Here is a 57,671-nt window from a genome sequence, read left to right as displayed (position 1 = left end):
AATAAACGACTCAGCAAGGGTTCAATCACATGATTAGCGTATTTGACATGTTCAAAATTGGTATCGGTCCCTCTAGTTCACATACAGTGGGCCCGATGAAGGCCGGTAAAATTTTTATCCAGCATGTCGCAGATATTAATTTATTGGATCAAATTGATGAATTACGAACAGAATTGTTTGGCTCACTAGGCCAAACAGGTAAAGGCCACGGTACAGGTAAAGCAGTGGTTTTAGGCTTAATGGGTCAAGACCCTGAAACCGTTGATACCGAGGCTATCGATGCCATTTTAGAAACAGTATCGACCAGTCAAAAGTTGACCCTCGCAGATGGACGTCAGTTGACATTTACCCGTGAAGCAGGGGTCACCTTCCACAGACGCAAAACCTTACCTGCACATGCCAATGCCATGACCTTATTCGCCTTGTCTAAAGGCGAATGTATTTACCAGCGTACCTATTACTCTGTTGGCGGCGGCTTTATTCTCGATGAAGATGAAATCACTCAACGCAATGCTTCTCCGGCGACACCCATTGAACAAGCACCTTATGACTTCAATAGTGCATTGCAATTACTGCAACTTTGTTGTGACAATGGCTTAAGTATTTCGTCTTTAATGATGGCCAACGAGCAGAGTATTGCATCGGAAGATGAAGTAAAACAAGGTTTGTGGAAAATTTGGCAAACGATGAAAAACTGCGTAGAACGCGGTTATCAGAAAGAAGGTATTTTACCTGGTGGACTAAAATTACGTCGTCGCGCACCTGCGCTTTACCGCCGTTTAAAAGCTGAAGGCCGTAATAATATCGACCCACTGACTGCAATGGACTGGGTTGATTTATTTGCCTTATCGGTTAATGAGCAAAATGCTGCAGGCGATCGAGTCGTGACAGCCCCAACAAACGGGGCAGCAGGGATTATCCCCGCTGTATTGTGTTACTACGACAAGTTTGTGCAAGAAGTTGATATTGATGTGTGTTGCCGTTATTTATTAACCGCAGCCGCTATTGGCATTTTGTACAAGAAAAACGCCTCAATTTCTGGCGCTGAAGTGGGCTGTCAAGGCGAAGTGGGCGTAGCCTGTTCAATGGCTGCAGGGGCGTTGACTGAAATTATGGGCGGAACAGTAGAACATGTTGAAAACGCCGCTGAAATTGGCATGGAACATAACTTAGGCTTAACCTGTGATCCCGTTGGCGGCTTAGTACAAGTCCCTTGTATTGAGCGTAATGCTATGGGCGCAGTAAAGGCGATTAACGCATCACGTATGGCGCTTCGCGGCGATGGTAACCATAAAGTCTCACTGGATAAAGTCATCAAAACCATGATGGATACCGGTAAAGATATGCGCAGCAAATACAAAGAAACCGCGAAAGGTGGTCTTGCGGTGAATATCGTCGAGTGTTAATTAACGCATTAATTTAATCGCGTAATGTGAAATGCCTGTTAGTCACTCTAACAGGCATTTTTTTGTATCTATTAAATGAAAATTTAAGCTCACTAAGTGACTCATTCAACCCTACTATTTTAAACCTGCTATTTAACCAATATCTGTGCGCAATTATCCAAGCCACCAAAAGAGTGTAGCGCACTATTATCGAGTTGATAGATACCCTTTTTTGGTGAACAAAATAGCGGTAAACGGAATTGAACTATAGACCGCATTCTGCCATTGTAGAAAATCATTAAAATGACAACAAGGTTGTAAACTGCGTCAACCCTATCACCCCCATCATCAAGCCAACGTTTGACAATCGAGTTCTTCGCTGAGATGCGATTACGGTTTCTGGTTGCAATCGAACGTAACGCATTTCTGGACAAAAGTGAGTTTGAGGTATTAATTAACTCAGCTTACTTGGTATTGGTTTAGCTTGATTTATAACGTAGCTTCATTTGAACTTATTGCCTGCAGCATGTGAGCTACAGGACGTAGTAAATGTCGCGATCACAGGGATGTGAAAGAGTGACCTTAGTGCAGATGATTAAGCGAGACGCCAGCTCTTGATTTTAAAATCAGCATCCCTGTGGGCTTAACCAAAACATCCCTGTTTTGGATACTCGCTGACTCATCTACACCTGTAATTTAACTCTCTTCGATTTAGCCGCATAGTTGTCTATAGATGAAAGCTAAATAGGAAAAGCTCAAATCTAATTAGCTGACTTATTTTGGGGCAGAAATGATTTACGCACCGTGGTACATTTCTGAACAGAAGCGTGTGAGTGCCTAAGCTCTAACACTCACTATTCGCATTATGATAAGTATGGTGAGTTTAGATTAACTTGTTAGCTTTTTATTTTAAATTTCACAAGGAACTGCATTCAATGCATTTTGTTCTTGTTTTCTTAGGTAATTGACCACTTTCTCTTTAAACGATAAATCGGAATAAAATTGCTTGATTAGGTATTTTGAAGGGATATCAGTCCGTTCCATTAATGGGACAGCTCGACCAGTCGCTATGACGTAAACATGAAAATCATTATAACGTGCCAACATTGGTTCAATAATATTTTTATACAAAGCATTGGCCAACAACGTAGCATAACCTTTATTACGATGCTCTATGACTGTTACGAAGTGAATAATACCCAACTCTTTATAGGTCACACCTTGATGACAAGTGTTTTTGTCAGCACGGGCTTCAAAGTTTTCAAAAAGACTGTACCCTACCAATTCATCATTTACATAAAGTTTAATTATTTCTGCTTGAGTCCCGTTTTGTAATTCCTCGTGTTTATCTAACCAATCAAAAATGTACCACATTTTCATGTCGCCCTGACCCAAGGCGAGTAATTCATTAGTACAAGTTTTGACATTACAGTGTTCAAATCTAAGCATTAATAACCCTTTGAATCTTCGTAAGTTAGTTAAAATCGGCCTGTGAACTTACTTTTATGTAAATAGAGAGCGAAAAATGGGTTAAGCCCCCTAACCCATTTGTGGACAGAAATTACTTAGAATAATAATGCTAAGCCTTCACAAGTATTTTGTGCCGTTTACAGCAATTTTATTATTCAACACCATTAACCGCAGGTGAAGCAATACCATGGATTTTTGAGTTAACGATAAGATGGCGGTCTCTTGATCGTGCAGAGTAAACCATAAATGAGTTTATATTGTTGCCATATTACCCAGACGAAATATGATATTTAATAAACCTCTGCTTAATATTATCGCTACAAACCAGCTATATAATTATTTTGCATTGCAGGTTAAATATCAACATTAGCTGACTCAATCCACTGAATTAATAGGTTCTTTCCATGCCTCTTCCCGTGCATCTTCCCATGCCACCTTCAGTATGACGGGACAGCAGATAATCCGTGCAAGCGCCCTGAGCCTGAGGGCCGCCCTTGTCATTATTGAGCAGGTGTTGGCTCAACATATGCCTTGGTTCCCCAGAGTGGAACAGTCGAAAGGCTGTGTTTGAAACTTCCTGATGTTTCTTTAGTAGAGTAAGATACATACATTAACGTTTGATTGTCAGCATCAAATATTCTTCTAATTTTCATCGTTTTGAAAAAGATACTTTTTGATTTTTTAAATACCACTTCACCTGATTTACTCTTATCTATTTGTGCAATCATATCTTTGGTGATTTCCCCTGTTTGCCTGCAAGAGATAGAGCTATCACTTGGATCTGAAAAACTCAGGTTTTCTTCTATTGAGGCGATGTGACACGTTACACCAGAGGCAATATCATCCTTTAAAATGTTTAATTTTATATCTTGCGTAGTAAACATTCCAAGTGAAACATCACCTACTTCGTTGTCAGAACAAGCAGTAAGAAGTGCCGTTAAACATAACGCAGTGAGTATTTTTTTCATCAGTAAACCTTGTAACATTGGAAGTTAATTATCGTCAAAAGAGGCTGGTTTAAAAAATGTTGTTAGGCAATTAAGGGCATACATTAATGGTATGTCTTTAATAATATTCTTTTCATGAAATACCTTTCATGATAAATAGGCCTAAACTGACTTTGCCGATATCAGCGCCACCACCGCTGAGCAACATGCTAGTTCATATTGCGTTCGGCATTATGGTTATCATTGTAACCTATTGACCAAGCTCGTTGCTGACTCAGTATGCTTGTTAACATTCTCTTTTTTAGCATAATGGTCAACCTTTATGCGTTAACTGCACTTTGACTTAGTTAAATGCACTTTGAGCACAACGTGTTAAGCCCGCAGTTACCGAGCCAAAATGATCGCCTACCACCACTTTGGCATTGGGATACACACTAGCAATTTTATCGTATATGGCCGGGCTACGCGCCGTACCGCCTGTTACATACACAATATCAGGAGTGGTTGGCATATCGCAATTTTGTTGCTCCGCTTTAGTGATAGCCGTTTTCATGGCTTGTTTCATTAACGCTTCAACTTTAGCTAAAGATTCATTGATAGCTTGCTCAAACTGCGCTGCCGTTAATGGTACAAACAGCTCTTTTTCAATAAAATCTAATGAACATTGAATAGTCTCATTGTCCGACAAACTGATTTTAGCGGCTTCAGCTTGGCGTACAACTTGATAACTCATTTGATTTTTTTGTACTTTTTGTAAACGAACTAATAAGTCTGGTTGTTGTGCTTCTTTTATTAACTGCTCGACGAGCTTACGGGAAGGTAAACTAACAAAGTCACGCTGAGCACTAATATCATTGACGGCAACCGCGTTCCAAAAAGGGGTTCTTGGCATAGGTTTACCGTTAATCATTAACGTGTCTGCCCCAAAGCTTGGCATCAATCCGCTCATCGCAAGCGCAATATCTAAATCGTTGCCACCGATGCGTTGGCCAGAATGGCCAAAGCAGTCTAGGCTTCGATCTTGTTGCGCAATGTATGATGGACCCATTTTCACCACAGAACAGTCTGTCGTACCGCCGCCCACATCAACCACTAAAACGGTATTGTCATGGTTAAGATTTGACTCAAAGTCCATGCCAGCGGCTAATGGTTCAAATAAAAACCTCACATCAGTGAAGCCAGAGCGAATTGCGGCAAGGCGTAAAATGGCTTCCGCTTGCAGGTTATTGTCTTCTCCACCTATACCTTGAAAATTAACCGGTCGACCTATCACGGCATGGCTAGCAGACGTAAGCGATTTGGCGTTTAATGCCTTATCGGCTAGGGTTTTAACATGCATCATCATCAAGGTAACTATGTCTTCAAATAAGGCAATCTGCTCTGCTCGCAGGCCATTGGCGCCTAAAAAGGATTTTGGCGAACGGACATAAAAACCTTCTTCAGGCATGTCTAAATAGGCATCAATCGCAGCTTGACCAACAAACACGGCTTGTTCATTAGGCGACAAATCAAGTTCATGGCGCATTTGTTTTGCTCGCATTAATTGCGAACTGCGCAAATGAGAATACTGCGCTTGTAAATTTTCAGGTAAGCCCCAATACACTGCTTCAGCGATCAGCTCGCGATCCATCGCGTACAAGGTTGACGGCATAAAATCTGAGTGCGCTGATAATGGCAATAATGCCACCGTATTATCAACCATCACCCCTATCGCACAGTTAGCACTGCCGTAATCAAATCCAACAAACATTGGCTTACCTTCAGTCGTTCAATTTAAAAAAGCGCCCAAAATAACATAATAATCATCTTAGCTGAACCATTTATCGTGTTTTATCCAAGGGGACACATTGAGGAATAACTCATTCAGGCGTAAAAACCTCATAATATAAGCTTTACAGCATATCTCCCCAGTAATAATTTTAGTTAAATATCGTTTATTCAATATGTTGCATACCAATGTTCTAGCAGATTAAATGGCATCGGCAGCTAAAAATAATCTTATTTCCGACATCGCGATATCTTGGTTATCATTTAAGGCAAGGGTTACACTAAGCCAACGATAAACATGTGCCGTGGATTTTTTAGTCATATTTAGATCCGCTATTGTGCTTAACTCAAGCCGGTTCGGTAAGTGTTGACCCTATCAAATTGATGGTGGATAAATAAACCGTGACGTTAGCGTTAGTCAATAATCAACCATTAGAGAATGATTTATCATGCAATGGCTTAGCCCAAGAGCAAAAAAACTGCCGCGGTTGCAAATTGATTACGATGTTAATGCCGCTCTCACTTCACCAAAAACGAAAAAACCCATCGTGTCCTGATGGGTTTTTTGCTGCTAATGAGTTAACTCATCAAGTTAACCTTTGCTGTTGGCTTTTTCTTGTGTTTTACGCTGAGCTTCTTTTTGCTGACGACGTGCATCAATGACTTGCTTTACATCACTGCCAATATGCGCTTCACCGCGTTGCTTAGCTAATTGCACTTGACGCTCACGCTCAATAAATCGCTGACGTTGTTCTTGAGGAATATTATCGATGCAATGAGGGCAACTCACACCTTGAACATAAGCTTCAGATTGCTTTTCGGCTTCCGTTATTGGCATACGACAAGCATTACACTGATCGTATTGGCCTTTTTCAAGGCTGTGATTAACGGCCACACGGTTGTCAAACACAAAGCATTCACCTTCCCATAAGCTTTGCTGTTGATCCACCTCTTCAAGATATTTTAAAATGCCACCTTCAAGATGATACACCTCATCAAAGCCCTGCTCTTTTAAATAAGCGGTTGATTTCTCACAACGAATACCACCGGTACAAAACATAGCCACTTTTTTATGCTTGCCAGGATCTAAGTTTTGTTTGACGTATTCAGGGAACTCACGGAAAGTCTCGGTTACGGGATTAAGCGCATTTTTAAAGGTACCAATCTTCACTTCATAATCATTACGGGTATCAACCAATACCACTTCAGGATCTGAAATCAGTGCATTCCAGTCTTTGGGCTTAACATAAGTGCCAACGACTTTACGCGGGTCTATACCTTGAACACCCATAGTCACAATTTCTTTTTTAAGTTTTACTTTAGTACGATAAAATGGCATTTCATCATCAAAAGACAGCTTGGTGACGATGTTATTTAAACCTGGTTGTGTGTCTAACCAGACCAATAAATTCTCAATGGCGGATTGGGTGCCAGCAACAGTGCCATTGATCCCTTCTTGGGCAAGTAACAAGGTACCTTTGATGTCGTTTTGTTCCATGACTGTGAGCAATGGCTGACGAACAGCCTCGAAATGAGGTAAGGCGACAAATTTATATAATGCGCATACGGCAATTTGGGGTTGAGACGTTTGTTGGATCATGTCTTGTTTAGCTTCTTGCATAACTGTTGAAACTCCGCTGGCTGGAACTTAATTTCCAGTGCATATAATATAGCCGGCACACTGTGCACAGACTCAAAAAAACGGCCGCAAGTATACCTAAGTCAAACTCAAAAAAATACTAAAACAATCCGACGCACCTTTTTTGCTTTGTTGTGAGCATTTTATTTTGGGATTCAGGCCTTAAAAGCGTTACTCTATTAGCCAGACTTAATTTGATATGATCCCTAATGAATTCTGCTATTTTGTACACCTTTCGTCGCTGTCCTTATGCCATGCGGGCACGTATTAGCCTTCATTTGAGCCAACTTAATCCGTTAGTGCGTGAAATTGAACTTAAACATAAACCCGCAGAGATGTTAGCCATTTCGGCCAAAGGCACAGTACCAGTACTTGTCACGACAGATAACCAAGTGATCAGTGAAAGTATTGATATTATGCGCTTTGCATTAACTGAGCACCCAGCACCTGAAACCAACTACTTAACCCCAGCCGAGTATCAGTCACTGCAATATTGGTTAGATAAGCCAGCAACAGAATCGCTCATTAATGCTAACGATAATGAATTTAAACCCTGGTTAGATAAATATAAGTATGCCGACAGATACCCCGAATACGGTCAACTCTGGTATCGACAACAAGCAGAAAACTTTATACAACGTCTAGAAACCTGCTTAAATCAACATCGGTTTTTATGCACAGATACCGTCACATTAGCTGACTTTGCTATTTTTCCATTTATTCGCCAATTTGCTAATGTTGAGCCGATATGGTTTAACAACAACCAATCCCCTAAAGTGAGAGTTTGGTTAACAACGCTAATGAATAGTCCGTTATTTAACGTGACCATGCACAAATATCCATTGTGGTTACCCCAACGAAATGGGATTCAGCTCAAACATTCAATAAATGATGATGGACAACTAATACCTTTGTGCAACAATTAAAAATTATTAATATTTAGTAGTTTACAGACTATTAATCCGTTAATTTTTAAAGTAGATTAAAGATGTTAGCAGTGAATAGCCGTTTAATAACATGGATTACTATTATTTTTACTGCAAATTGAGATTTTAAGTTTACACTTAAATAAGTCATTGCTAGAACGCAAAGGAACATGACATGGATAATATGGATATTACGTTAGTCATAATGCTTATCGCATTACTAATTTTACATATTCACTTTTGCTATCGAGCCTTAATGTCGAAAGCACCTATCGGAAATGCTCAACGTTTTGTCTGGTCGATGCTCAGTTTATTGATGGGACCATTAGGCTATTATGTTTATCAGAACATAATCCCACTTGAATTCTACGAATAGACGCCCTAGCCCTATTTAACCATCCCAGCATCAGCGAGCCACGTGGCTAAATTAAGGCTTATATTATCTGTTACTCCCGCTTATAAATAGCGAGCGAATTGGCGTCCATTTTTTAATGGCTTTGTTGGCGCCGTTACCGCTGGTGTGCCTACATATAAAAAGCCCACTATTTGGTCTTGTGCCGACAAACCTAATTGTTGATGAACATTAGCATCAAAAGCAAAATCGCCTGTACGCCATACTGCACCAAGCCCAATCGAAAATGCAGCTTGCTGCATGGCCATCGTCGCACAACCGGCTGCAATGTGCTGCTCTAAAGCGGGAACGTTATTATGTGCTTGCGTTTTAGCGACCACAGTAATCACCATAGGTGCGCGATAAGGCATATTGCCAACTTTAGCTAAAAAAGCATCATCTGCACCCTTTTTTTTAGCTGCATCAACAAAAATATTCGCCAGTTTAGCCAAACCTTCATCGATTGCGATAATAAACTCCCATGGGGTCAAGGCACCATGGTCGGGTACTCTTGCTGCAGAATCGAGTAACAATGTAAGTTGCTCAGCATTCGGCGCAGGGGCAATAAGACGTGGAGTTGATTGGCGGGTTAGTAGCAGTTGTGTTGCGTCCAAGATACGGTCCTTCTAGATGAGTTCTGATGCTAATGTTAACAAATAACCCACTTAATTGGTGGGTTATTTTCAAAACTTTACATCATCTGTGTTAACACCTGTTGAGGAAAATAGCGCTTAAGTATTGTTTAAATAACGACGAGAAATAAAATAATCGACACTGGTGTAACGACCGCCGCCCAGCGCAAAGATGGCAAATAGCATGATCAAGTAGGTAATGGCAAACTCAATACCATTATTGAGAATAACGAAATTACCTGAACTGGTTAACCATTCATAATTACCATGCTGTTGTAAAATCGCTTTTGCTGCAGACAGTTTTTCCGCTGAAGCCAACACTTGCTCATTGGCTAACCACGAACTTGCATCGGCAATAGCTAACCAGCCATTAGGTAAGTGCACCGCAAAAGCGGCTACCACCATGGTTGCCATCATCGGCAGTGCCACAATACGTGTCGCCAAACCAATTAACAGTAAAAAACCACCAAACAACTCTGTGCCTGCAGCCAGAGCAGTCATCACTTCTGGCATCGGTAAGCCTAACCCCCAATCTGGATTACCAAACCAAGCGGCTGTGTCTTCAAAATGTGATAATTTGTTGTAACCAGCCTGCATTAACACTGGTGCTAAATAAATCCTTAACGCTAATGGAGCAAAGCCTTCTGTATGTTTAATCACATTTAAAAACTGTTGATATAATCTACTTAGTGTCTGCATAAATAACCTAGGCTGAAATCGTTGTTGTAGTAATAGACCCGCTGAAGATTAAAAACATTTCAGCTTATGCGATTAACAGCTATAAATATGTATTATTTGTCTAAGTGTAATTCAGTTAAATCTTCTACTAATTCTGCTAATTTTTTGTCGAAGTGCTTACGTTGTTTTTGACTAAACGTTTGATTAAGCGCAATTAACATTGAACCAAATTTACGGGTGTTTTCGGTAACATTATCGCGATACACCTCAGATTTAAGTTCATCTGGCGAGATCATTAATAATTTCATTTGTTGGGTAAAATAATCAGTTTGCTGACGGCGTTTCATCGCTTGTTCAAATTGACTCAACCATTCATGGCGATACTCTAGCCACATATCCAAGGTCGCTAAACGTTGCGTATTGGCTTGATGAATGATGTCTTTTTGCGCATCGGTTATATCACCGGTCCATTCTGATAATTTTTTTGCGATTCTTTTATCTGAGTCGATTATCAACTCGGCTTTATCTTTGCCGGCGTATTCTTCGATTAATTCTTTTTGTTCTTTTTTTAGCTGCGTCAGTACCTGATCAACTTGTTCATCAGATAAGCTCGCCAAAATAGGTAACAGATCAGGCATAACAAAATCGAAAATTCTGGACCAATGGGCCTTCGCCATTGACACTTGTTTAAGCCATAGCTCTGGGGTCATGGTTTGTTGATTCGTTAATGTCGATAATAAAGACAGTTGATCACGATAACGGGGTAATTCTTGTTGGCGATGCCAGACTAAAAACGATTCAATAATAATATCAAATTTGTCTTGCTGCTCTGAGGTTAAGTCTACGTATTCTTCAACCTCCCACTCTATCGCCCAATCCAAAAAGAAATAGCTTATTTTAGTGGAACAGCCGACAAATAATAGGCTACTTAACAGTAGGACAATCAATTTTTTAGACACAGATAATTCCCTTATCGAAATTTACCTTATTTGTACTTTATCAGAGCATATTAGCAAGTAATTAATGTAAAATACTTTGTAAAGTATTGTAAGTATTGTGTAGATTTGTGCGGTTCTTTAGCTGCCATTAATAATGCCCACATCGCTGAGAATAACCAAAAACAATTTATTGCAGCAGGTAACGCAGCTTTAGCCGCCGCAACATCTGTGAGGCTCGATATTTGGCAATATTGGATAATCACGTTATCAATTAATTGACTCACTTGGGTTGTCGATAGTTGATGACTGGCTATCACGCTGGCTAAATCGAATAACGGATGACTGGCCACCGCATATTCATAATCAATGCTTAATAGCTGATGCGATACGCTGCCGCCAAGAAGTAAATTGTGCGGGGTTAAATCTCGATGACAAAAAACGGGCAACAAAACACACGCTTCTAACTGCGATAACCAATGCTGAACAAATCCATTTAAGCGTAACAATTGCTGCCAAGCATGATGCCATTGTGGTTCGGTTTGCGTGGTACTTAAAGAATCTAATTGATGCACATATTGTTGCCATTGCACACTCACGGTAATACTGGTACGAGGCACTGGTAACGCACTAAGTTTACTCAATAATGCGCTTAACAAAGGGACAGCATCAACGGCTAAAACAGGTTTATTTGTTTCCTGCTGGATAGATGCATTACTGTGCATTGCGGAAAATATCGACCAGTCTATGTCGGGTTGATCAATAAACTCACTTAAATACACTTTTTTATCATCACTGACCCAAATTAATGCAGGTGCAATGTTAGCAGCCATCGCGGCTTGCCAACATTCGACTTCAAGCGCCCTATCGCACCAAGTACTGTGGGGTTGATTAACTCTCAATACCTTATCGCCGTCATCGCAAGATAACTTAATGTTAACATTGCTGATCCCGGTGTTGAGGAACGATATTGCAGTACATTGTGCGTTGAGTCTGTGAAACAATGCTACTGGCATCATTTGTTGCATCATTTCAAGCACATTGTTAGGTAGCGATAACAAGGGTTGGGACATCAAATATTTACTCTAGGGAGATTGTATTGTTATTGGCTATACACCAACCACGTCTTGGGCAACGTTATCTTGCTGTATAATATGATGATAATATTTCTTGCGCCACATAATGTAACCCCCAACCGCCATCGCGACGTATAAAACAAACAGACCTGATGTCAACATCAAGCCTTTTTGGAAATAAAGGTAAATAGACACAAAATCAATGACGACCCAATAGAGCCAATTCTCCAGTACTTTTTTTGCCACTAAATAGGTTGTCACTACCGCAAAACAAGTGGTTGCCGCGTCGATATAGGGAAATGCTGCAGAGGTATGATTAGCCATAACATACCCCACCAGTAAAGACACCAAAGATGTGACGCCGATGACAACAGCATGAGTACTCCACGACCAACTGGTAATGTTAAGTTGATGGCTCTCTATATTGTGCTGAGCACTATTATGCTGATTTCGCTGCTGCGAGGACGGCACATGTAACCACAGCCAATAACCATACACCGCCATGCCCATATAATAGATATTGAGTACCGACTCCATTAACAAAGACACATTCCAAAACAATACCGTATAAATGGCGGTGCTAATAAATGCCGCAGACCAACACCAAATATTGGTCCGCATAGCAAGAATTAAGTAAGCCAGTGCCAGCATAACGGCAATGGCTTCCCAGAACGTCATTAATGACGCCTCTCCTAAAACTTGCTGTATTGTTGAGAGTAACTCACTCATTGTGGTTATTCGCTATGAGCAAGGTTGAGCTCACCACCAATAAATTTACACACAAAAACGGCCTTGCCCCATTTTTGGTGAGCGGCCTGCATTTCAACGGCTAGCATCGACATAACATCGCCATACTCACCACACACTTGTGTTGCCATCGCATTAGTGACTCGTTGAATATTGTCATAACTATCCACTCTGCCGATAAACCATTGGATCGGATCGAGATAATTTTCATTAAACGGATACATGCTGATTTCTGCAGTTAACTTCATTGCTATTCCTTAATAAAAACCACTACAACCGAGGTTACAGCGGCTATAAGCTATTACATAAATTGGATTTCTAGTGTCACACCTAATTGGCGCGGATCACCATAACGAATGTATTGCTTGTCTGCCCAGTCTTGATCTGGCTCGTTGCCAAAGTAAAAACCACGCACGCCATATTGTTCATCAAACAAATTGCGGCCCCATAAATAAGCTGACCACGTCGGCGTTTCATAACCTAGACGTGCGTTATAAATGGTATAGGCTTCTGACTGGGACTCATTGCTGTCCGAATAATAAAACTGGCTTTTACCACTGGCATTAACGTTGGCGAACCAACCAGAGTCAGCGACATACGTCATGCCCGCACTGTAAGTGACATTAGGAGAATGGGCCAGTTCACGACCCGACAAATCAATGGTAGAACCGTATTTATCACTGTATTGATATTGGCCATATTCGGTTTCCAACCAACCAAAGCTACCATAAAATTCAATATTTTCAGTTAAGTACCATTTTGCATCAAGCTCTGCGCCGTAGTTTTTTGAACTGCCAGCGTTTTCGGTAAAAAGAATAAATCGCTGCGGGCTATCAGGGTCTTGTAAAGACGCAGCCACTTGTTGATCTTGGCGATCCATATAAAATAGCGCCACTGTAGAATCGACTTCACCGTCAAACCAACTCGACTTTAAACCCACTTCATAGTTATATAGGATCTCAGTATCGAACTCTTTCTTGTCAGACAATTGGGCAGGTAATGTCATATTAAATCCACCCGCTTTATAACCCCGGGCGATACGAACATAGGCATTATGATCCGCATTAATAACTTTTGATAATGCAATATGGCCCCCCCACATATCTTCTGACGGGGCAAAACCATCCTTATTACTGTCACTGTAATCACTATCACGACGCTCTAATCGTAATCCTGTAGACAATAAATAATCATCGCCTAAATGACTGTCTAACTGACCAAATACTGCATAGTTGGTCGCATCGTAACTTGACTGCAGCACTTCATCTGGATAAGTGTTGTATTCTGAATATAAGTCATTATCTTCTTTCAAATTCATCGCATACACACCCACTAACCAGTCGGTGCTATCTGCCCAAATTCGTCCGCCATTTTTTGACGATAGACGAAACTCTTGAGTTAAGGTTTTGCGGTCACCCTCTTTATCCCAGGTATAATCATAAACACAAGGTTCGGTACCATTAACGACACCATCGGCATCATAAGCCGTACAAGCTTTACTTGCCCAATAATCGGAATTAGCCCAATCGCCATCATAACCATTATGGTGGTTGGTTTGCGCGAATGAGGTTAACGAGGTGAAGTCAAATGTTTGCACACCAGTATAAATAAACTTAATCCCAGCCCCTGTGGTTTTTTGGGTATCGATACCGGGTTGGTCGGTTAAGGTGTTGCTGCGATTATTATCCAATGTCCACACATCATAGCCATTATCAAAATTTGCATGTAACAAGGTTAAATCAACTTGCAGATCGTCAGTAGCATACCAACGTAATTTAGCTCTGGCAGTTAACTCGTCACGTTCATTGGTATCGTCGCGATTAAGATAAAGGTTGTCACGGTAGCCGTTTTGGTTATGTTGCTCTAACGATACTCGATAGAGCAATTTGCCTGAATCATTTAGCGGACCGGAGCTGAAACCAGAAAGAGTAGCAAGATTATCATCACCTAAGCTGACTTTTGCACCATGCTCAAACGATTCAGTGGGGTCATTGCTTTTTAAGTAAATTAATCCGGCTAACGCGTTGGCACCATATTGGGTGCCTTGTGGACCACGTAAGACTTCCACCTGCTGCATGTCGTACATGCTCGACACCATACCAAGGCCAGATAAGTCGATGTCATCGACCACAAAACCAACTGATGAGTTAGGTGCGCCTTGATATTGTTCTTGCTCACCAACGCCGCGAATTTGAAAATATTTAGGACGAGAGCTGCCGCCGGACCAATTAAAGTTAGCGATAGAGTTAAGCACATCTTCGAAATGTTGTGCGCCTTCATCTTCAAGTTGTTGAGCGTCAATGACGGTCACGCTAGAGGGCATTTTATCAAGACTGATATTACTAAAATCAGCATTAACAATAATGACTTCCATTTTTTCATATTCGGGGGTGACGCTTTCGATATCAGCAGTTTTAGCCATAACAATCGGCGAGCTTAACGCTGCAAAAACAGCTAATGCTATGGGTGTCTGGTGTAACGTAGTAGGATTTATCGTGAACATAGGACCTCAAATGATTATTTTGAGATCCGGCAAGAGTAGAGAATAAGAGGTGCACCTAACGATAGTGTGGCCCATTCCTACGCCGGTATAAGCCGGATCAGGTTCTAAGGGTTTGTCATACAGACATCTCAGTTCAGGTTTTACTGAACACCCCTTGGCGATCACGATTATAAACTAACTCCTGTATGATTACACTCGCAAAAATATAATTTGATAACGTAACGATGCAATTTATTAACTACCAGGCTTGGTCACATCACGTAAACCTCTTCAATAACGTCGCGATGATATTAATAAGAGAAGGTTTCACGCACATAAATCTCAAATCGTGTCGCTTGCGCATTGGGGGCAACCGCACTGACTTGTAACTGCTGCTTGCCATGTAATTTAATCGACTTCCAACTGCTTGCTTCATCTTCAACCGTCAATCCACTGGCATCAAACCAAGTGAATTTATATTGTAGGCGCAAGTCAGTACTCGATTGACTTTGAATTAAGGCTGAAGCTTTAATTAAATCAGCGATCATAATAGCTGAAATATCCACCACAGCGACCTCATTAGCAAACGATGAGTTATCAACCCTCACTTGCCCCGCAGAATCCACTGCGATGCCCGCGGTATTATGCGCGCAGGCACTCAATAGCAATGTTGTCGCGATAAACCATAATGAAGCTAGTTTCATACAATATCCCTCTCAAAACCGATGCAATTAAAGCCGTGGCTTAATAAAGATTTAAGGCATGGCTAATCCAATAAAAAATGAGCTCGTGCTGTGGCAATAAGTTGCTTTCGGTTGGTTTGCCAGCAGTTCATGCTTACATTTGCCACCCGACGACCTTGACGGGTAATTTTACATTCAGCAAAGGTATCTTGATGCAAACCTGCGCGTAAATAATCAATTGAGAAATCGACAATTTTAGGTACTTTCTTGGCCTGCATAAACACCATCAACTGTACAATCGCCGACATTTCCATAAACCCAGCAATGACGCCGCCATGAATAGCGGGCAAAATAGGATTGCCAATATTGTCATCTTTGGCCGGTAGCCTAAATACCATTTCATCACCAAAACGGGCCACAGACATACCAATAAATTGAGAATAAGGCACTTTTTCAAGTAGATAACTATAGTCGTTCAGTTCAATGGCGCGTTTCACCACATCTTGAACATCTAAACACGCCGGTGTACTTTCGTTGGTTTGATCAATCATGATTTAACCTCAGGTAAATTCCCCATTAACGCTTGGCGAAACGCTTCACCGACCATTTCAGGACTGATGCGCATAAATGAACCCACAGCATGAGCGATAGGTTCATCAATACTGTCTTGATAAGCAATCGCACGGGTAAAAGCCACAGTGGATGAGAGCCGGTAACATTCAGCAAAGGCATAAACCGATTTATGAGGTTCAGCAGGTTTCATGTAATCCACCCGTAAATCCAACGTCGGTGACAATTCTAACGATTGGTATTTTTTCAATATGGCGCACACAACTGCAGTGCCGCATGCGGTATCAATGAGTGTGGTGATCACTCCGCCATGGATAACCCCAGTATCTGGATAACCAATAATATCTTCGCTATAAGGCAACTCAATCTGCACATGATGCTCGCTGGCTTCTTGCACGGTTAATCCTAAACGACGACATTGAGCTAATTGGTTTACAAAACGCCTTGCGACTTCGGTTAACGGAAAAAAATCACTGTTAATTTTCATTATCCACAACTCAGCATTGGGCCTAATGGTTTACCACCCAAAAGATGCATATGAATATGATAAACCTCTTGGCCACCATGTTTGTTGCAATTCATGATTAACCGATAACCGTCTTGTGCAATCCCCGCTTCATCGGCAAGTTTGGATGCAACCGTTATCATCCGCCCTAATGCTTTTTCATCAGAGGCTTTAACCTCATTAGTGGTGCTGATTAAATGGTTAGGAATGATGAGAATATGGGTCGGTGCTTGCGGTGCAATATCCCGAAATGCAGTGACTAACTCATCTTGATATAAAATATCAGCTGGAATTTCACGTCGAATAATTTTGCTAAAGATGGTTTCTTCGGCCATTTGGGTGCCCTCATTAAATAACTGCATTGTTGCTATTGATAATACTATCAACTCTTTGATCTATCACTCCAGTAAAAACTAGGTTTATAGCCAATCTTTTACTCAAAATGCGATTCGTTTGCTTAACGTCAGCATTTTTGGCAGCATTGTAGATTATAGCTCAATCGTTTTGATTGTGACTCACCTACTCATTCGGAATTCTTTATGCATTACCATATTCATGCGATCGATCCCAAAGCACACCTATTTGAAGTCACCCTAACGCTAACATGCGCAAACCCATTTCAAGTTTTCTATTTACCGGCATGGTTACCTGGCAGCTACATGATCCGAGATTTTGCTAAAAATATCATTAACATCGATGCCAAAGAAAACCAACTACCGCTGAGTGTCACTCAATTAGATAAGCAAACTTGGCAATTAAACAACCAAGGTAGTGATATTAGCTTATGTTACCAAATCTACGCTTGGGATTTATCCGTTAGAACGGCTCATCTTGACACCAACCACGGTTTCTTTAATGGCAGCAGTGTGTTTTTAGCGGCAAAAGGGCTTGAGCCACAACCCCATAGCGTCACTATTGCTAAGCCGGCACTCACAGAATTGGCTCATTGGACTCTGGCCACCAGCATGACCAGAACCACAGGTGATCAATTTGGCTTTGGTGATTTTAGCGCACAAAACTATGATGACTTAATCGATCATCCAGTTGAAATGGGCGAACTCACCATCGAGACATTTTTCGCAGCAGGTGTTCCCCACGATATCGTATTAAGTGGTAAACACCGAGCCAACATGGCCCGTTTAGCCAAAGATCTTAGCGCTATTTGTGAATACGAAATCAATCTGTTTGGCACTCCAGCGCCCTTTAAACGCTATGTGTTTATGACCACTGTGTTGGATAATGGTTTTGGTGGCTTAGAACATAAAGCGTCAACTGCGCTAATGTGTTCCCGTAATGATTTACCACAGTCATTAGATGCGCCAGTAGATAAAGGCTACCGCACTTATTTATCACTGTGCAGCCATGAATACTTCCACTCATGGAATGTCAAACGCATTAAACCAGCTGAATTTACCCCGTTTGATTTATCCCAAGAGTCTTACACTGAACAGTTATGGGCTTATGAGGGCATTACTTCATATTACGATGATTTAATCACCTTTAAGTCTCACTGTATTGATCAAGCCGGTTACCTTACCCTGCTTAGCCAAATTATGACCCGCGTATATCGAGGTCAAGGTCGTTTTAAGCAAACCTTAAAGCAATCAAGTTTTAATGCATGGACCAAGTTTTATAAACAAGATGAAAATGCCGCCAATGCCATTGTCAGCTATTACACCAAAGGCGCGCTCTTTGGGTTGTTTTTAGATTTAACCATTCGCACTGAAACTCAGGGGCGTAACAGTTTAGATGATGTAATGCGTCAACTTTGGCAACAATATGGCTTAACCGAAATTGGTACCGATCCGCTCAGTCATCAACGAATTGTTGAAACCATACTGGATCGCCCATGTGATGATTTATTTGCTTATTTAAACAACACTCATGATATCCCCTTAAAAGAATTACTGGCCCAAGTTGGGGTGACCATGACGCTTCGTGCAAGTGAAGGCAGTGCGGATTTAGGTGGCGGTGATGCAAAAGGCTTTAATATTGGCTTTGGCGCTAAAACAAAAGCAGAGTCATTCGGTTTAAAAGTATTAAGTGTGAACCAATACAGTCCAGCACACCAAGCGGGCTTAAGTGCGGGTGATTTATTGATTGCAGCCGATAACTTGTTAGTGACCAGTCAATTTGAGCAGCAATTGCAAAGCTTGACTATCGGCGAGCAACTCAAGCTACATTGGTTTAGACGTGATGAACTGATGCAAGGACAACTGCCCATTTGTACAGCCGCTTTAGACACAGTTTCACTCACGATTGAGCAACCGAATAAAACGGCACTATGGTTTAGTTAACACCGAAGGTTTAGTTAACACCGAGCATTCGGTTCTAACATTGACAAAAAAAGGATATCAATTTGATATCCTTTTTTTTGTCACTCTTTAGCTTTATCTTCGATAAATACATTTCACACCCATCGTATTAACTATATGGCCATGCAGCGGGAATTAGCCAACAAACTATTGCCTTGAGCATCTTCAAGTGTTTTTGCTTGATATTCTTTGACGACTTTGCCGAGATATCACACTCTTACCTCATGCATGTGAGTTTGTGCCCAAGCAATGGCTTGCCCTCGGCTAGAAACACCAATCTTACGGAACGCGCGATATAGATGAGTCTTAATGGTTGATTCACTGACAAAGAGTTGATTCGCAATATCAAGATTGGTGCTACCAGACAATAACGTTTGTAATACCTCACGCTCACGAATAGTCAGTTGATCGCTTTCATCTTCATTATCCATACCCATTAATGATTGAGATAGATCTTGAGGGATCACGCTACGACCTTTGATAATTTCATTCAAACCAGCACTTACATCAGCTAAACTCGCATTGGTATAAAACACGCCTGTGGTGGTCGATGGATGAATTAAAAATGTTGCATCAACCTGTTTTGGGAAATTTATAAACACAGTACGCACACCAAAATACTCACGCTCAATAACGCGCTGCAGTTGATATGCTTGTTGAAGATCAATCGTTGCTAAATCGAAAATAACCATTGAATTGGTTTGTGTAGACAATAGTTTCGACATGTTACTTGGTTGGGCTTTAGCTAATTTAACCAAAAACTCTTGTGGCCAGCGAGAATCGAGTAAATCAATTAACAACTGTGACCGCGATACGATCATCCAATTTTCGACTTTAAACATTCCAAACACTCCAGTGGTATGAATAGCAGTGGTATATTGAAACTAAGTCCGTATCAATGTGAATGAGTCTAACAAGTGGATTACTGTATAACAATTAGCCTAAAGGGTGCTTGCGCGCCCTTAGTTAGCCTTTTGTACTACACGCCTTGAACAACAGTAACAGAGTTATCGTCGCAAATTGGGTGACATTAGCAGTATTATCCGCAGCAGTCTGAGCCAAACGGATTAAGTCATTCCACATGATGAAAGCCTGATTGAGTGGAAATAAACTGATTATTGCTACCGAGTTTATTTAGGTTAACCAACAGTTCATCGCCAAGTTGATTTATATTGGCTTGATTACCTATTAAAGCTAACTCATCAACATTACTTATATCTTAGCTAAAGCAAAGCTATAAGGATAGGAGGATAGGAGGATAGGCATTAAACATCTAAAGTTCTAAAGTTCAAAAGTTCAAATAACAATAAGTTAAATATAGGTAACGTAGACTGATTCGAGATTAAATAGGATCGGGAGAAAGTGTATATCGAAAGTTAAAAATACATCTATTTCCAACCCGTAACTCATTATTATTCCATGTAATAATCCCATGTGATAATGCCATATAATAAGAATGTTTTATTGTGCAGGATGGTTAATTAAACAAACACACTAGCAGGCATAAAAACAACACGATTGAAATCACTTGCCAAAAACGTACAGGATTGCGGGCAATAATGGGAATAAAATCTTTTGCTGTGTGATTAACTCTGGCAGTCGTTAATTGATGAAGTAATTCACAGGTATCCCCTTGACGTAAACTTGGTTCGATATTGAGTGCTTTTTTTAATGCTAAATCGATCCACTCTGGCACCATTGGGTTTAATAGATGCACGCTAACGTATTCTAAACGTGTAAAGTCCTGTCGATTACGACACTTTTCTAATTTGCCTTTAAAAGGTAATTGCCCGGCCAACATTTCAAAGGCAATCACGGCAAGTGAAAATAAATCAGCACGGCCATCAACTTGATAGCCAAGCACCACTTCTGGAGCCGTGTAATCTGCCGTACCCAAAATAGTATCTCGGGTTAACGGACTGCTGATTTCAGCAATGCCTTTAATATAACAAGAACCAAAATCAATAATTTTTACCACTCCATTTCGGGTAATAAAAATATTGTCGGGCTTTAAATCTTGATGCAGGGTTTCACGACGATGAAATGCCCTAACCCCTAATTCGATTTGTTTAAGCAGCAGTAACACATCTTCCACAGGTGCTTTTTTATGTTGCGTTAACCACTCTGCAAGGCTCATTCCGCTTAAGAACTCAGTTAAATAATACAGTGCCGATTTAGTTTTGTGCTGCTCGACCACCTTGACCACATGGGCACTATTAATCCGTTGACCGGTCCAACTTTCTAACATAAATCGCTCTATATAAGCGGCATCGTCTATGTAATTAATCGAGGGGGTTTTCATACAAAAAATTTGACCTTGCTCATTCACCACCCGATAGACTTGGCTACGCTGTGATTGATGAATGATATGGGTCACCTGATAACCATCGAGTTTCATACCAACGCTTAAGGGGGGCGGAAATGGTTGCTGTGATAAACAGTGATACACATCATCGATAGCTTGTTTGGGTAATTGGCTAACACTTAATAGCTGCGCACTTAGATTGTCTTTACTGCCTAAATCGAAAGCCTTTCTAATTAATTTTTGGCAAAACTGTTCACATGTATCATCCGTTAATTGCTGATGCTGTTGACTAAAGGTAGTTAATTTTTTATGTATCTCAAACTCAGTTAATAGATCATGAACCCCATCGGTAGTCAATAAATACAGGTCACCGACGTCGACCGATAAGGTTTTGTAATCAACATCTAATTTAACGTCCATCCCCAATGCACGGGTAAGGTATTGGCTTGATGAGTTAATATTGGTGCTATGATCATGGCTTAATTGTAGTAACTCTCCATCGCGAAAACGGTAAATCCGTGAATCACCCACATGCAGCATATGCACAGAACAAGACTTAAACACCAGCGCACTAAAGGTACACACAAAGCCGCGTCTGGCATCCCGATAATCTTGCCCGAGTCCATACAACCAACGATTCAATGCGGTTAATACTTTAGTACTAGATGTTTGCACGCTCCAGGTCTCAGGAGTGGAATAATAATCGGCTAAAAAATTACTCACACTAATAGCAGAAGCATGTGCTCCCCCCTCCGCAGTGCTAACGCCATCGCTGATCACACTCACAACGCCCTTAGTCATTAATGGCATACCTGAAGGAATACGAATACCTATCGCATCTTCATTTTGTGATTTACGGCCTTTGTCGGAAGCTTGGCCAACAACAAGCTGCAAGGTTGCGGCAAAAGGAAGCGTATCTTCTGTACGATCAAGCGCTTGTTGTAATGACTCTGAAGCCATATAACCCTCGTTTTTTTGATTAACCGCTTTACTTAAACCGCTTGAACACAAGCTATTTGAGCTTTAATGGCAGCGGGTTGCAACTACTTACTTAAGCACCACTAGCTGACACTGATTAATGTCACTTCGCCATTTTCATTCACTTCAGCAATATGACCTTTGGGTTCTTTCATAAAAAATAATGTCACAAAGCCAAATACGGCACTGACTGCAATCACGTAGAAAAACACTTGAGTAGAGACTATCGAGTACACCGTTAAGAAAAATACCGCGCCAACATTACCATAAGCCCCTGTCATGCCAGCTATTTGGCCTGTTAAACGACGTTTAATCAGCGGCACTGCAGCAAATACCGCACCTTCGCCACCTTGGACAAAGAATGAACATGCCATTACAACGGTAACCGCCATTGGTAATGACCATGATGAATCAATTTGTGCCACCGATAAATAACCGATAGCCAAGCCTGCGGTGAGGATTAATAAAGTCGTTTTACGACCAAACCTGTCACTTAACCAGCCACCACCAGGACGAGACATTAAGTTCATAAAGGCATAGCTGGATGCCAACATACCGGCTTGCGCCATCCCCAGGTCAAACGTTTCGGCAAAAAATAACGGTAACATAGACACAACAGCTAACTCAGATCCAAATGTAGTGAAATACAGCACATTTAATACCGCAACTTGCTTAAATTGATACCGTTCAAACTCTGGTACCTCTATTGAATATAAGTGTTTGTTCACTTGATAGGTTTGGTAAAAATCGAACAAGAACACCACCACTAAGCCAAGGTAAATGAGATAAGTTGTCTCTTGAGTAAACATACTCACGCCAGCAGGTGATAACTTCCAGCCCAACAATGCCAGCGTGGCATACATAGGCACTTTCATCAGGATCAGCAATACAAAATCACTTTTACTGGTGACTTCTAAACCGCCGCCCTTTTTCGGTTTAAAGTAGGTTGACCCTTTTGGCGTATCAGTGACATTAAAATAATACACAAACGCAAACAACAAGCTCATTAAACCTGTAACCCCAATGGCATAACGCCAGCCGTCAGGACCACCAAAAGCAAGCGCTACTGCGGGTAATGTAAAGGCTGCCGCAGCAGAACCAAAGTTACCCCAACCGCCATAAATACCTTCTGCAGTGCCGAGCTCTTTTGCTGGGAACCATTCGCTTACCATACGAATACCCACCACAAAGCCAGCACCAATAAAACCAATTAGAAAACGCGCTAAGGCGAGTTGCTCAAAAGTATCAGCTACGGCAAACATAAAACAAGGTATAGAACAAATCCCCAACAAGGCAGAATAGGTGATCCTTGGGCCATATTTATCGGTAACCATGCCGATGATGATCCGCGCCGGAATCGTTAATGCCACGTTGAGGATCAATAAGGTTTTAATCTGTGATGTCGTCAGCCCTAAACTGTCGGCAATCACGCTGACTAACGGGGCAGCGTTAAACCACACCACAAAAGTAATAAAAAAGGCCATCCAGCTTAAATGCATGATTTTCATCTTGCCGTGAAATGAAAATAGGTTAAATTTTTCAGCGCTCATATTGGACCCCTTTATGCCTGAGCCAAGACAAAAATATTGCCTTGCTCAGTTTTAATTTCAAATGGTTTAACCACTAGATCATTATTTTCAATACAACGCCCCGAATCCAAACGGTAATGCTGTTTATAAAGCGGCGAAGCCACACACAGCTCTCCATCAATTTCGCAAATCAATCCTCTGGCTAACAAGCTCACGCCGCTAGCGGGATCGACATTATCAAGGGCAAATAAACCGTCTTTACCTAAGTTAAAAATAGCCACTGCACGCCCGGCAACCCAAGCGGCTATTCCCGTGCCTTTTGGCATACTTGCTTCAGTGCACACATTAATCCAAATCATGCTAATTCCTCCGCTTGGGCTTGTTCGACATCGTCAGTAATCTCTTTAATGGCAATCGAGCCTGCCCCCGCATCGTTAATGTTAGGAAAACGCTGTTCCCGAATACGCTGATAAGCATTGGCATCTGTTGCGGGGGCATCATTTGGGTTAACAAACTCATTAAAACGCGCCAAAAAAGCAGGTTGCTCAAGGCTGGTTTTCCACTCACATTGGTATGTGGCAGCGATATGATCCATTTGTTGTTCTAGCGCGGCATTAATCCCAAGCGCATCATCAATAACTACCGATTTTAAGTAATCTACTCCCCCTCCTAAAGCGTCCATCCAGGTTGAGGTGCGCTGTAATTTGTCTGCGGTTTTGACATAGAACATCAAAATACGGTCGATGTATTTATACAGGTCTTGGGTGGACAAATCGGTGGCAAACAAATCACCATGACGCGGACGCATGCCGCCATTGCCAGCAACATACAGATTCCATCCTTTATCGGTTGCGATAATACCGATGTCTTTGCTTTGGGCTTCTGCGCACTCACGGGTACAACCCGATACCGCAAATTTCAATTTATGCGGACTGCGCAAGCCTTTGTAACGATTTTCTAAATCGATAGCGAAACCAACCGCGTCTTGTACGCCATAACGGCACCAAGTACTGCCAACACAAGACTTAACCGTTCGCAGAGACTTGCCGTAGGCATGGCCAGTTTCAAAACCAGCATCAATGAGTTTTTGCCAAATTTCAGGTAACTGCGATAGCGTTGCACCAAACATATCAATGCGCTGGCCACCGGTTATTTTAGTATACAGATCATATTCTTGGGCGATTTGGCCCATGGCGATGAGTTTAGTCGGAGTAATTTCGCCCCCTGCAACCCGCGGCACAACAGAGTAAGTGCCGTCTTTTTGGATGTTACCTAAGTAGGCATCATTGGTGTCTTGCAGCTGCACATGACCGCGGTCTTGATTGAGCACATACTGGTTTTGTAAGCTGGCAAAGATAGATGCCGCTGCTGGCTTACAAATATCACAACCATAAGTGTGACCACTTGCTGATGGCTTGCCATGTTGTGTCATTAAGGTATCAAAATCACTGATTCCCTCGACTTGGCAAAGGTGATATAACGCTTGTCTGTCGTGATCGAAATGGGCGCAAATACCGGCATTATAATCGAGCCCAGCGGCTTGTAATGTTTGATCTATAATTTTTTGCACTAACGGCGCACAGCCGCCACAACCTGATGCAGCGCGAGTACATGACTTGATGTCAGCTATTTTATGCTTGCCTGCTGTTACAGACTCAACAATGTCGCCTTTAGTCACTTGATGACAAGAACACACAATAGAGGAGTCTTTTAAATCTGCTTCGTTTTCAGCACCGGCAAGCAATAACTCAACCGCGGAGCCTTCAATCTCATCTTGTGATAAATAAGCATCGAGCAAGCGGCTGTAATCGCTGTTATCGCCAATTAATACCGCACCTTTTAAATATTTACCGGTTTCATCTAACCATAACTTTTTATAAATTCCCGCCTGGTTATCAGATAACTCAACAAATTGTGCATTTTCAAAACCACGGCTTGCGCCAATAGCGGCCACATCAACACCCAGTAACTTCAGCTTGGTGCTCATGTCTGCGCCGGTAAATGACTGAGAAACGCTAGTTGATGTCAATGAGCCAAGATGAGCAGCCACAACCCGCGCCATTTGATAACCTGGGGCCACTAACCCAAATATTTTTTGCTGCCATAATGCACATTCTCCAATGGCATAAACATCTGGCGCAGAGGTTAAACAGTAATCGTCAATTTCAATGCCGCCACGTTCACCAATACTGATATTTGAAACCCGTGCTAATGAATCTTGTGGACGAATACCCGCTGAAAAGACAATCATGTCAGTTTCAAGATAAGACTCATCATTGAAGGTCATTCGATGTAATGCTGTTTCACCGTCGATAATCGCGGTGGTGGCTTTTGAGGTATGCACGCTCACGCCGAGTTGTTCAATTTTGCTACACAATAAATCACCGGCTTTGTCATTTAGCTGAACGGGCATCAATTGTGGCGCAAACTCAACAACGTGGGTTTTCACCCCAAGTTGTTTCATGGCATTGGCGGCTTCTAAGCCTAATAATCCACCGCCCACAACAACCCCAACGTGACTGTTTTGGGCTGCAGCTTGGATAGCTTCAAGATCTTCAATGGTGCGATACACTAAACACTGAGCGCGATCGTTACCTTGAATAGGCGGCACAAACGGAAATGATCCGGTCGCCAGTACGAGTCGATCATAATGGTAATTACCCCCTTGGGCACTCGTGACCGTTTTAGCGGCAATATCAACCGCGGTGATCGGGGTATTTAAGTGCAGCGAAATGCCCCAATCTTGATAGTCTTGCGCACTGGTTAACATTAACGGATCGGCGCTACCGGTCTCAAAATATTTTGATAATTGCACTCGATCATAGGCTGGACGGGGTTCTTCACCAAACACATGCACATCAAACGTTTTATTGAGCCCTAAACTACACAATTGCTCAATAAAGTGATGACCTACCATGCCATTACCGACCACCACTAACTTGGGTTTTGAGACTGCCATATCCTGCTCCTTCATGCCATGGACCGTAAAAAACAAAATGGCGCCAACTCCGCTTAAAGAGTTGGCGCCATTGCCTGTTACTATTCCGATTTTTTAAATTTTATTGTTTGAACATTGATGGTTTAAAAAACCATTATCGACTTTCAGTATCATACTGTGATGTTGCAGGCTCTATGCCAACAAACAAAAAAACCATAATCACTTGATTAATATATAATTAAAACTTAGCAGCCTTTGTGCTGAGACGATAATATGTCCGCCTTAGGGATAATCGCACCAAAATGAGGCGCACCATCATTGTTCACCGCTAAAGTATCGACTGCTAACGAAGTATTTTGCTTGCTGACAACTGCAATAATTTGTGCCGACATTTGTGCCACCGACAAGCCTTTTTGCATCGCTTGTTGTTGAATAATGTGGTGTGCTTTGGCTTCATCAAACCCTTGTTGCATTACAATCAACTTTGCTTGGCTGAGCAGTTTTATACTGCGAATTTCATCATCTAACTTTTTAAATTCGGCTAAGGTTTTACTGGCGGCATTAAAACGCGCTTGGGCTAAACTGATCACGCTGGTTAAACGGTTAACGGTCAGCATATCCGGAATAAAAGTGATGCGCCCACAATCAAGCAAATCGGTTAACGCTGCCTGTTGCCATGTTTTGGCATTGACAACGATCACCATAGGTTTACTCGTTAATGTACGCTGGATCAGCCCCTGAATTTGACTGTGTAATGTCTCGGTTAATACCAACAAGGTATCAAATGTTTGTTGATGTAATTGTTGCTCAACTTGGCTTACCGAAGTCAATACAGTGACATGCCCAAACGCCGCCAAACAAGTCTGATACTGCACCAGATCACAATCGGCCACAGGTACAGCCGCAAAGCTCTGATCGCAAAAGATTAAACTGCGCATAACCACTCCTTGTTCCGCCATTGATCTAGTGGATTATCTGTTGTACTAAAACGGTTTGCCCAACATTGTTGACTCAAACTGACTGCTTGCGCTGCTGTAATCGCCGTTGCGTTAATTGAATCTATCGTAGCTGACTGGCGGCTCAGTAATAGCAGCAACGCAGCCAAAGTAGCCTGAATACTGCTAAGCGCTTGCTCGATCATGGTGCGCGACATTAATTCTGTGAGTTTATTGGCCGAAAAAGGCTGTTGTTCGCGCCATAACAGCGCAAGAATGTCGCTAGACAATTCGGCTTGGCCCAATTTCGCACCAGAAAAACCTTCTAATAATGTGGGGATCGATAAGCTCGATACCACTATAGTGTTTGCTTGTCCGTTGACGACAGTAACCGTGGTCGACACTCTTGGATTACACTCTGTTTCGCCTTGTAAACCTTTAAAAATCGCGACACTGCCGGTATGGTATTCACCTTTTGCAAATAAGATTTTGCATATGCCTTGGTGCAGATAATCTAACCCGGGGTGAAAGTAGCTACGCAGACTGATCGCTGCATTAGTTGGGTTGATACACCGCGCTGCAGTTTGAATAAGGCTACGAAGACCCAATTCTTGATGCAACTGGCGGCACTCATCTAACACTGGTGCTAAATCACCCGCACATACATAAACAATGTTATCGGATAGCAAGGCTGCATTAGCGCTTTGTGGTGTAGTACAACAAGCAATATTGACTGCCGCTAAGCAAGATTCAACATGGCGGCGATGGGGTAAAGCTTGGCTGTCGCCATGCAACATTACACGCACACCTTGGCTTGCCAGTAATTTAGCCACCAACAATAACCACGGTAACTGCTCACGCTTACCCGCATACACAGGCCAGTCAATATCAACCGCCAATGTCCCCCAACCAGTATCTAATGTATGACGTAGCCCTGCGACCATCCCAGCAACTTCTTCTGTGGTTTCACCACGAACGCGCATTAACATCATGGCACTCGCCATCTGTACCCGGGTGGCTTTTCCTTTAGCAAAACCTTCAAGTAATAAGCTGGCCTCAGCAAATGTTAACGTCCGCGAGCCTTTTTCGCCCTTACCCAAGGCTTTGATCAATAACCTAAAATCAAATTCATCGACTGATGTCAGGGTTAACTCACCAATTTTAGGCATATAGCACCTCGCATTCATATTCAGAATGTGGTTGTGACTCTGGCTGTGGTGAAACAAAATCAATATCGTCGAGTAAAGCACTAAGCTGTTGGCCGACACTGACCACTTCACCAATAATGATTAATGTTGGCCCAGAGTCCTTAATAGTCAACGCAGCATCAGCCATAGAGTCAACGGTTGCATAAGTCACAATTTGGTTTGGTCTACCGCCATTGGTAACAAAAGCCACCGGCAAGTTAGCGGCGCATTGGGTATCGAGTAACCCGAGTGAGATGCTTGCCGCTTGTTCTTTACCCATATAAAAAACTAAGGTGGACTGTGCTGTGAGCAATGCTTGCCACTGCGTAGGAGCATTTGCATTATCTGCATCGGTCATTTTTGTGCCGGTGATCAGGGTGACACTTCGAGCCATACCTCGAAAAGTCAGTGGAATACCTGTGCTAGAAGCACAACCTAACGCGGCGGTAACACCGGCAATAAACTGCGAACGGATCCCCTGCTGAGCCAAGTAAAGCGCCTCTTCTGAGCCGCGACCGAAAATATGCGGGTCTCCGCCTTTTAAGCGCACCACTTTAAACCCTTGCTGTGCCAAGCTCAGTAATAACGCATTAATATCTTCTTGATTAACACTGGGCTGGCCGCAACGTTTACCGACAAAGTGGCGCTGACAAGATGGCGTCACTAAGGTTAAAATATCGCTGCTAACAAGGCTGTCAAACACGAGTGCATCGGCTTGGGCAACAATCCGCGCCGCCTTAATGGTCATCAAATCCAATTGACCACAACCTGCGCCAACAATGGCGACTTCGCCAGCTTGCAGTTCGCTTGTAGGTAATCCATCAGTAAGACAGCCTAAAGAGTTAATTGGCTGATGACCTTTTATCATTGCGTCTACGCTATTCATTAGGCAACGTCCTCTTCTACTGCATGTTGATGTTCAATTTCGGTGTACGATAATGCATCCAGCCAACTTTGCTTGGCACACTGCTTTACTTCACTGTGACAACTGCCACATTGACGCCCGCAACCTAATAATGATTGAGTGCTATCTAATGCCTGTTGAAAACTGATGTTGGCTAAACCGTCACCCATCACTTGGTCGTTAAATTGTTGATTGATTTCGTCGTTAATGCTCGCTTCGGATACCCCTGTACAAGCACAGATTAACGGGCTATTACCGGCTTTAATTTGCTGATGTAGCAACTTCATTAACTGCTTGTCGACAGGCTTGCCAATAAACGTATTCATCTGATTTAAGCCCACATTCACTTGAGTGTGAGACAACACTTTTAATGCCTTAAGTAATCCTTTATCCATATTGCATTGGATATATAAAGGCTGGCCATCTACCGTTAAGGTCCATTTAAGTGAATAGGCTGTCGCTTGGTAGGCAAAACCGTCGTTGGTATCTGTAAAACCAATGTGATGACACACTCCGTTCTCCAGCGTTTGTGCAACTTGCCAGCATAGCCCGTGAGCAGAAGAGTCGTGTTGACCAAAAACAACACCTTGCAGCGCAAGTAGAACGGGGCTTAATATCACTGGTTGACACTTAAATCCTGGTTGCTTTGATATTGGATCAACACGGGCATCTAACGCCTGATTCACCCCTTTGGTCATAGAGAACTGCGCCGACCAATGCATCGACATCGATGCCACATTGGCTGGCATATCGTCATCGACAACGGCGCGTGCCACAGTGAAGGCTGACGACAATATGGTCGCATTGGCATCCATTGAGTGCGGGGTCAGTGCTGATTGAATTCGCACCAAACCACCGTCGATTAACGAGAAATCACGCAGCTGTGATGAATGTAAATGAATAACAGGCTCAGGAATGCTGGCTCGTAAACTGGCGATATGTCCGGTGCGAGTCATGGTATGCCACTGATCGCGACTACGGCAGCTGTTTAATAACAGTGTGTTGTTGGTTAACGACTGCTCTGATGGATTAACAGGCGCTGGCGCGACAAATTGCGCTTTACCACTTGCAGTGGCAAACACACCATCACTGAAAACTCGCCCGCCTCGCTGGCCTATTTGCGTAGCAGAAGCAATAGGCCATTGTGTTGGCAGTAACGCATCATATTGCCCTTTTGATAAGTCGGCTAAGCCAGTTAAATCAAATACTTTGTTAGGAAACTGCTGTTTTACTCGAGCAGACATGGCTGAAAATTCGTTGAAAACACTGGCGTTATCTTCAAAATCAAATCCGTGAAAGCCCATTTTTTTGGCCACTTGGCTCATAGCCCACCAATCAGCTTTAGCTTGACCTTTGGGGGTAATAAACCCACGCTGGCGGGTAATGGTGCGTTCACTGTTGGTCACAGTACCGCATTTTTCTGACCAACCTTGCGCTGGCAATAACACATCAGCAAGCTTGGCGGTATCTGAGTCTGGGCTAATTTCAGATACCACTACAAAGGGGCAATCGGCTAAGGCTTTGGCAATTTTTTCACTATTAGGTAACGACACCACTGGGTTGGTACCCATAATCCAAATCGCTTTAATTTTGCCATCGGCAAGGGCATCAAACATCTCTACTGCTGCTAAGCCTTTTTGTTCGGCTACGCTGTCGGTTTGCCAGAAATCAGCTAATAGCTGACGTTCAGGTGCTGAAAATCCCATATGACAGGCTAACTGGCTCGCTAAACCACCGACTTCACGGCCGCCCATAGCATTAGGTTGTCCGGTTAACGAAAAGAATCCACTGCCTATTTGTCCAATTTGACCTAAGGCAAGATGACAGTTAATCATCGCATTGGTGGTATCTGTGCCTATAGTTGATTGATTCACTCCCTGACAAGATGCGGTAAGTACTTTTTTATGACCCGCCACTAATTGATAAAACTCAGTAAGACGAGTAACAGATACTCCCACTTGATTTGCGAGTTCGGCTAAATTGGCACTTAATTGTTGCGCCTCGGACACAACAGAATCAAAACCCTCGGTGTGTGCTGCAATGTAAGTGTGATCAACACAATTTTGATCGGCTAAATAACCCAGTAAGCCATGAAATAATGCTAAATCGGCACCTGGGGTAATCGCTAAATGTAAATCCGCTTGTTTAGCTGTCGCGGTTGATAGCGGGTCGATAACCACTAAACGGGCATTATTGGTTTTTTTAGCCGCTAATATTCGTTGAAAAAGCACCGGATGAGTCCAAGCAGTGTTAGCACCCACCAGCACGATGACTTCTGCTTGCTCTAGGTCATCAAAGCAAGCTGGCACCACGTCTTCACCAAAAGCGCGTTGCATTGCACTCACCGCTGACGACATACATAAACGAGAGTTAGTATCGATGTTAGCCGTTTTTAAAAAACCTTTGGCGAACTTATTCGCGACATAATAATCTTCAGTGAGTAATTGCCCTGAAAGATAAAGGGCAACAGAGCCGGGGCCATGCTCAGCAATGGTTTGTGCAAAAGTATCAGCAATTAAGGTGCTCGCACTATTCCAATCAAGGGGTTTACCTGAACGATATTTTGGATAACGTAGCACATTGGGCTGATCTAAACTGTCGAGTAAGCGTTCACCTTTAGCACATAAATGACCGTAATTTGCAGGATGATTGATATCACCCACTAATGATAAATCAGCTGTATTTATATCAGTCCAATCCGCTTTGTTCGGTGACACGCTTACGCCACACCCGACACCACAATAAGCACAACTCGATTGGATCTTTGACATACATCTACCCTTTCACCTTGATTATTTCATAGTTAACTACTGCGAAAGCTGTGCCAAAAAATTAACTTACTGATTTACAATAGAAATAAAAACCGTCTAGATTGATAACCGCAATATTTGTGCAACAAAAGTGCAGGCCTGCGCACTTTTGTTGCGCATCTATCTGAAAATAAAGGGATTTTAATACCTATAAAGAGGTATTACCTTGTTGTTTCATCCCTTATAAGCAAATCATCAACTCAAGGCATATTGAGGTAGGAATAGTTTTTTCTAGTCAGTTGATACAACGCAGAGGCGTAACCAATGGGAATGCCTGCAAGTCGAGTGGCAACACTGCCTATCTTTTGCTGAATAAATTCATCAGGCTTTAGCCCAAACGGGTAAACAAGCCTCCCTCATCGCCTCGCTAACCAAAAATAATGGCAAGTTATATCTATGACTTGAAATAGACTGATCCCGATCGGTTTACCCCACTCCGTATACCGGATTGAGGTTAAGTTAGGCTTATTTATGCAGACAGATGTAAGGTTTTAGTCAGTTATTAAAAGAATAAAAACAAAAATACCGACATAAAGTCGGTATTTTTCAGCTATCAAGATAGCTTATTTTGCAGTACGGCCATCGTCATGACATGTATCACACGTTGGTACTTCGCCTACTTTTGCGTCATGTGGTGCGTGGCAATCTGCACACATTAACATACCATCATGCGGCTTATGGTTATCATCCATTTCAGCAAGAGAACCATGACAACTTTGACATTGTTCAAATTCATATACACCATCTGATGATGGCTCTCCATCAGCGTGACAGTTTTCACAGCCACCCATTTCAACATGAAACTCAGCGAGGGTCTCATCAGCAGCAGCAAATGATGCAGAAGACATCATCATTACCGCGAAACCGGCCGCAAACAATGTACTTAGTAATTTATTGCTCACTTTTCATTCCTCCAATTTTAGTGTGTGCCCGCATTCTTTTTATCTGACGCGGATCATCACACTGCAGTACGACACTTTACTTAAGGGTTTACTCAACAACTTTATTTATCAACAATTCATAAAAACAATTCATAAAAAAATCGAAAATTGAATGGTAATATAAACGTAGCTAATCAATCTACTTTAAGCAAAATTAATATAGATTAGGTAATAATAGCAGCGTTAACATTTGGAGTATGTGCGCCACATCATGTAACGCAATGGTTTTTAGTCAACAAACCGACTTACCACCAATGATAGCTAATGTAGTCATGGTTAATTTAAGTTGGGTTGGCGCCAATAAAAAGCCCCGACTAATGTTGGGGCTATCGTTGAGCTATCACATTTATAATAATGCTTTGTTGATATTAACTGCGAGATTTTTCTAAACGAGCGAGTAAACTAGAAGTATCCCAACGGTTGCCTTTCATCGCCTGAACTTCAGAATAAAACTGATCAACTAATGCCGCGACAGGTAAATGGCTACCATTTCGGCGAGCTTCATCTAGGGCAATGCCTAAGTCTTTTCGCATCCAATCGATAGCAAAGCCGAAATCATATTGACCTTGCCACATAGTCTGATAACGATTCTCCATCTGCCAACTTTGTGCAGCACCTTTACTGATGACCTCAATGACTTTTAAGCCATCTAAACCCGCACTCTTTGCAAAATGAAGTCCTTCAGCTAAGCCTTGAACCACACCCGCAATACAAATTTGATTGACCATTTTAGTCAACTGACCCGAACCTGCAGGTCCAAGCAATTCAGCACAGCGACTATATGCATCAATAACGGGTTTAACCGTATTAAAATCAGCCTGTTCACCGCCCATCATCACGGTTAACACACCATTTTCAGCACCCGCTTGGCCACCTGAAACAGGCGCATCTAAAAAGCCAATATTTTGTGGGGTCAATTGGGCGGCAATGTCGCGCGCGACATCGGCTGAAGCTGTGGTATGGTCGACCAAAATAGCACCTGCATGCATACCGTGAATGGCGCCTTGATCACCCAATACCACTTGACGTAAATCATCATCATTACCCACACAGGTAAACACAATGTCTTGTCCTTTAGCCGCGGCTTTTGGTGTATCCGCGCGTCGACCGCCATACTGCTCAACCCATTGTTGAGCTTTACTGGCCGTTCGGTTATACACGGTCAAATCGTGACCCTGTTTAACTAAATGTCCCGCCATAGGATACCCCATAACGCCTAACCCAATAAATGCTACCTTGGCCATGATTTGTCCCTTTTATTTATGCTACTGAAGGTTTAACGTGAGCTTCCATTTCGGCGCCAATACGCTTACGCATGTCCATTAAACGTAATGCTGTATCACGTAAATGAATATCGTCGGCTGTCGTTGGGATCCATTCAGGTACCGAGGTGGGTTTGCCTTCATCATCAACCGCCACCATAATCACAATACAATGGGTCGTGAGATAACGCTCTGAATCTTTAGGATCGCCAGCCTTAACATCAATTGCGACATGCATAGATGTGCTGCCGGTATAAATCACTTTACCCGTCACCTCAACAATATGGCCAACGTGAATGGGTTTAACAAAACGAATACCCCCTGCATAGACGGTAATACAATACTTACCACTCCAACCTGCAGCGGTAGCGTAAGCCGCTAAATCGATCCATTTCATTACGGCGCCGCCGTGTACTTTACCGCCGAAATTGACATCTGCAGGCTCAGCCAAAAAACGTAACGTAAGCTTTCTATCTATACCGGCCATAAAGCCTCCAAGTCATCGCAGGATGTATCGGAAATTAACGATACACTTTGTCTTAATCCAAAAAAAGCTTAAACATACAAAAAAAGCGCCATCGGCGCTTTTTATCTATGTCACTATCATTAATTGATTTTTTTAAACAATAATGAACCGTTGGTGCCACCAAAACCAAATGAATTACATAATGCGTAATCAAATTGATGACGACGAGAAGTGTGTGCGACAAAATCTAAATCACAACCTTCATCAGGATTGTCTAAATTAATAGTAGGAGGAATATGCTGATCACGTAATGCCAACAAAGTAATGATTGCTTCAACAGCACCTGCAGCACCGAGTAAATGACCGGTCATTGATTTGGTCGAGCTCACCAATACATCATAGGCATGTGGCCCAAACACAGATTTCACCGCAGCCACTTCGGCTTTATCACCTGCATTCGTTGATGTGCCATGGGCATTGATATAGCCCACTAGCTCTTTTTCAATTTGTGCATCGTTAATGGCATTGACCATAGCCGCCGCAGCACCAGCGCCATCACTCGGTGGTGATGTCATGTGGAATGCATCACCACTCATGCCAAAACCAACCAGCTCGCCGTAAATTTTAGCGCCACGTGCTTTAGCTCGTTCATATTCTTCCATCACAATGACACCTGCACCGTCGCCAATGACAAAACCATCACGGTCTTTGTCCCATGGGCGACTTGCTGCTGTTGGGTCGTCATTACGAGTAGATAATGCTTTAGCTGAACTAAAACCAGCAACCCCTAATGGGCTAGTGACATCTTCAGCACCACCGGCGACCATAACATCGGCATCACCATAAGCAATAGTCCGAGCGGCAAAACCAATGTTATGCACACCGGTAGTACAAGCTGTGGTAACCGCAAAATTGGGCCCTGTCATACCGTACATAATTGACAAGTGGCCGGCGATCATATTAATAATGGTGCTCGGCACAAAAAAAGGCGACACCTTGCGTGGTCCGCCATTGAGTAATGCCGAATGGCCTTGCTCAATTAACCACATACCGCCCATACCGGCACCAATAGCAACACCCACACGAGCAGGGTTTTCTTGGCTCATCTCTAGGCCAGAGTCTTTTACTGCTTGAATACCTGCAGCTATGCCATATTGGATAAATAAATCCATTTTACGGGCATCTTTTTTCGTTAAATATTGTTCGACGTCAAAATCTTTTACTGAGCCACTGAAACGAGTATTAAAACCACTGGCATCAAATTTGGTAATGGGAGCAATACCACTCTTACCAGCCAGTAAGGCATTCCAACAAGACTCGACATCATTACCTACTGGAGTCACGAGGCCAAGACCTGTGATGACGACACGACGTTTAGACATGATATTCACCTTTAAATAAAATCTGCCACGATGCCATTATTGCGATATAGATAAAGAAGTATAAGGAAGGATGTTCTAATGCAATTAAATGGAACGAGCGTTTACAAATGCTTTAAACAAAAACAGGCGGCATAAATGCCGCCTGTTTTTGTGAATTCTTGATTACTGATTCTTAGAAACGTAATCGATCGCTGCTTGAACAGTAGTGATCTTTTCAGCTTCTTCGTCAGGGATCTCGGTGTCAAACTCTTCTTCTAGAGCCATAACCAATTCAACAGTGTCTAGAGAATCTGCGCCTAAATCGTCTACAAAAGAAGCAGCTGATTTAACGTCTTCTTCTTTAACGCCAAGTTGCTCGATGATGATTTTCTTTACACGTTCTTCGATGTTGCTCATTAGTTTTCTTTCCTATTCAAATTACGCACTTGCGTAAGATTGCGAGTAGTTTATTCGAATTAGATAACAATGCAAGCTTAGATTTTGTGGTCTAACCACAAAAAATAACATTGAATTGTCACTAACACTGACTCAAATGAAGGTAGTTGCCTACCTATCGCTCTTAAACCATGTACATGCCGCCATTCACATGCAATGTTTCGCCTGTGATATAAGCGGCTGAATCCGAGGCCAAAAACAATACTGCATTGGCAATTTCTTGTGCTTGCCCTAATCGTTCCATCGGAACTTGCGACATGATAGCTTGTTGCTGCTCTACTGTCAGCTCATCTGTCATATCTGTCTGAATAAATCCAGGTGCAACAGCATTCACTGTTATTTGACGAGATGCAACCTCTCTTGCAAGAGATTTTGTAAATCCAATCAAACCCGCTTTGGCAGCCGAGTAATTTACTTGGCCTGCATTGCCCATTGTACCCACAACAGAACCGATGCTGATAATACGTCCGAAACGCTTTTTCATCATAGATCGCATTACTGGTTTAGACAATTTAAATAGTGATGTCAAATTAGTGTCAATAATATCTTGCCATTCATCATCTTTCATCCGCATCAATAAATTATCACGGGTAATACCTGCGTTGTTGATGAGAATATCAACTTCACCGGCTTTTTCTTTGATCTGGCTATATAAATCAGCCACTGACTGAGTATCAGTGACATTTAACACCATCCCAAAGCCTTTGTCACCCAAGTATGCTTGGATCGCCGCGGCGCCTTTTTCACTGGTTGCCGTTCCGATAACCATCGCGCCGGCTTGTACTAACGATTCAGCAATCGCTCGGCCAATGCCACGACTGGCCCCCGTCACCAAGGCAACTTTGCCGTCTAAATTAATGCTAAAGCTCATATCAACTCCTTTATTCGACTAATGCTGCAAATGAAGCAACATCATTGACCGCTTGAGCGGATATCGATTTATTAATTCTTTTTGTTAAACCGGTTAATACTTTCCCTGGTCCACACTCTATTAATTTTGTAACACCTTGTGTCGCCATAAATTCAACCGACTCACGCCAACGCACTGGACAATACAATTGACGCACTAAAGCATCTTTAATGGCCTGAGCATTTGTCGGCATTGCCACATCAACATTGTTAACAACATTAATTATAGGTTCAGAGAACGTCACTTCCATTAAGGCTTTGGCTAATTCATCAGCTGCTGGCTTCATTAACGCACAATGTGATGGCACGCTCACTGGCAATGCCACTGTCATTTTAGCACCAGCAGCTTTACATGCAGCAGCAGCGCGTTCAACGGCGGCTTTTTCACCCGCGATAACCACTTGACCTGGACTATTGTAGTTAACAGGGCTCACCACACAGCCTTCAGCAGACTCTGCGCACACTTTGGCAATAGCATCATCATCAAGGCCAATAATGGCATACATCGCGCCAGACCCAGCTGGAACGGCTTGTTGCATTAATTTACCACGAAGCTCAACTAATTTAACTGCATCAGTAAATTCAATCACACCACCGCACACTAACGCAGAGTATTCACCAAGACTGTGACCTGCAAGTAATGAGGGCATGGGCTTATTCGATGCCTGATATGCGCGCCAGATAGCCACGCTTGCCGTGAGCAATGCAGGCTGGGTTTTATCTGTTTCATTTAAGGTTTCAGCTGGGCCATTGGCAACAAGATCCCATAAATCATAACCTAACGCATCACTTGCTTGGGCAAAGGTTTGCCCAATAATGACATGATTTTGAGCCAATTCAGCTAACATTCCTACGGCCTGTGAACCTTGGCCAGGAAATACAAAAGCAACATTTTCCATCAACGGTTACCTGTATAAAAATAAATTTCAAAATTAAAAACGGATTAGTGCACTGCCCCAAGCAAAACCACCGCCAAATGCTTCGAGTAGTAATAAATGTCCACGCTGGATTCGGCCATCTCTAACGGCTTCGTCAAGCGCTATCGGTACTGATGCCGCAGAGGTATTGCCGTGTTTAGCTAATGTGAGAATGACTTTGTCTAAACTCATGTTAAGTTTCTTTGCTGTTGCCTTGATAATGCGGAAATTAGCTTGATGTGGCACTAACCAGTCAATTTCTGATTTATCGACATTATTAAGGAGCAAGGTTTCGGTGACCACATTAGACAACTGAGTTACCGCCACTTTAAACACATCGTTACCTTTCATCGTCATAAAACCGACAGCTTCAGAACTTTCATTCGCTCGAGGTGGGAAAGAACATTTTAATAAGTCCCCCTGGCTCCCATCAGCATAAATATGTGTCGCAATGATACCGGGAGTATCACTGGCACCAATAATCGCAGCGCCCGAACCATCACCAAATAAAATTACAGTGGAGCGGTCAGAAGGATCACACATTCGCGACAACACATCGGAACCAATAACCAGTACTTTTTTAGCGGCACCGGTTTTAACAAATTGATCCGCAACCGATAAAGCATAAATAAAACCAGAACACGCGGCAGCAATATCAAAGGCAGGGATATTTTTGACGCCTAATGAGGCTTGAATTTCGCATGCCGCAGCAGGAAATGCGTTTGAGGCACTTGTGGTTCCACAAACAATCATATCAAGATCACTTGCTTCGAGCCCCGCCATTTCAAGCGCTTTTAATGCCGCTTGATAACCCATTGTTGAAACCGATTCGTCTGTTGCAGCAATACGCCGCTCAGAAATACCGGTTCGGTCAACAATCCATTGGTCAGTGGTTTCAACCATTTTTTCGAGATCTTGATTGCTACGAACTTGCACAGGTAGATAGCTACCTGTTCCGAGAATTTTTGTTTGCATATATGAGATCAGCTATTGATGTCTAAAAGAATCGACTCCAAACGATCTTTAATCATTTCAGGAAGACGACGTTTTGCTTCTGTTGCTGCTAAATTTAATGCTTGTAAAAATGCAGCTTCATCCGCGTTACCATGACTCTTTACTACTATTCCGCGCAATCCTATCAGACTTGCACCGTTATAGTGGTCGGGGTTCATCTTACTGAGAACAGCTTGTATACGAGGAGCGATGAGTTTGGAGAGTAAACGAACAAAAAAACCGTCATTTAAGCCGCGTTTTAATTGGTGTACTAACAGTTTTGCAATGCCTTCTGAAGTCTTTAAGGTAATATTGCCGACAAATCCGTCGCAAACAATCACATCCACATTACCTGTGTAAATTTCATCGCCTTCTACAAAGCCAATATAATTAATTTGCTCGGTATGTTGTAGAATTTGACCGGCCTGTTGAACTTGGTCGTTACCCTTAATCGCTTCAATGCCGACATTAAGCAAAGCGACTTTGGGACGGGATTTCTTATGGACAGCTTCACATAATACAGACCCCATAATAGCAAACTGGAATAAGGTATCTGAGTCACAAGATACATTAGCCCCTAAATCCAATAAATAAACCGGTTTTCCGGTCATTGCGGGTAAGCAAGACACAAGTGCAGGTCGATCAATACCCGGTAAGGTTTTTAATAACACCTTAGCCATCGCCATTAATGCGCCCGTGTTACCGGCACTAACGCAAGCAGCGGCTTTGCCGTCGCGCACGAGCTCAAGGGCAATTCTCATAGAACTGTTTTTACGTGAACGCAAAGCATGAATGGGCTTATCGCACATTGTCACGACTTCAGTGGTATGGATTATTTCAATACGGGATAGATCTGTTGAGTGAGCTTGAGGTAGATATTTTTCTATTTCGGTTTGATTACCAACCAAAATAATATTTAAAGATGTGTGAAATTTCAATGCCTGCAAGGCTGCAGGCACTGTCACGTGGGGGCCGTGATCGCCCCCCATCGCATCTAACGCAAGCGTCAGATTTATCATTAGATTAGCAACAAATTACTTGTTGATAACCTTTACACCGCGGTAAAAACCATCAGCAGTCACGTTGTGACGTAGATGTAATTCACCGCTGGTTGCATCTACTGATAATTGAGCTGTGCTCAATGAATCATGTGAACGACGCATACCACGCTTTGAACGTGATTTTTTATTCTTTTGTACAGCCATTGGACCTGTCTCCTACGATTACTTGCTCTTCAGTTTTTCTAACACTGCAAATGGATTTGCACGCTCCTCATGAGCGGGTTCGATCTCGCCTACAACTACATCTTTCGATCCAGACTTACAATTATTATCATCGTGCATCGGGATGATAGGCATAGCGACTATCAATTCATCTTCAATCAATTGATGCAGACGTAATTCACCAATCTCATTACACTCAATTGGGTCATACGCATCCGGGAGCTCATCGATTTCTGCCTCAGTCTTACAAGGACTAAAACAAAAGTCGACCGTAACCTCAGTAGTAACTTGTGTCATACAACGTTGACATAGCAGAGTGAGCTCCGTCACAGCCTTCCCGCGAAGGTAGACTATCCCCTGTATATCGACGCCACATTCCAACGACACAACTACGTCGGAACAGTCGCCGGTACATAACTCGCTTAATCGCTTTAGTTGCTTACCTAAAATGGTACCTTCATAACGAAGGCCGCTAGAGGCTGCGCGTATAGGATCAATTGAAACCGGTATCTTTACTGTTTGCATAAGGCGCGCATATTATAGTTTGAAAACGCTGGAGTCAAAGAAAATTTCCGTAAAAATACGGTAATCTCACCTAACAATGAACTTTAGGTACTCTTTAATCCGGCATTAGGTTTGAAAGTTGGCAAATTTTACCGAACCCAACTCCATCACACAAGCATTACTCGATAAAAATGATCCATTTGCCTAGATGAATACAGTAAACTGACTAATATTCTGTTATTAGCCTAAAAATAATGAAGAAAAGCCAATGAAATTCAACCTAGTACTTGCATCAACCTCACCTTTTCGTCAGCAATTATTACAAACCTTAATGCTGCCTTTTAACTGCGTTAACCCTGATGTTGATGAAACTGCTGCAAAAGATGAAACAGCATTAGCATTAGTCAAACGGTTAGCTGAACAAAAAGCATTAGCCGGAGCGAACTTAATTGATCAAACATCCGTGCCACAATTAATTATTGGCTCAGATCAAGTCGCGATGATTAATGGTCAGATTATCGGTAAGCCAAATAACATCGAAAATGCTATTGCTCAATTAAGCGCGGCTTCTGGTCAAGCAATCACTTTTTATACCGGTCTAGCTGTATTTAATTGTGATAATCAACGCATGTTGTCGTGTGTTGAACCTTTTACAGTGCACTTTAAATCGTTAACAGAAGCGCAAATTCGCTACTACATCGACAAAGAACAACCATTATATTGCGCAGGTAGTTTTAAAGTAGAGGGGTTGGGAATCGCACTCTTTAGCCGCTTAGAAGGTGATGATCCTAATACTTTAATTGGTCTGCCATTAATTAGGCTTATCGATTTACTGGCACAGCATGGTGTTGATGTACTCAGCGAAGCCTCCAATAATCAATCAAATAATATTGGTCTAAAATATTGACCGGCATTATTTAACATTTCTGTGCATAAAGATGGGTGATTGGGTAAGTGATTAACAAAATGACAGGGCATAAACGCAGAGGTAATTAAAAATTATTTAAGTTAATGAAATACAGCGTCGGCAACACTTATGTGCGACGCTGCTGCATTTCAATTATCAATCATCATAAACACAAGATAGTTAAAGATAATCACGTATCGCAAGTGGCTTATCGACAATCGCGCGCGGATTTAGCGCTTGCAATTTTGATTGATTATGGGCGCCATAACTCACACCAATACTCGCCATACCAGCATTTTTGGCCATGGTTAAGTCATGGATTGAATCGCCAATCATAATGGCTCTATCTGCGGCAACATCAAAATGAGTCAATAACGAAAACAACATCTCAGGATGCGGTTTGCTTTCAGCGTCATCGGCACAGCGCGTCGCATGAAAGTACTGGCCTAAGCCTGTCCGTGCCAATACGTTATCAAGACCCTCTCGCCCTTTACCCGTCGCAACCGCTAATTGATAACCGCCAGCATGTAAACTGCGAATAAGTGATTCAACGCCCTCAAATAAAGGCGTAGGGTGCACATTGGCAACATGATGACGACGATAACAATCAATAATTTGCTCATGGTTTTGATGATCGGCAAATAAAATCGGCATAATTTTAGGTAAAGATAAGCCTATGACATCTCTTATTTGCTGTTCAGACGGGATAGGCAAAATGAGTTCTTGTGCTACATTTTGCATGCAAGACACTATTTTACCAATCGTGTCCATTAGCGTGCCATCCCAATCAAAAATGACCAGTTCATAAGCTTTATGTTGAATATTCAATACCATTCCTTACTTCATTTTCACACCGCTGTGGATGTTATATTCTTTTTAATTTTTCAAGTGTGCTAAGTAACACTGGGTCTAAAGGCGCCTTAACTTGCGTGACTTCATTATTCTCAGGATGAGTAAACTTAAGCTCAGCCGCATGTAAAAACAGACGATCTAAGCCTAATGCGCGCATGCTGTCGTCAAATTGTTGCTCGCTGTATTTATCATCACAGGCAATAGAATGACCCGCATATTGACAATGTACCCTAATCTGATGAGTACGCCCTGTCACAGGACTGGCCTTGACCAAGGTACACCCTTGGTATCGCTGCATGATTTTGAAACGCGTTTCCGACTCTTTACCTTCTTTATTAACTCGAACAATACGCTCGCCAGACTTTAAGGTAATTTTTAACAACGGCGCTTTGACCGATTTATCACTTGCTTGCCATTGGCCACGCACCAAGGCTAAATAATCTTTCTGCATGGTTTTACTGCGTAACTGTTCATGCAAATGTTTTAATGCACTGCGTTTTTTAGCAACAAGCAAGACGCCAGAAGTATCTTTATCTAAACGATGCACCAACTCTAAATACTTTTGTTGCGGGCGAAGTGAGCGTAAGCCCTCAATCACACCATAATCAACACCACTACCACCATGTACCGCAATGCCGGCAGGCTTATTTAATACAATTAAATGATTATCTTCGTGGATAATGCGATCTTCGAGCTGTGACACTCGAGATAAATTAGGCGAAGGTGCTTTGCGATTATCTTTTTCTGCAACTCGAACCGGCGGTATGCGAACGATGTCATCGATTTGCAATTTGTATTCTGGCTTGATGCGTTTTTTATTCACCCGCACTTCCCCTTTACGCACGATCCTATAAATCATGCTTTTGGGAACACCTTTTAATTTAGTTAGCAAAAAATTATCGATTCGTTGTTCAAAATTATCTTCGTCGATAGTCACGTATTCAACTTGGGGGGTGGTTTCAGTATTCATGATGCGCCATATAGTGGGAACCCTAATAGTGTACCTTATCTGGTAAATGCTTGGCTATTGCCACATCGGACTTGAAATAAATACACGAAAGAATATTGGCTTTTGATTGCTGAAAATAACGATTGTTGCTATATTTGCCCACAGGTTGAGAGTAAACAGTGGATAAAGTGTTCACAACTTTCACCAAATGCGAAACACTAACAGTTAAAAAAATGAACTTAACCGGTAGCAACTCATTGATTTGCAAATTGTATTTACTAAAAAAACGGCAAAACCCGTTTGTACAATTAAACCGTAAGTAATCAATAAATATTTTAATTTAACTGTGGTAAATCGCCCCAAATTCGAACAACATTTTAGCTTGTTATCAAACAAACCGATTCGACTTGGGCATTAACGGATTAAAATACCATAATTTATGGGGTTGGTTGTAACTCAACCAATTCCTTGTTTTTGTAAACATTAGAAAATAAGCCATAAATAGGATGCGACACGCAGAGACTGCGTTTTACAGTAATGAGCACCTAAATTGCCTGGATCTAACCGTGAGGTTATACCGATTAATTCAGGCCCGTAATGCAGAAAAATCGTGTTGTTTGATGACCTCATTTAGAAGAATCACGTCATCATGAAACGTATGTTAATTAATGCAACTCAATCAGAAGAGTTGCGCGTAGCCCTAGTTGATGGGCAAGAACTGTATGATTTAGACATTGAAAGTCCTGGTCACGAACAGAAAAAATCAAATATCTATAAAGGTAAAATCACCCGCGTAGAACCCTCTCTTGAAGCAGCCTTTGTTGACTACGGCGCAGATCGGCACGGCTTTTTACCCCTGAAAGAAATTGGTCGCGAATATTTCCCTAAAGGTTATTCATTCCAAGGCCGTCCTAACATCAAAGAAGTGGTGCATGAAGGACAAGAAGTCATCGTTCAAATCGACAAAGAAGAACGTGGCAATAAAGGTGCTGCACTGACGACGTTTATCAGTCTTGCGGGTTCTTATTTGGTGTTAATGCCAAACAACCCTCGTGCTGGCGGTATTTCACGACGTATTGAAGGTGATGAGCGTACCGAGCTTAAAGAGGCGATGTCGGAACTTGAAGTGCCTAACGGTATGGGGTTAATCGTCCGTACTGCTGGAGTAGGCAAAGAGTCCACAGAGTTAAAGTGGGACTTAAAAGTACTTCAACATCACTGGGATGCGATTCAAGAAGCCGCTCAAAGTAAAACGGCTCCATTCTTAATTCACCAAGAAAGTAATGTGATTGTTCGTGCCATTCGCGATTATTTACGTCGCGATGTAGGCGAAATTCTTATCGACCACCCGCGCATTTTCGAAGAAGCTAAACTGCATATTGGTTTGGTTCGCCCAGATTTTGTTGAACGCGTGAAACAATACGATTCTGAAGTGCCACTATTTACTCACTTCCAAATCGAATCTCAAATTGAATCAGCTTTCCAACGTGAGGTGCGCTTGCCTTCTGGTGGCTCAATTGTTATCGACCCAACTGAAGCATTAACCTCTATCGATATTAACTCTGCCCGCGCAACAAAAGGCGGCGATATCGAAGAAACAGCTTTAAACACCAACCTAGAAGCAGCAGATGAAATTGCACGTCAATTACGTCTTCGTGACTTAGGTGGTTTGGTGGTTATCGACTTTATCGATATGACACCAGTACGCCATCAGCGTGAAGTTGAAAACCGTTTACGTGATGCAGTACACCATGACCGAGCTCGCGTGCAGTTAGGCCGTATTTCACGATTTGGTTTGATGGAAATGTCACGCCAACGTTTGCGCCCTTCACTTGAAGAGTCCGCAGCACATATATGCCCACGTTGTCATGGCCAAGGCACTATTCGCAGTACCGAATCTTTAGCACTGTCTATTTTGCGTTTAATGGAAGAAGAAGCCATTAAAGAAAACACCACACAAATCGAAGCCATTGTGCCTGTTGATGTGGCGGCATTCTTATTAAATGAAAAACGTAAAACGATCCGTATTACTGAAGAACGCCACCAAGTTGAAGTGTACATTATCCCTGATGCACACATGCAGACTCCGGATTACCGAATGGTTCGTCGCAAAAGTGATGATGAAGTCATTGAGTCAAGCTACAAGCGTGTTGAGCAACCTGCCGCAAATCTGTATGAGCCTCGTAAACTTGAGCGCGCAGCGTCTCCAGAGCCTGCATTAAAAGGCTTCACCGCCCCTCAAAAAGCAGCAGAAGACACCGCAAAACCGGCTGTAAAAGTAACACCTGTAAATACCGCCCCTGTGGCAGCAGCACCTAGTCAGCCAGGATTATTCGCTCGGATGGCCTCAGCGGTTAGTGCCTTGTTTTCTGCTAATGAAGCTGAGGTCAAAGACACCAAAGCGGTACCGCAAACCAAAGAAAATGCGCCGACGAGTAACCGTCGTAACACTCGTCGTAATGACACACGTAACGACAGTACTAACCGTAATGACAAGCGTAATGACAGTCGTAATGATAGCCGCCGTCAGCGCAATGACAGCGACAAATCAAAAGAAGGCACAGAGGCTCGTCCTCAAAATAAGCGTAATGAACGTAATAGCAGAAACACAGGTCAAGACGACAACGCAAAAAACAAGCCGAGAAATGAAAAAGTTGACAAGCCATTACAAGTCAATGAAACCAAAGTAACAGAATCAAAAGCAACAGAAACTAAAGCAACAGACAGTAAAGTCACTACAGAAAAGTCTCCAAAGCAAGAAGCTGCTCGTGAACGTCGCCAGCGTCGTAACTTACGTCGTAAAGTGCGTATTGAAAGCGAACAGAATGAAGCATTATCAGCAACCGATGTTAATGAATCAAGTGACCAATCAGTCGATGTAATAACATCTGAAGCTAAAGCCGTAGAGTCAAAAGTATCTGAGGATAAAACATCAGAAACGAGACCGCCGCGTAGTCGTCGTCAACCTCGTAAAGAGAAAACTGAACAAACGACTGAAACACCAGCAGAGAGCGTTATCACTCAAGCGACTGAAGTAACAAACGTTACGACTACTGAGCCAGTTAACACCGACACGACTGATGTCGTTGAAGGTAAAGCGGAAGCAATTGAAGCCGATGTTAACACTAACAGTGAAACTGTCGTTGCTAATGCTGATGTTGCCAATGAAACGGATGAGTCAAGCACTGACACTGAAGATACCGCATCAGAAAATGAAACCGATGACACCAAAGCTGAAGGTCGTGAAGGTCAACGTCGAAGCCGTCGCAGTCCTCGTCATCTACGTGCTGCTGGTCAACGTCGTCGTCGTGATGATGAATCCGGTTCAACGCAGCAAGCCGTTTTCACTCCTAATGATGAGCTAGAGAAGCAATTAGACGCTGAGCTAAGCAGAAATCAAACCCAGGATAATGCCCCTGTTACTGAGGCTGTTGTTGAAACAGTTAGTACGGCTGTGGAAATGGTGAAGACTGACGCTAACAAGGCTGAAGTGACCAAGGCTGATGTCGAGCCAACGATTGTTGTTGCTGACAAGCCAGAGGCTAAAGAGGAAGTACCTCAAACACCTCCGGTAGTAAAAGCTCCTGAAGTAGCCGAAGATAAAGCGGCCGTTGAAGTTGCTAAAACGCCTGTTGCTGTTCCAGCTGTACAAGCGCCAGTCGCCGATACTGCAGAAACAGAGAAAACAACTGCAGTGAGCAGCAAACAAGATAAAGCGGTTGCAGCCAATGCATCAGCCCCGACGGCTAAGCCTGCGGCTATTGTCCGTCAAGCTAAGCCGGCAGCGGCAAAAGAAGTTGCGCCAGCAATCGTTTCTGCTGATGTCGCCACAGCAGCAAAAGCACCGGTGAAAACAAGTCGCTTTGGTTCTATGGTGTCATCTGACACGACTAAACCTACCGTAGATGTCCGTGAACAGAAGGCCGTACCTCAAGGACGTACTTATCAAGCACAAGCAACTGAAACCAATGCTCCGAAAGTAGCAATGAATAACAGTGCATCAGCTGATATGACTCGCCCTGGAGAGTAACGCTAAATAGGGCTAACTAAGCCCTATTGTTGATTAAGCCATGCTAAGCATGGCTTTTTTATTGAAAAAATTGTCTCGACCTAAAAGTGTAAACACATTTCCGGACATAACTGTAATACAAAAAAAGGGCCATTGAATAATCAATGCCCCCTTTTTTTATCTGTTTATCCCGTTCTTTCAGCACAACAAACCCATTGGTTTATACTTTACGTTTATCAGCAAATTTACTCATGACTTTATCAAATTTAGGCTTAACGACTAACTGACAGTAAGGCTGTTGCCCATTTTTAGCAAAGTAGTCATCGTGATAGCTTTCAGCGGGGTAAAACGTGTCGAACGCACTGATTTCGGTCACTATCGGCCTAGACCAAACTTGTTGTTCCGTTAACCGATTAATAAATCGGTTGGCGGCATCTATTTGAGCACTGTTATGAGTAAAAATTACCGACCGATACTGTGGGCCTTTATCATTACCCTGTTGGTTAAGTGTGGTGGGGTCGTGGCTTTCAAATAACACGCTAAGCAGTGTTTCATATTGAATAACGGCCGAATCGAACTCAATATGAATGACTTCTGCATGTGCTGTTTTACCAGAACACACCGCATCATAATTGGCATCTTTAGCATCACCGCCACAATAACCTGAAGTCGCACTTTGCACGCCATTAAGCTGAGCAAAAATGGCTTCAACACACCAAAAGCAACCCGCGCCAAAAGTCGCTTTTTCGTAAGAAGGCGTTGCCAAACTTGATTGAGTTAACTCATCAGAGGATTTAAAAATCATCGACACAGAATTCACACAATGACGAATATTGTTATCCGTTAGGTGTTCACCTTCAAATACATGGCCTAAATGGCCACCACATTGGGCACAGGTAATTTCGGTTCGATGACCATCAGCATCGAGTGTATGCTTTACGGCTCCCTCAATCTCATCATCAAATGCGGGCCAGCCACAATGTGCATTAAATTTATATTCACTATTATAAAGTGGTGCATCGCATTTTTTACACAAATACACACCTTGAGCATCATGATCGACAAATTCGCCACTAAAGGGACGTTCAGTGCCCTTTTGCTCGATAACGTACTGTTCAAATTCGGTTAGTTTATTCATTGTCTGCTCTCATTGAGTTTACTTGTCGCTTAAATAAAGAATACGTGAAATCCGCGGCATCAGTTCAATCAAATAATATGATGACACGCAAATAATTGCGACAAAGTGTGACTAAGGTTACCATTAGCGGTGGGTCAACACACTAATAAGAAATACAAAATGAAACTAAATACAATTGATTACCTAGCACCTGATAGTGCTGAGCGTTTTGTTGAATCGCTTCAACAAACAGGCTTTGGTGTATTATCTAACCACCCTATTCAAAAGCAACTTGTCGAAGATATTTATCAAGAATGGTACAACTTTTTTCAGTCTGAACAAAAACATGACTTTTTGTTTACACCAGAAACACACGATGGATTCTTTCCCGCATCGATTTCTGAAACCGCCAAAGGCAACAACGTAAAAGATATCAAAGAATATTATCATGTCTATCCTAGGGGACGTATTCCTGAGTCGTTAAAAGCAAATATTATTGCCTACTACGAACACGCAAATACATTAGCAACTGAACTACTGAGTTGGATTGAACAATATACCCCAGCTGAAGTCGCCGCTAAATATAGCATTCCATTGCCCGACATGATCGCAAAGAGCCAACAAACATTGTTGCGTATTCTGCATTATCCTCCGATGAAAGGAGATGAGGAAATGGGCGCAATTAGAGCGGCTGCACATGAAGACATAAATTTGATCACTCTGTTGCCAGCTGCCAATGAACCAGGCTTACAAGTTCTCACCAAAGAAGGTGAATGGATAGATGTACCTAGTGATTTTGGTAGTATTATCATTAATATCGGTGACATGCTCCAAGAAGCATCTGGCGGCTATTTTCCATCAACATCCCATAGAGTGATAAACCCTGAAGGGACTGACAAAACTAAATCGCGGATCTCATTACCGCTGTTTTTGCACCCCAATCCAGAAGTGGTGTTATCAGACCGTTATACTGCTGACAGCTATTTAAAGGAAAGATTACGGGAATTAGGCCTTATTTAAGCATTAAGACTTCATTTTACGACGATACTAAGCGCCTTCCGGCGCTTTTTTTATGTATTTAATCGGCTAACGAGGTAGAATATCACTTTTGTATATATTGTATTTATTTTCCGATTTATAAGGCAACATCATGGCAATTCAGTGGTATCCAGGACACATGCACAAAGCACGTAAAGAGATCGAGGAGGCAATGCCTCAAGTGGATCTCGTTATTGAAGTGCTCGATGCACGTATTCCCTACAGCAGTGAAAACCCAATGGTGTCACAACTACGTGGTGATAGACCCTGTATTAAATTACTCAATAAGTCTGATTTAGCGGATCCTGAGGTCACGGCTCAGTGGATTGAATACTTAGAACGTGAACAAGGCGTTCAGGCATCAGCAATCACAACGTTACAACCCGCTATGGTAAGAAGCATTCCAGATCTTTGCCGTAAGCTGGTGCCACACCGTGACATCATGGAAAAAGACATCCGCACCATGATCATGGGCATACCTAACGTCGGTAAATCAACGATTATTAATACCTTAGCGGGTCGCACTATAGCCAAAACAGGTAATGAACCTGCAGTCACAAGACGTCAGCAACGTATTAACTTGCGTAACGGAATCGTACTGTCGGATACTCCGGGCATTTTATGGCCAAAAGTGGACAATGAAGCCAGTAGCTATCGCCTTGCTGTCACTGGTGCAATTAAAGATACCGCAATGGAATACGAAGATGTGGCCATGTTTGCTGCAGGCTATTTCCTTAAAGCCTATCCTGACGAAATTTGCGAACGTTATAAGCTTCAATCGCTACCAGCCAGCGATATCGAATTACTTGAAGCTATCAGTCGTTCTCGCGGAGCACTTCGCCCTGGCGCACGAGTTGATTACCATAAAGTATCTGAACTATTACTACATGAATACCGCTCAGGGAAAATCGGCCTATTAAGCCTTGAAACCCCAGCCATGGCTGAAGTAGAAAAAGAGGAAGTTGCACGTAAATTAGCGGAGAAAGAACTCATTAAACAGCAGAAAATAGAACAAGAGAAACTTAAACGCTCCGGTAAACGTTATAACGATTAAGCACAATAAATGGACTAGGTCGTCAACTGAATGTCGACCTCGTCATTGAAGAGAACGTTGCTGACGCAATAATATTTCAACGTGAAGCTAGCTTTATCGCCAATGCCATTAAACTGGCTTCTAGCAAATCGATAACCATCTCAAACCCTCTTTCACCACCATAATATGGATCCGGTACTTCTTCGACTAACGAATCACCAAAGCTTAACATCAACTGTAATTTATAACGCAAATGGGCAGGACATCGTTCGGTCAAATCAGCTAGATTAACAAAATCTGCTGCTAGAATTAAATCAAATCGTTCAAAGTCGGTGTCTATCACCTGTCGTGCTTTCATTCCCGAAAAATCAAGTCCGCGCTTATTACCAGCAATAATACTGCGCCGGTCAGGAGAATGACCTTGATGATAGGCAATAGTACCAGCAGAATCGATTTCCAGCTGAAGTGGGTAGTGTTTTATTTGCTGCCTAAATACCGCCTCTGCCGTCGGTGAACGGCAAATATTGCCCATACATACAAAGAGGACGGAGTTTACATTTAAAAGATCTTTATCATCCATCATTTATAACCGCCATTATCTCCAGTTTCAATTCATCACTGACTCTGGGGCCTATACCTTAAGCGCATTTTTCATCACTTAGCCTTGTTCATTTGAGCTTTACATTAACTCGCGGCTCAACATGTCACAGTGGTTGAATGAATATGACATGTTATTGTGACGGCCTTTCTCGTAAAAAGGAGGCAAATCTTGGCGTCCCTTTTTGAGTAAACCCTAGATACTGATAAGTAATTATCGACCCCACCAAGGGTGGATTTTCTCGTTGTTTATCGCTTAGACCACTGCCAACATTAAACACCAATCCCGCGGGCGTTTTTACCACCAGAGCGCCCAGCTTACCTCGATACTTACCTTTTCCTTGAGTATGGCCAATCACCACAGCTTCAGCATCATACTTGGGCTTTAGTTTAATAATATACTCACTGCGCCCCACTACATAATGAGCTTGCTGATAATGTAACATTAACCCTTCCCCACCAGCATTAACAACGCCATCTAGTATCGTAAACAGTGCTTCGGTTGAAGCCACAGTTTCCTGCTTAATAACCTGTAGATGAGTGGAAGCGGTTTGTTCTACCATCATTTTCATCGCAGAATAACGTTCACTAAAGGGCCCTGGATGCTGTGGTAAGTCAAACATCATAAACCTTACCTCCTGCCATTCTTGATCGGGTACTTGTTGACGTCGAACCAACGCAGAAATCTGCTCGAAACGATTTCGACCTAACCATAGTTCACCGTCAATGGCCACATGAGGAAAGCCAAGAGTAAACGACGCAGGTAAAGCCACTTTTCTGCCGCTACGAGTCAGCATGTTACTACCATCCCAATAGCCTCGAACGCCATCTAGTTTTTCACTCACTAAATACTCAGCCACCACTGTGTCTTGTTGATATTGAGTTGCTAACTGAATGGGCGGTGTGGATAAAACTTCACTGTTTGTAGGTAAACAATACAGTGCAACAATCAGCGAAAATAAAAGAGTGGGTATCCTACGCATATGCAATCCTTGCTTTTAATTAAATCCATATAATGTTTATTTCGCTTTCGTTGAAAAATTATGTTGATCCTCGATAAGTTGTACTTATTGGCCACAAAGCGCTTTCCAAGTCATACCAATAAAAACCTTTTAATACATAATCGTACCTTTGATAAAACCACAAATTCGTACTTATCGAGATCCTATCGTTGTTAAATTGAATATATTAAAGCCTAGTACAAACAGCAGAATTATCCAATCAATGCTACAGCCTACTCTGATACCCATTGACCCGTGATGAGGCCATCATGAACTTACTAAAATAGGTGTTTTCTTTTCCCTGCGACACATCATTAAGGTTAAATCAACCTCAACTCAGGCTAAGACGTGGGGTTGGTAAGCTAAGCGCAAACTCTTTCACCTAATTCATATCAAACTTGTCATTTGCTTTACTAACAAAACGGATTGACGCGATAATAGTGTACCTATTGCAAGTCAATGCAACGCAGATACCAGGACAAAGAGCTGTTTGATAACCTTTTATTATTCCGAACTGAGATTAAATTACTACTGGAAGCATATGAACGGAATGTTACAATCTACGCAAATAAAACCCAAAAGATAATTAACAAAATGAAACCAGAGAATAATCACGGTCTAAAACGCGTTTTTCGGGCTACGGGATTTTCAATGAAAGGTCTGATGTCCGCGTGGAAAAATGAAGCGGCATTTAGGCAAGAAACCGTGCTTGCTTGCATAATGTTACCCATTGTACTGTTGATCAACATCAGCACACCTGAGCGTATTTTGCTTATCATGACCGTGTTAATTGTATTGATTGTCGAATTGTTGAACTCAGCTATTGAAGCCGTTGTTGATCGTATTGGTGATGAGATCCACCCTCTCAGTGGTCAGGCAAAAGACATCGCTTCTGCAGCAGTATTTATCAGTTTAGTATTGTGCGCGCTCACCTGGAGCATCATTATTTGGCCATTACTGTTTTAATAACAGCCAAGCAAAGATTAATCAGCGCATTTATCAGTTTTCAAAATTGAAATGGCTTGTTCAATATAAGAAATTCTTTCATTTTTGGCCCAATAAGCCGCATACACATGTCGATAGATACATGGTGCATCATCCACGTTATATAAGGTGCCATTGTCTAAAAAAGGTCGAATGAGAGCTTCAGGTAAAAAAGCGCACCCACCATTATTGAGAATAAAATCCAATGCCATACGGGCAGAACTTGTATGCAATACCGGTAACGGCAACATAGTAAAATCTTGAGCATGAGTAATATTAAACGCGGTACCCCAGTCTACTTTTATATAAGGTAAAGAAGGTGTTTGATCAAGCGTGATCCCCTGTTGTTTGGACACTAAATACAATTTGATTTGAGCAAGCTTAACTAATGTGACCCCATCAAGCTTTGGCGGATCGAAAGTAATCGCAATGTCTAAGGTGCGCTCAATAAGTTGGCGAGTCATTACCAATGCCGGCAAGACATCAGTTCTTAAGGCCACGCCTTCCAAGCGTAAATGTAATGGTTGTAACAAACCTTGTAAAAACGCATCCCAAATATTATCCCCAGCAGACAAAGCCAACTGGGCACTGTGCTGCTGATTTAAAATAATATCTTGTTTTGCTCTTTCCCAAGCATTAAGCACCGCTTCAGCATGGCCAAGCATTCTTTCGCCTGCGGGGGTTGGCTGAATATTGTTACGCAAACGTTCAAATAGCGCTATCCCCAAAATATTTTCTAGCTGTTTTATCCTAAAACTGACAGCGCTTCGGGTTAGGTAAAGATTTTCAGCCGCTTTACCAAAATGCCGAGTGCGAGACACTTCTAAGAAGGTTTTTAATAAATCTGTATCCATAAAAATTGTTTACCATTAGGGACAAAATATTTTGATTTAAAAAATGATAATACTAGCCAATACTCCAGTTGCAAATCTTTATATCTCATAATCTAGAAGGTATTAGCCATGTCTGAGCAATCATTTATCAATGCTAAACAGGGTATTGATGCTAACACCAATGGTCACAGCAACAGTTTCCAATCGACTAAACGTTTCTATGATGATGCAAATTTTCCAAAAGGATTTAAGCGTTGTGGTGATTTTACCAGCAAGGAGGCTGACTTGCTTGAACAACATGGTCAAGCAATGAAAAATTTAGTCGATGGATCACAATTACCTCGTAATGTCGACGAAGACCAATTTATTAGCGTTATACAAGGTACTTTACCCGCAACAACACCAATGGAGTTATTGTGGTCTAAGTATTGTCGTCTAGCAAAAGGGAAACCGTTTTATGCGGTTTTAGGGACTATTAACACGCCAGCCAGCGCTAAAGTTGAAATTGAAGTTGAATTTGACGATGTTGAAGAGGATGTTTCTGACACCGATGAGCCAGAATAAATCCTATTTTAACGGTTAAAGCAACCTCTCACAGTTTTAACATTTGCGCTACAATAGCCAAAAGGTAGAGTCAATATATTGCTCTACTTTTTTTGTTTTGTCACATAATTGTCACTCACCGCAGTTAACGTCAATGCTCTGGCGCCCTCGCTACATCTCACTCTGTCGCCGAAACGATTATTTTATGCCTTTAAGATCAAACTACGTCCGAAAACATGATTTAGCGCAATAATCTTATACAAATACTTCACATTTAGTAACAAAGTGCTAGTATACCCACTGAAGAATTTGTCCCATTTATTTAACTTAATGTTTATAACTCTGTATTTGATGCCCTGATTTTAGTTATCGGCGCAGATTAGATTAAGTCATAAATTCGACAGCAGCATTATATGAGACGTATATCCTGTGATATAGAAAAATAAATGCGGAGTTTCAATGATAAGATCTTTTTTTTGTATAGTGTTATTGATATTCGGTACTCGTGCCGCTTTGGCAGAGACGGATCTATCAACTGATAGCTCAACTGACAATTATACCCTCGATATCGGTATATTCTATGCTAATTCTGATTCAAACTTCATCGCAACAAGCCCTAAAACAGGCGGGACATTCCCAATTGATTTTGAAGATGAACTTCTACTAGCTGAAGAACAATATTTACCCTACTTTGAATTTACTTTCTCTTTCAACCAACGTCATAGCATTTATATTGATTGGAAATCGTTGGATCGCAAAGCAGACACAGAAACAGTATCGCAAGATTTTATCCTTGAAGATATTGACGGCAAAGATTACCTCATTGAAACTGGCTCGAAACTGAGTACCGAACTCAATATTGATATTCTACGCATTGGTTATGGTTATGACATCTGGCAAGGTACTCATTACGCAGTTGGGGTGTCAGTCGGTTTACATGCCATGTTTATCGAAACAGCCTTTAAAGGCACTATCGGTATTTGCGTCCCAGATTCAAGCTTAAGCAGTTTATGCACCAATGCGGTAGCCACGCCAGAAGTTGTAGACGAAACGCTCACGGCGCCATTACCAGACATTGGTGTTTACGGCTCTTACGAGTTTTATCCTGGCTGGACATTTGATGCACACGCACAGTATTTTGCCCTCAAATATGATGATGTCGATGGATCATTAGTCGATGTCCGTTTAGGTGTTGAAGCTAAATTTTGTGATAACTGGTCAATAAAACTGGCTTACAACTATTATGATGTCGATGTCACTATCAAAAAGACACGTAATGTCGGTAATATTGAACAACGTACTTTTGATTACAATATTAATTACAGCTTTACCGGCCCAATGTTTGCGGTCTCTTACGTGTTTTAATATCACTCGAGTCCCCCCAAAAGCATCTTAGGATGCTTTTTTTGTGACATCTCTCGTGATAATGCCATAGTACAAACCACGTTATTCTTGTTATATTCAACTCAATTGTAGATTTTTTCAAAGTCTTTTCTTAGCCCGGTTCATGAGGCACTTAATGTCGAACACTCTACTGCAAACCGCTGCAGCCAATTTGAAAAAAGCAGTTCCGTTAATGTTAAAATATAGAATACCCACCACGCCGACAAACTACGCGCTTTGGTATGCTTACGTGGGCGAACAGAACCCGTTACTCAACCAAGAGTTAGATATTGCGGTCAAACAGAATCAAACCTGTTCACCAGTAACCAGTGAATTATTATATCGTAAGCATGTGGCGGACCCGGTTGAGCTCAATGTACGTGAAATGCGTAAAAATCTTGATGCGATGGTATGTGAATTATCTCAGTCACTCAAAGACACTAATTCAGACACCGAAACCTTTCAAACCCAAATTGATAAAGATTTTAAAAAATTAAGCAACCTTGAAAACCAAGGCTTCTCGCTTGAACAAGTTACCGGCATTGTCAGAAATATCGTTAAAGAGTCTTCCAGCATCCGTTCTATACCCGTGATCATTGAAAATGCTTGATTTTGTCCCAAATGGGATCATCATAGCCCCATGAAACAAATTACACTCT

General features: G+C 42.2%; 52 protein-coding genes, 1 pseudogene and 1 riboswitch. Of the genes and pseudogenes, 12 read left to right on the top strand and 41 right to left on the bottom strand.

The genetic code is table 11. The annotated features are described in order from the left end of the window. The first annotated feature begins 29 nt into the window (after positions 1 to 29). Positions 30 to 1,406, top strand: a complete 1,377-nt coding sequence (locus AAEZ02_RS07310) for an L-serine ammonia-lyase (protein WP_101030751.1) — start codon at positions 30 to 32, stop codon at positions 1,404 to 1,406. 888 nt (positions 1,407 to 2,294) lie between these two features. Here the strand turns inward: AAEZ02_RS07310 and AAEZ02_RS07305 are convergent. The 4 genes from AAEZ02_RS07305 to trhO form a co-directional block, all read right to left on the bottom strand. Beyond that, positions 2,295 to 2,834 carry an N-acetyltransferase gene (locus AAEZ02_RS07305; RefSeq protein WP_101030748.1) on the bottom strand — a complete coding sequence of 180 codons (540 nt, stop codon included), beginning with the start codon at positions 2,832 to 2,834 and terminating at the stop codon, positions 2,295 to 2,297. Positions 2,835 to 3,355: 521 nt separating this feature from the next. After that, positions 3,356 to 3,823 (bottom strand): CreA family protein, encoded by a 468-nt coding sequence (locus AAEZ02_RS07300; RefSeq protein ID WP_351122439.1) that lies wholly within the window; start codon positions 3,821 to 3,823, stop codon positions 3,356 to 3,358. Between the two features lie 322 nt (positions 3,824 to 4,145). Then, the gene (gene yegD / locus AAEZ02_RS07295) at positions 4,146 to 5,552 is read right to left on the bottom strand and encodes a molecular chaperone (protein ID WP_351122436.1); all 1,407 of its coding nucleotides are present in this window, start codon (positions 5,550 to 5,552) and stop codon (positions 4,146 to 4,148) included. 609 nt (positions 5,553 to 6,161) lie between these two features. After that, a complete protein-coding gene (gene trhO, locus AAEZ02_RS07290; RefSeq protein WP_101034644.1) occupies positions 6,162 to 7,169 on the bottom strand; it encodes an oxygen-dependent tRNA uridine(34) hydroxylase TrhO in 1,008 nt (335 codons plus the stop codon). 248 nt (positions 7,170 to 7,417) lie between these two features. Between trhO and AAEZ02_RS07285 the strand changes: the two genes are divergently transcribed. Together AAEZ02_RS07285 and AAEZ02_RS07280 are read left to right on the top strand one after the other, a co-directional pair. After that, a complete protein-coding gene (locus tag AAEZ02_RS07285) occupies positions 7,418 to 8,134 on the top strand; it encodes a glutathione S-transferase (protein ID WP_351122433.1) in 717 nt (238 codons plus the stop codon). Positions 8,135 to 8,309: 175 nt separating this feature from the next. After that, positions 8,310 to 8,510: a hypothetical protein gene (locus tag AAEZ02_RS07280; protein WP_101030736.1), complete on the top strand. Its 201-nt coding sequence runs from the start codon at positions 8,310 to 8,312 to the stop codon at positions 8,508 to 8,510. Between the two features lie 80 nt (positions 8,511 to 8,590). Here the strand turns inward: AAEZ02_RS07280 and AAEZ02_RS07275 are convergent, their stop codons facing one another. The 11 genes from AAEZ02_RS07275 to hinT form a co-directional block, all read right to left on the bottom strand. Beyond that, positions 8,591 to 9,139 carry an NAD(P)H nitroreductase gene (locus AAEZ02_RS07275; RefSeq protein WP_101030734.1) on the bottom strand — a complete coding sequence of 183 codons (549 nt, stop codon included), beginning with the start codon at positions 9,137 to 9,139 and terminating at the stop codon, positions 8,591 to 8,593. A 117-nt stretch (positions 9,140 to 9,256) separates the two neighbouring features. Then, positions 9,257 to 9,856, bottom strand: a complete 600-nt coding sequence (locus tag AAEZ02_RS07270; RefSeq protein WP_101030729.1) for an HvfX family Cu-binding RiPP maturation protein — start codon at positions 9,854 to 9,856, stop codon at positions 9,257 to 9,259. A gap of 92 nt (positions 9,857 to 9,948) precedes the next feature. After that, on the bottom strand, positions 9,949 to 10,794 hold the full coding sequence (locus AAEZ02_RS07265; RefSeq protein ID WP_101030726.1) for a DUF6279 family lipoprotein: 846 nt from the start codon (positions 10,792 to 10,794) through the stop codon (positions 9,949 to 9,951). A 50-nt stretch (positions 10,795 to 10,844) separates the two neighbouring features. Further along, positions 10,845 to 11,843 (bottom strand): phosphotransferase family protein, encoded by a 999-nt coding sequence (locus AAEZ02_RS07260; RefSeq protein WP_124013760.1) that lies wholly within the window; start codon positions 11,841 to 11,843, stop codon positions 10,845 to 10,847. Between the two features lie 36 nt (positions 11,844 to 11,879). Continuing rightward, a complete protein-coding gene (pnuC, locus tag AAEZ02_RS07255) occupies positions 11,880 to 12,575 on the bottom strand; it encodes a nicotinamide riboside transporter PnuC (protein ID WP_101030718.1) in 696 nt (231 codons plus the stop codon). 5 nt (positions 12,576 to 12,580) lie between these two features. Continuing rightward, the gene (locus tag AAEZ02_RS07250; RefSeq protein WP_101030715.1) at positions 12,581 to 12,841 is read right to left on the bottom strand and encodes a hypothetical protein; all 261 of its coding nucleotides are present in this window, start codon (positions 12,839 to 12,841) and stop codon (positions 12,581 to 12,583) included. 53 nt (positions 12,842 to 12,894) lie between these two features. Beyond that, complete coding sequence (locus AAEZ02_RS07245) at positions 12,895 to 15,096, bottom strand: TonB-dependent receptor (protein ID WP_101030712.1); 2,202 nt, start codon at positions 15,094 to 15,096, stop codon at positions 12,895 to 12,897. Positions 15,097 to 15,153: 57 nt separating this feature from the next. Continuing rightward, positions 15,154 to 15,261: riboswitch (TPP riboswitch) on the bottom strand. Positions 15,262 to 15,386: 125 nt separating this feature from the next. Then, complete coding sequence (locus AAEZ02_RS07240; RefSeq protein WP_101030709.1) at positions 15,387 to 15,779, bottom strand: YcfL family putative periplasmic lipoprotein; 393 nt, start codon at positions 15,777 to 15,779, stop codon at positions 15,387 to 15,389. Positions 15,780 to 15,841: 62 nt separating this feature from the next. Then, positions 15,842 to 16,309 (bottom strand): PaaI family thioesterase, encoded by a 468-nt coding sequence (locus tag AAEZ02_RS07235; RefSeq protein WP_124013761.1) that lies wholly within the window; start codon positions 16,307 to 16,309, stop codon positions 15,842 to 15,844. Next, positions 16,306 to 16,815 carry a PaaI family thioesterase gene (locus AAEZ02_RS07230; RefSeq protein WP_124013762.1) on the bottom strand — a complete coding sequence of 170 codons (510 nt, stop codon included), beginning with the start codon at positions 16,813 to 16,815 and terminating at the stop codon, positions 16,306 to 16,308. Before AAEZ02_RS07230 ends, AAEZ02_RS07235 begins: the two co-directional genes overlap by 4 nt. Then, positions 16,815 to 17,168 carry a purine nucleoside phosphoramidase gene (hinT, locus tag AAEZ02_RS07225; RefSeq protein WP_101034643.1) on the bottom strand — a complete coding sequence of 118 codons (354 nt, stop codon included), beginning with the start codon at positions 17,166 to 17,168 and terminating at the stop codon, positions 16,815 to 16,817. The genes AAEZ02_RS07230 and hinT overlap by 1 nt, the downstream gene beginning before the upstream one ends. A gap of 204 nt (positions 17,169 to 17,372) precedes the next feature. Between hinT and AAEZ02_RS07220 the strand changes: the two genes are divergently transcribed. Further along, entirely contained in the window at positions 17,373 to 19,130 is a 1,758-nt protein-coding gene (locus AAEZ02_RS07220) for a M61 family metallopeptidase (protein WP_124013763.1), read from the top strand. Positions 19,131 to 19,357: 227 nt separating this feature from the next. Here the strand turns inward: AAEZ02_RS07220 and AAEZ02_RS07215 are convergent, their stop codons facing one another. The 20 genes from AAEZ02_RS07215 to yceD all read right to left on the bottom strand — a co-directional run bounded on the left by AAEZ02_RS07215 (position 19,358) and on the right by yceD (position 41,787). Continuing rightward, positions 19,358 to 19,990, bottom strand: coding sequence for a LuxR C-terminal-related transcriptional regulator (locus AAEZ02_RS07215; protein WP_124013764.1), 633 nt, complete (start codon positions 19,988 to 19,990; stop codon positions 19,358 to 19,360). 635 nt (positions 19,991 to 20,625) lie between these two features. Continuing rightward, positions 20,626 to 22,413: a bifunctional protein-serine/threonine kinase/phosphatase gene (locus AAEZ02_RS07210; protein ID WP_101030692.1), complete on the bottom strand. Its 1,788-nt coding sequence runs from the start codon at positions 22,411 to 22,413 to the stop codon at positions 20,626 to 20,628. Positions 22,414 to 22,514: 101 nt separating this feature from the next. After that, positions 22,515 to 23,981, bottom strand: coding sequence for a NarK family nitrate/nitrite MFS transporter (locus tag AAEZ02_RS07205; RefSeq protein ID WP_101030689.1), 1,467 nt, complete (start codon positions 23,979 to 23,981; stop codon positions 22,515 to 22,517). Between the two features lie 11 nt (positions 23,982 to 23,992). Further along, entirely contained in the window at positions 23,993 to 24,319 is a 327-nt protein-coding gene (gene nirD / locus AAEZ02_RS07200) for a nitrite reductase small subunit NirD (protein ID WP_124013766.1), read from the bottom strand. After that, positions 24,316 to 26,919 (bottom strand): nitrite reductase large subunit NirB, encoded by a 2,604-nt coding sequence (gene nirB / locus AAEZ02_RS07195; RefSeq protein ID WP_124013767.1) that lies wholly within the window; start codon positions 26,917 to 26,919, stop codon positions 24,316 to 24,318. Before nirB ends, nirD begins: the two co-directional genes overlap by 4 nt. Before the next feature lie 224 nt (positions 26,920 to 27,143). Beyond that, entirely contained in the window at positions 27,144 to 27,836 is a 693-nt protein-coding gene (locus AAEZ02_RS07190) for an ANTAR domain-containing response regulator (protein ID WP_164839469.1), read from the bottom strand. After that, a complete protein-coding gene (locus tag AAEZ02_RS07185; protein ID WP_164839468.1) occupies positions 27,824 to 29,002 on the bottom strand; it encodes a glycosyl transferase in 1,179 nt (392 codons plus the stop codon). Before AAEZ02_RS07185 ends, AAEZ02_RS07190 begins: the two co-directional genes overlap by 13 nt. Then, entirely contained in the window at positions 28,995 to 29,906 is a 912-nt protein-coding gene (cobA, locus tag AAEZ02_RS07180) for a uroporphyrinogen-III C-methyltransferase (protein ID WP_124013770.1), read from the bottom strand. Before cobA ends, AAEZ02_RS07185 begins: the two co-directional genes overlap by 8 nt. Then, a complete protein-coding gene (locus tag AAEZ02_RS07175; RefSeq protein WP_124013771.1) occupies positions 29,906 to 32,695 on the bottom strand; it encodes a nitrate reductase in 2,790 nt (929 codons plus the stop codon). Before AAEZ02_RS07175 ends, cobA begins: the two co-directional genes overlap by 1 nt. Before the next feature lie 602 nt (positions 32,696 to 33,297). Further along, positions 33,298 to 33,636 carry a tetraheme c-type cytochrome CctA gene (cctA, locus tag AAEZ02_RS07170; RefSeq protein WP_351122421.1) on the bottom strand — a complete coding sequence of 113 codons (339 nt, stop codon included), beginning with the start codon at positions 33,634 to 33,636 and terminating at the stop codon, positions 33,298 to 33,300. Between the two features lie 407 nt (positions 33,637 to 34,043). Further along, positions 34,044 to 34,919: an NAD(P)-dependent oxidoreductase gene (locus AAEZ02_RS07165; protein WP_124013772.1), complete on the bottom strand. Its 876-nt coding sequence runs from the start codon at positions 34,917 to 34,919 to the stop codon at positions 34,044 to 34,046. Between the two features lie 16 nt (positions 34,920 to 34,935). Next, positions 34,936 to 35,424, bottom strand: coding sequence for an acyl-CoA thioesterase (locus AAEZ02_RS07160; RefSeq protein ID WP_124013773.1), 489 nt, complete (start codon positions 35,422 to 35,424; stop codon positions 34,936 to 34,938). Positions 35,425 to 35,543: 119 nt separating this feature from the next. After that, entirely contained in the window at positions 35,544 to 36,785 is a 1,242-nt protein-coding gene (fabF, locus tag AAEZ02_RS07155; protein ID WP_101030663.1) for a beta-ketoacyl-ACP synthase II, read from the bottom strand. A gap of 162 nt (positions 36,786 to 36,947) precedes the next feature. Further along, positions 36,948 to 37,181 carry an acyl carrier protein gene (acpP, locus tag AAEZ02_RS07150; protein WP_011496723.1) on the bottom strand — a complete coding sequence of 78 codons (234 nt, stop codon included), beginning with the start codon at positions 37,179 to 37,181 and terminating at the stop codon, positions 36,948 to 36,950. A 163-nt stretch (positions 37,182 to 37,344) separates the two neighbouring features. Next, complete coding sequence (gene fabG / locus AAEZ02_RS07145) at positions 37,345 to 38,091, bottom strand: 3-oxoacyl-ACP reductase FabG (protein ID WP_101030661.1); 747 nt, start codon at positions 38,089 to 38,091, stop codon at positions 37,345 to 37,347. 10 nt (positions 38,092 to 38,101) lie between these two features. Next, positions 38,102 to 39,028, bottom strand: a complete 927-nt coding sequence (gene fabD / locus AAEZ02_RS07140) for an ACP S-malonyltransferase (protein WP_124013774.1) — start codon at positions 39,026 to 39,028, stop codon at positions 38,102 to 38,104. Positions 39,029 to 39,061: 33 nt separating this feature from the next. Continuing rightward, the gene (locus AAEZ02_RS07135) at positions 39,062 to 40,021 is read right to left on the bottom strand and encodes a beta-ketoacyl-ACP synthase III (protein WP_351122415.1); all 960 of its coding nucleotides are present in this window, start codon (positions 40,019 to 40,021) and stop codon (positions 39,062 to 39,064) included. 8 nt (positions 40,022 to 40,029) lie between these two features. After that, on the bottom strand, positions 40,030 to 41,058 hold the full coding sequence (gene plsX, locus AAEZ02_RS07130) for a phosphate acyltransferase PlsX (RefSeq protein ID WP_101030652.1): 1,029 nt from the start codon (positions 41,056 to 41,058) through the stop codon (positions 40,030 to 40,032). A gap of 15 nt (positions 41,059 to 41,073) precedes the next feature. Then, positions 41,074 to 41,244, bottom strand: coding sequence for a 50S ribosomal protein L32 (rpmF, locus tag AAEZ02_RS07125; protein WP_101030648.1), 171 nt, complete (start codon positions 41,242 to 41,244; stop codon positions 41,074 to 41,076). 18 nt (positions 41,245 to 41,262) lie between these two features. After that, the gene (yceD, locus tag AAEZ02_RS07120; RefSeq protein WP_101030645.1) at positions 41,263 to 41,787 is read right to left on the bottom strand and encodes a 23S rRNA accumulation protein YceD; all 525 of its coding nucleotides are present in this window, start codon (positions 41,785 to 41,787) and stop codon (positions 41,263 to 41,265) included. A gap of 247 nt (positions 41,788 to 42,034) precedes the next feature. Between yceD and AAEZ02_RS07115 the strand changes: the two genes are divergently transcribed. Beyond that, positions 42,035 to 42,673, top strand: coding sequence for a Maf family protein (locus AAEZ02_RS07115; protein WP_124013776.1), 639 nt, complete (start codon positions 42,035 to 42,037; stop codon positions 42,671 to 42,673). Between the two features lie 180 nt (positions 42,674 to 42,853). Here the strand turns inward: AAEZ02_RS07115 and AAEZ02_RS07110 are convergent, their stop codons facing one another. Both AAEZ02_RS07110 and rluC read right to left on the bottom strand, forming a co-directional pair. After that, the gene (locus tag AAEZ02_RS07110) at positions 42,854 to 43,507 is read right to left on the bottom strand and encodes an HAD-IA family hydrolase (RefSeq protein ID WP_198554720.1); all 654 of its coding nucleotides are present in this window, start codon (positions 43,505 to 43,507) and stop codon (positions 42,854 to 42,856) included. Between the two features lie 31 nt (positions 43,508 to 43,538). Then, entirely contained in the window at positions 43,539 to 44,495 is a 957-nt protein-coding gene (gene rluC, locus AAEZ02_RS07105) for a 23S rRNA pseudouridine(955/2504/2580) synthase RluC (protein ID WP_101030639.1), read from the bottom strand. Positions 44,496 to 45,123: 628 nt separating this feature from the next. Here rluC and rne point away from each other — a divergent pair. Further along, positions 45,124 to 48,504, top strand: a complete 3,381-nt coding sequence (rne, locus tag AAEZ02_RS07100) for a ribonuclease E (RefSeq protein ID WP_124013777.1) — start codon at positions 45,124 to 45,126, stop codon at positions 48,502 to 48,504. A gap of 199 nt (positions 48,505 to 48,703) precedes the next feature. Here rne and AAEZ02_RS07095 read toward each other — a convergent pair whose 3' ends face one another. After that, positions 48,704 to 49,621, bottom strand: coding sequence for a bifunctional methionine sulfoxide reductase B/A protein (locus AAEZ02_RS07095; protein WP_124013778.1), 918 nt, complete (start codon positions 49,619 to 49,621; stop codon positions 48,704 to 48,706). Positions 49,622 to 49,780: 159 nt separating this feature from the next. Here AAEZ02_RS07095 and AAEZ02_RS07090 point away from each other — a divergent pair, with 159 nt between their 5' ends. Both AAEZ02_RS07090 and ylqF read left to right on the top strand, forming a co-directional pair. Then, positions 49,781 to 50,620 (top strand): isopenicillin N synthase family dioxygenase, encoded by an 840-nt coding sequence (locus tag AAEZ02_RS07090; protein WP_124013779.1) that lies wholly within the window; start codon positions 49,781 to 49,783, stop codon positions 50,618 to 50,620. A gap of 130 nt (positions 50,621 to 50,750) precedes the next feature. Beyond that, positions 50,751 to 51,692 (top strand): ribosome biogenesis GTPase YlqF, encoded by a 942-nt coding sequence (ylqF, locus tag AAEZ02_RS07085; protein WP_124013780.1) that lies wholly within the window; start codon positions 50,751 to 50,753, stop codon positions 51,690 to 51,692. Between the two features lie 76 nt (positions 51,693 to 51,768). On the opposite strand, the gene AAEZ02_RS07080 is transcribed toward ylqF, so the two are convergent. Together AAEZ02_RS07080 and AAEZ02_RS07075 are read right to left on the bottom strand one after the other, a co-directional pair. Next, positions 51,769 to 52,254, bottom strand: a complete 486-nt coding sequence (locus AAEZ02_RS07080) for a low molecular weight protein-tyrosine-phosphatase (protein ID WP_124013781.1) — start codon at positions 52,252 to 52,254, stop codon at positions 51,769 to 51,771. 148 nt (positions 52,255 to 52,402) lie between these two features. Beyond that, positions 52,403 to 53,251, bottom strand: coding sequence for a DNA ligase (locus AAEZ02_RS07075; protein ID WP_124013782.1), 849 nt, complete (start codon positions 53,249 to 53,251; stop codon positions 52,403 to 52,405). 612 nt (positions 53,252 to 53,863) lie between these two features. Between AAEZ02_RS07075 and AAEZ02_RS07070 the strand changes: the two genes are divergently transcribed. Then, the gene (locus AAEZ02_RS07070) at positions 53,864 to 54,235 is read left to right on the top strand and encodes a diacylglycerol kinase (protein ID WP_101030617.1); all 372 of its coding nucleotides are present in this window, start codon (positions 53,864 to 53,866) and stop codon (positions 54,233 to 54,235) included. Positions 54,236 to 54,252: 17 nt separating this feature from the next. On the opposite strand, the gene AAEZ02_RS07065 is transcribed toward AAEZ02_RS07070, so the two are convergent. Beyond that, entirely contained in the window at positions 54,253 to 55,107 is an 855-nt protein-coding gene (locus AAEZ02_RS07065) for a LysR family transcriptional regulator (RefSeq protein ID WP_124013783.1), read from the bottom strand. A gap of 108 nt (positions 55,108 to 55,215) precedes the next feature. Here AAEZ02_RS07065 and AAEZ02_RS07060 point away from each other — a divergent pair, with 108 nt between their 5' ends. The 3 genes and pseudogenes from AAEZ02_RS07060 to AAEZ02_RS07050 all read left to right on the top strand — a co-directional run. Further along, a complete protein-coding gene (locus AAEZ02_RS07060; RefSeq protein ID WP_124013784.1) occupies positions 55,216 to 55,650 on the top strand; it encodes a MaoP family protein in 435 nt (144 codons plus the stop codon). Positions 55,651 to 56,088: 438 nt separating this feature from the next. Continuing rightward, entirely contained in the window at positions 56,089 to 56,994 is a 906-nt protein-coding gene (locus AAEZ02_RS07055) for a hypothetical protein (RefSeq protein ID WP_124013785.1), read from the top strand. Between the two features lie 154 nt (positions 56,995 to 57,148). Beyond that, positions 57,149 to 57,595, top strand: a pseudogene (locus AAEZ02_RS07050) (GGDEF domain-containing protein); the annotation flags it as partial. Positions 57,596 to 57,671 lie beyond the last annotated feature (76 nt).

This window comes from Shewanella sp. T24-MNA-CIBAN-0130 (genome assembly GCF_040310185.1).
GTDB classification, from domain to species: Bacteria; Pseudomonadota; Gammaproteobacteria; order Enterobacterales; family Shewanellaceae; genus Shewanella; species Shewanella psychromarinicola.
Note: the sequence above shows the minus strand (reverse complement) of the source record. Positions and strands in the feature narration are given on the sequence as shown.

Excerpts from the sequence above, each read along its gene's own strand:
- hinT (WP_101034643.1), bottom strand. The coding sequence starts at position 17,168 with ATGGCCGAAGAAACCATCTTTAGCAAAATTATTCGACGTGAAATTCCA.
- AAEZ02_RS07240 (WP_101030709.1), bottom strand. The coding sequence starts at position 15,779 with ATGAAACTAGCTTCATTATGGTTTATCGCGACAACATTGCTATTGAGT.
- AAEZ02_RS07270 (WP_101030729.1), bottom strand. The coding sequence starts at position 9,856 with ATGCAGACACTAAGTAGATTATATCAACAGTTTTTAAATGTGATTAAA.
- AAEZ02_RS07260 (WP_124013760.1), bottom strand. The coding sequence starts at position 11,843 with ATGTCCCAACCCTTGTTATCGCTACCTAACAATGTGCTTGAAATGATG.
- rluC (WP_101030639.1), bottom strand. The coding sequence starts at position 44,495 with ATGAATACTGAAACCACCCCCCAAGTTGAATACGTGACTATCGACGAA.
- AAEZ02_RS07185 (WP_164839468.1), bottom strand. The coding sequence starts at position 29,002 with ATGCCTAAAATTGGTGAGTTAACCCTGACATCAGTCGATGAATTTGAT.
- AAEZ02_RS07305 (WP_101030748.1), bottom strand. The coding sequence starts at position 2,834 with ATGCTTAGATTTGAACACTGTAATGTCAAAACTTGTACTAATGAATTA.
- AAEZ02_RS07250 (WP_101030715.1), bottom strand. The coding sequence starts at position 12,841 with ATGAAGTTAACTGCAGAAATCAGCATGTATCCGTTTAATGAAAATTAT.
- AAEZ02_RS07235 (WP_124013761.1), bottom strand. The coding sequence starts at position 16,309 with ATGATTGATCAAACCAACGAAAGTACACCGGCGTGTTTAGATGTTCAA.
- fabG (WP_101030661.1), bottom strand. The coding sequence starts at position 38,091 with ATGAGCTTTAGCATTAATTTAGACGGCAAAGTTGCCTTGGTGACGGGG.
- AAEZ02_RS07230 (WP_124013762.1), bottom strand. The coding sequence starts at position 16,815 with ATGAAAATTAACAGTGATTTTTTTCCGTTAACCGAAGTCGCAAGGCGT.
- acpP (WP_011496723.1), bottom strand. The coding sequence starts at position 37,181 with ATGAGCAACATCGAAGAACGTGTAAAGAAAATCATCATCGAGCAACTT.
- AAEZ02_RS07285 (WP_351122433.1), top strand. The coding sequence starts at position 7,418 with ATGAATTCTGCTATTTTGTACACCTTTCGTCGCTGTCCTTATGCCATG.
- AAEZ02_RS07075 (WP_124013782.1), bottom strand. The coding sequence starts at position 53,251 with ATGCGTAGGATACCCACTCTTTTATTTTCGCTGATTGTTGCACTGTAT.
- AAEZ02_RS07055 (WP_124013785.1), top strand. The coding sequence starts at position 56,089 with ATGATAAGATCTTTTTTTTGTATAGTGTTATTGATATTCGGTACTCGT.
- AAEZ02_RS07110 (WP_198554720.1), bottom strand. The coding sequence starts at position 43,507 with ATGGTATTGAATATTCAACATAAAGCTTATGAACTGGTCATTTTTGAT.
- AAEZ02_RS07160 (WP_124013773.1), bottom strand. The coding sequence starts at position 35,424 with ATGGCCGGTATAGATAGAAAGCTTACGTTACGTTTTTTGGCTGAGCCT.
- AAEZ02_RS07060 (WP_124013784.1), top strand. The coding sequence starts at position 55,216 with ATGTCTGAGCAATCATTTATCAATGCTAAACAGGGTATTGATGCTAAC.
- fabD (WP_124013774.1), bottom strand. The coding sequence starts at position 39,028 with ATGGAAAATGTTGCTTTTGTATTTCCTGGCCAAGGTTCACAGGCCGTA.
- AAEZ02_RS07215 (WP_124013764.1), bottom strand. The coding sequence starts at position 19,990 with ATGTTTAAAGTCGAAAATTGGATGATCGTATCGCGGTCACAGTTGTTA.
- ylqF (WP_124013780.1), top strand. The coding sequence starts at position 50,751 with ATGGCAATTCAGTGGTATCCAGGACACATGCACAAAGCACGTAAAGAG.
- AAEZ02_RS07070 (WP_101030617.1), top strand. The coding sequence starts at position 53,864 with ATGAAACCAGAGAATAATCACGGTCTAAAACGCGTTTTTCGGGCTACG.
- yceD (WP_101030645.1), bottom strand. The coding sequence starts at position 41,787 with ATGCAAACAGTAAAGATACCGGTTTCAATTGATCCTATACGCGCAGCC.
- AAEZ02_RS07115 (WP_124013776.1), top strand. The coding sequence starts at position 42,035 with ATGAAATTCAACCTAGTACTTGCATCAACCTCACCTTTTCGTCAGCAA.
- AAEZ02_RS07165 (WP_124013772.1), bottom strand. The coding sequence starts at position 34,919 with ATGGCCAAGGTAGCATTTATTGGGTTAGGCGTTATGGGGTATCCTATG.
- rne (WP_124013777.1), top strand. The coding sequence starts at position 45,124 with ATGAAACGTATGTTAATTAATGCAACTCAATCAGAAGAGTTGCGCGTA.
- rpmF (WP_101030648.1), bottom strand. The coding sequence starts at position 41,244 with ATGGCTGTACAAAAGAATAAAAAATCACGTTCAAAGCGTGGTATGCGT.
- AAEZ02_RS07210 (WP_101030692.1), bottom strand. The coding sequence starts at position 22,413 with ATGGCTTCAGAGTCATTACAACAAGCGCTTGATCGTACAGAAGATACG.
- AAEZ02_RS07220 (WP_124013763.1), top strand. The coding sequence starts at position 17,373 with ATGCATTACCATATTCATGCGATCGATCCCAAAGCACACCTATTTGAA.
- nirD (WP_124013766.1), bottom strand. The coding sequence starts at position 24,319 with ATGATTTGGATTAATGTGTGCACTGAAGCAAGTATGCCAAAAGGCACG.
- pnuC (WP_101030718.1), bottom strand. The coding sequence starts at position 12,575 with ATGAGTGAGTTACTCTCAACAATACAGCAAGTTTTAGGAGAGGCGTCA.
- AAEZ02_RS07090 (WP_124013779.1), top strand. The coding sequence starts at position 49,781 with ATGAAACTAAATACAATTGATTACCTAGCACCTGATAGTGCTGAGCGT.
- plsX (WP_101030652.1), bottom strand. The coding sequence starts at position 41,058 with ATGATAAATCTGACGCTTGCGTTAGATGCGATGGGGGGCGATCACGGC.
- AAEZ02_RS07095 (WP_124013778.1), bottom strand. The coding sequence starts at position 49,621 with ATGAATAAACTAACCGAATTTGAACAGTACGTTATCGAGCAAAAGGGC.
- AAEZ02_RS07310 (WP_101030751.1), top strand. The coding sequence starts at position 30 with ATGATTAGCGTATTTGACATGTTCAAAATTGGTATCGGTCCCTCTAGT.
- AAEZ02_RS07065 (WP_124013783.1), bottom strand. The coding sequence starts at position 55,107 with ATGGATACAGATTTATTAAAAACCTTCTTAGAAGTGTCTCGCACTCGG.
- AAEZ02_RS07205 (WP_101030689.1), bottom strand. The coding sequence starts at position 23,981 with ATGAGCGCTGAAAAATTTAACCTATTTTCATTTCACGGCAAGATGAAA.
- trhO (WP_101034644.1), bottom strand. The coding sequence starts at position 7,169 with ATGATCCAACAAACGTCTCAACCCCAAATTGCCGTATGCGCATTATAT.
- AAEZ02_RS07245 (WP_101030712.1), bottom strand. The coding sequence starts at position 15,096 with ATGTTCACGATAAATCCTACTACGTTACACCAGACACCCATAGCATTA.
- AAEZ02_RS07080 (WP_124013781.1), bottom strand. The coding sequence starts at position 52,254 with ATGATGGATGATAAAGATCTTTTAAATGTAAACTCCGTCCTCTTTGTA.
- AAEZ02_RS07280 (WP_101030736.1), top strand. The coding sequence starts at position 8,310 with ATGGATAATATGGATATTACGTTAGTCATAATGCTTATCGCATTACTA.
- AAEZ02_RS07190 (WP_164839469.1), bottom strand. The coding sequence starts at position 27,836 with ATGCGCAGTTTAATCTTTTGCGATCAGAGCTTTGCGGCTGTACCTGTG.
- fabF (WP_101030663.1), bottom strand. The coding sequence starts at position 36,785 with ATGTCTAAACGTCGTGTCGTCATCACAGGTCTTGGCCTCGTGACTCCA.
- AAEZ02_RS07175 (WP_124013771.1), bottom strand. The coding sequence starts at position 32,695 with ATGTCAAAGATCCAATCGAGTTGTGCTTATTGTGGTGTCGGGTGTGGC.
- nirB (WP_124013767.1), bottom strand. The coding sequence starts at position 26,919 with ATGGCAGTCTCAAAACCCAAGTTAGTGGTGGTCGGTAATGGCATGGTA.
- AAEZ02_RS07135 (WP_351122415.1), bottom strand. The coding sequence starts at position 40,021 with ATGCAAACAAAAATTCTCGGAACAGGTAGCTATCTACCTGTGCAAGTT.
- yegD (WP_351122436.1), bottom strand. The coding sequence starts at position 5,552 with ATGTTTGTTGGATTTGATTACGGCAGTGCTAACTGTGCGATAGGGGTG.
- AAEZ02_RS07300 (WP_351122439.1), bottom strand. The coding sequence starts at position 3,823 with ATGAAAAAAATACTCACTGCGTTATGTTTAACGGCACTTCTTACTGCT.
- cobA (WP_124013770.1), bottom strand. The coding sequence starts at position 29,906 with ATGAATAGCGTAGACGCAATGATAAAAGGTCATCAGCCAATTAACTCT.